Source organism: Synechococcus sp. 60AY4M2, assembly GCF_002760375.1.
Classification (GTDB): domain Bacteria; phylum Cyanobacteriota; class Cyanobacteriia; order Thermostichales; family Thermostichaceae; genus Thermostichus.
In genome coordinates this window covers 818,428-869,817 of the sequence record NZ_AUMZ01000001.1, presented here as the reverse complement: position 1 = coordinate 869,817, position 51,390 = coordinate 818,428, and the positions used below count along the sequence as shown (strand labels likewise).

The 51,390-nt window shown below is 60.0% G+C and carries 49 protein-coding genes, 1 pseudogene and 1 riboswitch; of the genes and pseudogenes, 23 read left to right on the top strand and 27 right to left on the bottom strand.

Annotated features, from left to right (window positions below; all coding sequences use genetic code 11):
- Positions 1–186 (top strand): hypothetical protein (locus SYN60AY4M2_RS14200; RefSeq protein ID WP_206336909.1); only part of this gene is annotated, 186 nt, incomplete at its 5' end.
- Positions 187–649: 463 nt separating this feature from the next.
- Here SYN60AY4M2_RS14200 and cas2 read toward each other — a convergent pair.
- From cas2 to SYN60AY4M2_RS03770, 3 genes are read right to left on the bottom strand one after another with little or no spacing between them, the layout of a single operon-like run.
- Positions 650–928 carry a CRISPR-associated endonuclease Cas2 gene (gene cas2 / locus SYN60AY4M2_RS03780; RefSeq protein WP_099812317.1) on the bottom strand — a complete coding sequence of 93 codons (279 nt, stop codon included), beginning with the start codon at positions 926–928 and terminating at the stop codon, positions 650–652.
- On the bottom strand, positions 928–1,953 hold the full coding sequence (cas1, locus tag SYN60AY4M2_RS03775; RefSeq protein ID WP_240527714.1) for a CRISPR-associated endonuclease Cas1: 1,026 nt from the start codon (positions 1,951–1,953) through the stop codon (positions 928–930). Before cas1 ends, cas2 begins: the two co-directional genes overlap by 1 nt.
- Positions 1,950–3,341 (bottom strand): TIGR03985 family CRISPR-associated protein, encoded by a 1,392-nt coding sequence (locus tag SYN60AY4M2_RS03770; protein WP_041438172.1) that lies wholly within the window; start codon positions 3,339–3,341, stop codon positions 1,950–1,952. The genes cas1 and SYN60AY4M2_RS03770 overlap by 4 nt, the downstream gene beginning before the upstream one ends.
- A gap of 129 nt (positions 3,342–3,470) precedes the next feature.
- Here SYN60AY4M2_RS03770 and crn3 point away from each other — a divergent pair, with 129 nt between their 5' ends.
- Positions 3,471–4,400 carry a CRISPR-associated ring nuclease Crn3/Csx3 gene (gene crn3, locus SYN60AY4M2_RS03765; protein ID WP_099812315.1) on the top strand — a complete coding sequence of 310 codons (930 nt, stop codon included), beginning with the start codon at positions 3,471–3,473 and terminating at the stop codon, positions 4,398–4,400.
- A 37-nt stretch (positions 4,401–4,437) separates the two neighbouring features.
- Here crn3 and SYN60AY4M2_RS03760 read toward each other — a convergent pair whose 3' ends face one another.
- From SYN60AY4M2_RS03760 to SYN60AY4M2_RS03745, 4 genes are all read right to left on the bottom strand, one after another.
- Positions 4,438–5,274 (bottom strand): nitrate ABC transporter ATP-binding protein, encoded by an 837-nt coding sequence (locus SYN60AY4M2_RS03760; RefSeq protein WP_099812314.1) that lies wholly within the window; start codon positions 5,272–5,274, stop codon positions 4,438–4,440.
- A gap of 62 nt (positions 5,275–5,336) precedes the next feature.
- Positions 5,337–7,334, bottom strand: coding sequence for a nitrate ABC transporter ATP-binding protein (locus SYN60AY4M2_RS03755; RefSeq protein WP_099812313.1), 1,998 nt, complete (start codon positions 7,332–7,334; stop codon positions 5,337–5,339).
- A gap of 159 nt (positions 7,335–7,493) precedes the next feature.
- Positions 7,494–8,321, bottom strand: a complete 828-nt coding sequence (gene ntrB / locus SYN60AY4M2_RS03750) for a nitrate ABC transporter permease (protein WP_099812312.1) — start codon at positions 8,319–8,321, stop codon at positions 7,494–7,496.
- Positions 8,322–8,788: 467 nt separating this feature from the next.
- A complete protein-coding gene (locus SYN60AY4M2_RS03745) occupies positions 8,789–10,093 on the bottom strand; it encodes a CmpA/NrtA family ABC transporter substrate-binding protein (protein ID WP_099812311.1) in 1,305 nt (434 codons plus the stop codon).
- Positions 10,094–10,303: 210 nt separating this feature from the next.
- Between SYN60AY4M2_RS03745 and SYN60AY4M2_RS03740 the strand changes: the two genes are divergently transcribed.
- A complete protein-coding gene (locus SYN60AY4M2_RS03740; RefSeq protein WP_099812310.1) occupies positions 10,304–11,260 on the top strand; it encodes a tocopherol cyclase family protein in 957 nt (318 codons plus the stop codon).
- On the opposite strand, the gene bchB is transcribed toward SYN60AY4M2_RS03740, so the two are convergent.
- On the bottom strand, positions 11,226–12,758 hold the full coding sequence (gene bchB, locus SYN60AY4M2_RS03735) for a ferredoxin:protochlorophyllide reductase (ATP-dependent) subunit B (RefSeq protein ID WP_099812309.1): 1,533 nt from the start codon (positions 12,756–12,758) through the stop codon (positions 11,226–11,228). The genes SYN60AY4M2_RS03740 and bchB overlap by 35 nt on opposite strands.
- A 593-nt stretch (positions 12,759–13,351) precedes the next feature.
- Here bchB and SYN60AY4M2_RS03730 point away from each other — a divergent pair.
- The gene (locus SYN60AY4M2_RS03730) at positions 13,352–13,654 is read left to right on the top strand and encodes a Mo-dependent nitrogenase C-terminal domain-containing protein (RefSeq protein ID WP_011429783.1); all 303 of its coding nucleotides are present in this window, start codon (positions 13,352–13,354) and stop codon (positions 13,652–13,654) included.
- 35 nt (positions 13,655–13,689) lie between these two features.
- On the opposite strand, the gene SYN60AY4M2_RS03725 is transcribed toward SYN60AY4M2_RS03730, so the two are convergent.
- The 4 genes from SYN60AY4M2_RS03725 to SYN60AY4M2_RS14615 all read right to left on the bottom strand — a co-directional run bounded on the left by SYN60AY4M2_RS03725 (position 13,690) and on the right by SYN60AY4M2_RS14615 (position 20,033).
- Positions 13,690–13,902: a nucleotidyltransferase family protein gene (locus SYN60AY4M2_RS03725; RefSeq protein WP_276307369.1), complete on the bottom strand. Its 213-nt coding sequence runs from the start codon at positions 13,900–13,902 to the stop codon at positions 13,690–13,692.
- A 290-nt stretch (positions 13,903–14,192) separates the two neighbouring features.
- Positions 14,193–14,546 carry a DUF86 domain-containing protein gene (locus tag SYN60AY4M2_RS03720; RefSeq protein ID WP_011429784.1) on the bottom strand — a complete coding sequence of 118 codons (354 nt, stop codon included), beginning with the start codon at positions 14,544–14,546 and terminating at the stop codon, positions 14,193–14,195.
- The gene (locus tag SYN60AY4M2_RS03715; protein ID WP_011429785.1) at positions 14,536–14,829 is read right to left on the bottom strand and encodes a nucleotidyltransferase family protein; all 294 of its coding nucleotides are present in this window, start codon (positions 14,827–14,829) and stop codon (positions 14,536–14,538) included. The genes SYN60AY4M2_RS03720 and SYN60AY4M2_RS03715 overlap by 11 nt, the downstream gene beginning before the upstream one ends.
- A gap of 305 nt (positions 14,830–15,134) precedes the next feature.
- Positions 15,135–20,033 carry a translocation/assembly module TamB domain-containing protein gene (locus SYN60AY4M2_RS14615; RefSeq protein ID WP_276307356.1) on the bottom strand — a complete coding sequence of 1,633 codons (4,899 nt, stop codon included), beginning with the start codon at positions 20,031–20,033 and terminating at the stop codon, positions 15,135–15,137.
- Between the two features lie 174 nt (positions 20,034–20,207).
- On the opposite strand from SYN60AY4M2_RS14615, the gene SYN60AY4M2_RS03705 reads away from it, so the two are divergent.
- From SYN60AY4M2_RS03705 to SYN60AY4M2_RS03690, 5 genes are all read left to right on the top strand, one after another.
- Positions 20,208–20,675: an STAS domain-containing protein gene (locus SYN60AY4M2_RS03705; protein WP_228375500.1), complete on the top strand. Its 468-nt coding sequence runs from the start codon at positions 20,208–20,210 to the stop codon at positions 20,673–20,675.
- Between the two features lie 20 nt (positions 20,676–20,695).
- Positions 20,696–21,412 carry a precorrin-2 C(20)-methyltransferase gene (locus tag SYN60AY4M2_RS03700; RefSeq protein WP_099812307.1) on the top strand — a complete coding sequence of 239 codons (717 nt, stop codon included), beginning with the start codon at positions 20,696–20,698 and terminating at the stop codon, positions 21,410–21,412.
- Positions 21,413–22,220: 808 nt separating this feature from the next.
- Positions 22,221–22,367: a hypothetical protein gene (locus SYN60AY4M2_RS14015; protein ID WP_011429789.1), complete on the top strand. Its 147-nt coding sequence runs from the start codon at positions 22,221–22,223 to the stop codon at positions 22,365–22,367.
- 383 nt (positions 22,368–22,750) lie between these two features.
- On the top strand, positions 22,751–23,209 hold the full coding sequence (locus tag SYN60AY4M2_RS03695; RefSeq protein ID WP_240527713.1) for a GNAT family N-acetyltransferase: 459 nt from the start codon (positions 22,751–22,753) through the stop codon (positions 23,207–23,209).
- A 137-nt stretch (positions 23,210–23,346) separates the two neighbouring features.
- Positions 23,347–23,820: a peroxiredoxin gene (locus SYN60AY4M2_RS03690; protein ID WP_240527878.1), complete on the top strand. Its 474-nt coding sequence runs from the start codon at positions 23,347–23,349 to the stop codon at positions 23,818–23,820.
- On the opposite strand, the gene SYN60AY4M2_RS03685 is transcribed toward SYN60AY4M2_RS03690, so the two are convergent.
- Entirely contained in the window at positions 23,817–24,002 is a 186-nt protein-coding gene (locus SYN60AY4M2_RS03685; protein ID WP_011429792.1) for a hypothetical protein, read from the bottom strand. The genes SYN60AY4M2_RS03690 and SYN60AY4M2_RS03685 overlap by 4 nt on opposite strands.
- Between SYN60AY4M2_RS03685 and SYN60AY4M2_RS03680 the strand changes: the two genes are divergently transcribed.
- Positions 24,001–24,753, top strand: coding sequence for a glycerophosphodiester phosphodiesterase (locus SYN60AY4M2_RS03680; protein ID WP_011429793.1), 753 nt, complete (start codon positions 24,001–24,003; stop codon positions 24,751–24,753). The two genes, SYN60AY4M2_RS03685 and SYN60AY4M2_RS03680, sit on opposite strands and share 2 nt — an antisense overlap.
- Here SYN60AY4M2_RS03680 and SYN60AY4M2_RS03675 read toward each other — a convergent pair.
- The 6 genes from SYN60AY4M2_RS03675 to SYN60AY4M2_RS03650 all read right to left on the bottom strand — a co-directional run bounded on the left by SYN60AY4M2_RS03675 (position 24,750) and on the right by SYN60AY4M2_RS03650 (position 30,280).
- Complete coding sequence (locus SYN60AY4M2_RS03675; RefSeq protein WP_083759154.1) at positions 24,750–25,481, bottom strand: protein-L-isoaspartate(D-aspartate) O-methyltransferase; 732 nt, start codon at positions 25,479–25,481, stop codon at positions 24,750–24,752. The two genes, SYN60AY4M2_RS03680 and SYN60AY4M2_RS03675, sit on opposite strands and share 4 nt — an antisense overlap.
- A gap of 233 nt (positions 25,482–25,714) precedes the next feature.
- On the bottom strand, positions 25,715–27,073 hold the full coding sequence (locus SYN60AY4M2_RS03670) for a gluconeogenesis factor YvcK family protein (RefSeq protein ID WP_011429795.1): 1,359 nt from the start codon (positions 27,071–27,073) through the stop codon (positions 25,715–25,717).
- A complete protein-coding gene (gene rapZ, locus SYN60AY4M2_RS03665; protein ID WP_099812306.1) occupies positions 27,066–28,073 on the bottom strand; it encodes an RNase adapter RapZ in 1,008 nt (335 codons plus the stop codon). Before rapZ ends, SYN60AY4M2_RS03670 begins: the two co-directional genes overlap by 8 nt.
- Before the next feature lie 49 nt (positions 28,074–28,122).
- Positions 28,123–28,818: an endonuclease III gene (gene nth / locus SYN60AY4M2_RS03660; protein ID WP_099812305.1), complete on the bottom strand. Its 696-nt coding sequence runs from the start codon at positions 28,816–28,818 to the stop codon at positions 28,123–28,125.
- A gap of 6 nt (positions 28,819–28,824) precedes the next feature.
- Positions 28,825–29,925 carry an RIP metalloprotease RseP gene (gene rseP / locus SYN60AY4M2_RS03655; RefSeq protein WP_011429798.1) on the bottom strand — a complete coding sequence of 367 codons (1,101 nt, stop codon included), beginning with the start codon at positions 29,923–29,925 and terminating at the stop codon, positions 28,825–28,827.
- A gap of 112 nt (positions 29,926–30,037) precedes the next feature.
- Complete coding sequence (locus SYN60AY4M2_RS03650) at positions 30,038–30,280, bottom strand: NifU family protein (RefSeq protein WP_011429799.1); 243 nt, start codon at positions 30,278–30,280, stop codon at positions 30,038–30,040.
- A gap of 233 nt (positions 30,281–30,513) precedes the next feature.
- On the opposite strand from SYN60AY4M2_RS03650, the gene SYN60AY4M2_RS03645 reads away from it, so the two are divergent.
- From SYN60AY4M2_RS03645 to sppA, 5 genes are all read left to right on the top strand, one after another.
- Complete coding sequence (locus tag SYN60AY4M2_RS03645; protein ID WP_011429800.1) at positions 30,514–31,608, top strand: PIN/TRAM domain-containing protein; 1,095 nt, start codon at positions 30,514–30,516, stop codon at positions 31,606–31,608.
- A 53-nt stretch (positions 31,609–31,661) separates the two neighbouring features.
- Positions 31,662–33,383, top strand: a complete 1,722-nt coding sequence (locus SYN60AY4M2_RS03640; protein WP_011429801.1) for an ATP-binding protein — start codon at positions 31,662–31,664, stop codon at positions 33,381–33,383.
- A gap of 7 nt (positions 33,384–33,390) precedes the next feature.
- Positions 33,391–34,230: a 16S rRNA (adenine(1518)-N(6)/adenine(1519)-N(6))-dimethyltransferase RsmA gene (rsmA, locus tag SYN60AY4M2_RS03635; RefSeq protein WP_011429802.1), complete on the top strand. Its 840-nt coding sequence runs from the start codon at positions 33,391–33,393 to the stop codon at positions 34,228–34,230.
- 48 nt (positions 34,231–34,278) lie between these two features.
- A complete protein-coding gene (gene fabG / locus SYN60AY4M2_RS03630) occupies positions 34,279–34,983 on the top strand; it encodes a 3-oxoacyl-ACP reductase FabG (RefSeq protein WP_011429803.1) in 705 nt (234 codons plus the stop codon).
- A 74-nt stretch (positions 34,984–35,057) separates the two neighbouring features.
- Complete coding sequence (gene sppA, locus SYN60AY4M2_RS03625; protein ID WP_099812304.1) at positions 35,058–35,864, top strand: signal peptide peptidase SppA; 807 nt, start codon at positions 35,058–35,060, stop codon at positions 35,862–35,864.
- A gap of 147 nt (positions 35,865–36,011) precedes the next feature.
- Here the strand turns inward: sppA and raf1 are convergent, their stop codons facing one another.
- Together raf1 and SYN60AY4M2_RS03615 are read right to left on the bottom strand one after the other, a co-directional pair.
- Positions 36,012–37,109, bottom strand: a complete 1,098-nt coding sequence (gene raf1, locus SYN60AY4M2_RS03620; RefSeq protein ID WP_041438181.1) for a RuBisCO accumulation factor 1 — start codon at positions 37,107–37,109, stop codon at positions 36,012–36,014.
- Between the two features lie 781 nt (positions 37,110–37,890).
- Positions 37,891–38,331 carry a DUF4278 domain-containing protein gene (locus tag SYN60AY4M2_RS03615; protein ID WP_011429807.1) on the bottom strand — a complete coding sequence of 147 codons (441 nt, stop codon included), beginning with the start codon at positions 38,329–38,331 and terminating at the stop codon, positions 37,891–37,893.
- Positions 38,332–38,420: 89 nt separating this feature from the next.
- A riboswitch (Glutamine riboswitch) is annotated at positions 38,421–38,512 on the bottom strand.
- A 255-nt stretch (positions 38,513–38,767) separates the two neighbouring features.
- Between SYN60AY4M2_RS03615 and SYN60AY4M2_RS03610 the strand changes: the two genes are divergently transcribed.
- Entirely contained in the window at positions 38,768–40,666 is a 1,899-nt protein-coding gene (locus SYN60AY4M2_RS03610; protein WP_099812303.1) for a cation:proton antiporter, read from the top strand.
- A gap of 27 nt (positions 40,667–40,693) precedes the next feature.
- On the opposite strand, the gene SYN60AY4M2_RS03605 is transcribed toward SYN60AY4M2_RS03610, so the two are convergent.
- Positions 40,694–42,058 (bottom strand): CRTAC1 family protein, encoded by a 1,365-nt coding sequence (locus SYN60AY4M2_RS03605; protein ID WP_011429809.1) that lies wholly within the window; start codon positions 42,056–42,058, stop codon positions 40,694–40,696.
- An 88-nt stretch (positions 42,059–42,146) separates the two neighbouring features.
- Between SYN60AY4M2_RS03605 and rpsT the strand changes: the two genes are divergently transcribed.
- Positions 42,147–42,449 carry a 30S ribosomal protein S20 gene (gene rpsT / locus SYN60AY4M2_RS03600; protein WP_099812302.1) on the top strand — a complete coding sequence of 101 codons (303 nt, stop codon included), beginning with the start codon at positions 42,147–42,149 and terminating at the stop codon, positions 42,447–42,449.
- Positions 42,450–42,721: 272 nt separating this feature from the next.
- On the opposite strand, the pseudogene SYN60AY4M2_RS03595 reads toward rpsT, so the two are convergent.
- Positions 42,722–42,938: pseudogene (locus SYN60AY4M2_RS03595) on the bottom strand (RNA-guided endonuclease TnpB family protein); the annotation flags it as partial.
- Between the two features lie 95 nt (positions 42,939–43,033).
- Between SYN60AY4M2_RS03595 and SYN60AY4M2_RS03590 the strand changes: the two are divergent.
- Together SYN60AY4M2_RS03590 and SYN60AY4M2_RS03585 are read left to right on the top strand one after the other, a co-directional pair.
- Entirely contained in the window at positions 43,034–43,231 is a 198-nt protein-coding gene (locus SYN60AY4M2_RS03590; RefSeq protein ID WP_143597040.1) for a hypothetical protein, read from the top strand.
- Positions 43,232–43,525: 294 nt separating this feature from the next.
- Entirely contained in the window at positions 43,526–43,789 is a 264-nt protein-coding gene (locus SYN60AY4M2_RS03585; protein WP_011429811.1) for a sulfiredoxin, read from the top strand.
- Between the two features lie 21 nt (positions 43,790–43,810).
- Here the strand turns inward: SYN60AY4M2_RS03585 and SYN60AY4M2_RS03580 are convergent, their stop codons facing one another.
- The 4 genes from SYN60AY4M2_RS03580 to SYN60AY4M2_RS03565 all read right to left on the bottom strand — a co-directional run bounded on the left by SYN60AY4M2_RS03580 (position 43,811) and on the right by SYN60AY4M2_RS03565 (position 47,032).
- Positions 43,811–44,482, bottom strand: a complete 672-nt coding sequence (locus SYN60AY4M2_RS03580; RefSeq protein ID WP_011429812.1) for a response regulator transcription factor — start codon at positions 44,480–44,482, stop codon at positions 43,811–43,813.
- A gap of 183 nt (positions 44,483–44,665) precedes the next feature.
- Positions 44,666–45,454, bottom strand: coding sequence for an ABC-2 family transporter protein (locus tag SYN60AY4M2_RS03575; RefSeq protein WP_011429813.1), 789 nt, complete (start codon positions 45,452–45,454; stop codon positions 44,666–44,668).
- Complete coding sequence (gene cobA, locus SYN60AY4M2_RS03570) at positions 45,451–46,209, bottom strand: uroporphyrinogen-III C-methyltransferase (RefSeq protein ID WP_099812301.1); 759 nt, start codon at positions 46,207–46,209, stop codon at positions 45,451–45,453. Before cobA ends, SYN60AY4M2_RS03575 begins: the two co-directional genes overlap by 4 nt.
- A 67-nt stretch (positions 46,210–46,276) precedes the next feature.
- Positions 46,277–47,032, bottom strand: coding sequence for a sirohydrochlorin chelatase (locus SYN60AY4M2_RS03565; protein ID WP_041438185.1), 756 nt, complete (start codon positions 47,030–47,032; stop codon positions 46,277–46,279).
- 142 nt (positions 47,033–47,174) lie between these two features.
- Between SYN60AY4M2_RS03565 and SYN60AY4M2_RS03560 the strand changes: the two genes are divergently transcribed.
- The 4 genes from SYN60AY4M2_RS03560 to SYN60AY4M2_RS03545 all read left to right on the top strand — a co-directional run bounded on the left by SYN60AY4M2_RS03560 (position 47,175) and on the right by SYN60AY4M2_RS03545 (position 51,144).
- A complete protein-coding gene (locus SYN60AY4M2_RS03560) occupies positions 47,175–48,128 on the top strand; it encodes an asparaginase (protein ID WP_011429816.1) in 954 nt (317 codons plus the stop codon).
- A gap of 228 nt (positions 48,129–48,356) precedes the next feature.
- Positions 48,357–48,968 carry a hypothetical protein gene (locus SYN60AY4M2_RS03555; RefSeq protein WP_143597334.1) on the top strand — a complete coding sequence of 204 codons (612 nt, stop codon included), beginning with the start codon at positions 48,357–48,359 and terminating at the stop codon, positions 48,966–48,968.
- On the top strand, positions 48,965–49,915 hold the full coding sequence (locus SYN60AY4M2_RS03550; RefSeq protein WP_099812299.1) for a hypothetical protein: 951 nt from the start codon (positions 48,965–48,967) through the stop codon (positions 49,913–49,915). Before SYN60AY4M2_RS03555 ends, SYN60AY4M2_RS03550 begins: the two co-directional genes overlap by 4 nt.
- Positions 49,888–51,144: a BREX system ATP-binding domain-containing protein gene (locus tag SYN60AY4M2_RS03545; protein WP_168173311.1), complete on the top strand. Its 1,257-nt coding sequence runs from the start codon at positions 49,888–49,890 to the stop codon at positions 51,142–51,144. The genes SYN60AY4M2_RS03550 and SYN60AY4M2_RS03545 overlap by 28 nt, the downstream gene beginning before the upstream one ends.
- Positions 51,145–51,390: the final 246 nt, after the last annotated feature.

Genomic DNA, 51,390 nt, shown 5'->3' with positions numbered 1-51,390 from the left:
GACATCAAGTTTCCGTCCCCTTGCGGGGAAAAGGTAGGGATCAACGCCCTGATGGCATTCAGCTACATCTTTCCTGGTAAGTTTCCGTCCCCTTGCGGGGAAAAGGTAGGGATCAACATTAAGGAACGTATCGAGCGTGAGTCGGAGTTGGTAAATAGTTTCCGTCCCCTTGCGGGGAAAAGGTAGGGATCAACAATTCAGTTACTAATTCCGACATAGAACTATCTATCGGAGACAGCGTTCTTACGCTAACTCCTCAACACAAGTTTCCGTCCCCTTGCGGGGAAAAGGTAGGGATCAACTGACCTAGACGCCAAGTACACGAAGGAGCAGGTCATGTTTCCGTCCCCTTGCGGGGAAAAGGTAGGGATCAACCCTACCCTCGGAAAAGCCTGAATTCATGAGGTTTTCAAGGTGCGTTCGCGAGGGAGTACGGAGATTCCTCGACACAGATATTAACATTGTCCTCGCGGCCAAGCGCAAGCGGGGAAATTGAGCTTGCTACGGCCATTATGTCACGTTTTTGGGCCAATCGGGGCAAAAGATCTAAAGTTTCCCTTAAAATCTTGTGCCGGCAGAGTCAGGCTGGTGATGGCTCGCCCCGACAGATCGCGCACAAAACTTTACAATTTCGGCCCGGTGGAGAGCCTCAGAAGATCAGGTAGTCCGGCGGCTCATAGGGGGGAGGCCCCCCGAAGACTTTGGCCTGCTTCTTGGCCGCGGCATCCAAAGGGTAGGCCCGCAGGCTATCTTCCTGGAGGTTGAGCAGAGGCAGCCACGACTTTTCCAGCTTCTCTTCCAGCTCGGCAGTGTCCAGGGGGCATTCAAAAACGGAGTATTGCACTCGCTGGCAGCACTGCTCCAGGCGTTTGGCCAACTGGTGTCGGCGCTTATCGTCCACCACGTCGTAGCAAACCAACCACAGCATCAGCGCAGCTCCATTGCTTCGTACTCCAGGTTGCCGCTCACCAGGCAACGGCTCAGCCGGCGGGCTTGCTCCAGCACAATTTGACTGAGGGGCAGGCGGCGAGATTGGGGAGGATAGAGCAATGGCTCGCGGAAGCGGCGTTCCAGCTCTCCCAAAAACAGTTTTTTGGCCAGGGATCCCAGCCATACGCCTGTTCCATCCGGCGACGGCTCAAAGTCTTCCGGGGTGAGCAAGCCGGCCTTGACAAGCTGGAGCACAGCCCAATCCACCACCAAGGGTCGAAACTCCTCCATCAAATCCAGCACCAGGTTGGGGCGGTAGGGCAAATTGGCGTGGAAAAAGCCCAGGTAGGGATCCAAGCCGGCCATCACGGCCGCCGAGAACACTCTTGCCAGCAGCACCCCGTAGCCCCAACTGAGCAGAGCGTTGATCGGGTCGAGCGGCGGCTGGCGGTTGCGACCTCTGAAGTTCCACTCAGGCGGAAAGCAATGTTGCAGGGATTGGTAGTAGGTGCGGGCGCAAATGCCCTCCAGGCCCATCAGCGCTTCTCGATCCGGAGGAGTGGTGGAGCGATCCAACTGTTGCAGGTAGGCGGCGATAACATCAATACCCTCCTGTAAGGGGGCAATTTGGCCGCGGGTAGCCCGGTTGTGCAGTTGTAGAATTGCCCGCTGGTTGCGAATTTTGCCCCGCACAATGCGCTTGGCCAACTCCAGCCCCCAAGGGGAATAGGCCCGCTGATATTGGGCCAGACGCATCTCAGGGTTGGTGGAAAAGGATCCCTGCAGGCGACCGCGAAAACCGCCATCCGCACGCAAAAAAATGGTTTCGATGCCTCGATCCAGCAGTTGGGCCAAAGCTGCGCTGGTCAATTGGATCCCGGGCAACACCACCACCAGCTCCACCTCCGCAAGGCGGCAAAGCTGCTCTTGACCACGGCGGCGAATGAGCAGGGTTTGGTTTTGGCAGTGAACCACAGTCCCCGGCTCGGTTAGGTAGAGGGTGGTCATGGGCAGGAAGGTCAAGAAAGCTTCAGGTCGGGGCGATAAAACTGCAGCTCTGCCTGGGCTTCCCGAGCCATCTGTTCCCGGTAGGCCAGGGGAGCGATCACCTCGCCGTTGGGCCGCCAATCCCGCAGGCGCATGGTGAAATTGGTGTCTCCCACCCGCACATAGGCGCAGAAGTAGCGGTCGCTGGCCGGCCTCTGCCGGAGAATGTGCAAGATCTTTTCCCGTTCCCCCGCATCGGCGATCTCCCGCCGCACCAAAGCCGGGATCCGCTCGTAGGCAATGGGCTGGAAGGTGGGGTGGCGTACTGTGTTGTCCACGTAGCGGCGGGCAAACTGCGGCGCAAAGCGCAGGATCAAGAGCGCCTTGGGCAGATAGAAATCGGATCCCCAGGCCTCTTCCCAGGCCGCTTGCACCTCCTCAGGAGTGGGCAGATTCCCCTGCCTCTGGCGGGCCAAGAGCTCCGCCGGCACCGCAGGGTCAGACCAGGGCACCACCGTCAGGCGAGGCGAGCGAATGCGATCCAGGCGAAAGTTGTGCCAGCCCAGGGATCTGGCAGCGTGCGGGAGCTGGCCGAAGGCGGCCAAGTACTTGGCGCGGCGGGCATAAAACAGGCAAACCGGGTAGGTGAGGACCTTTTGGATCCCGTGCTGGCGAGTTTCGTAATCAAAGCGGATCAGCCCTGCTGCCGGTTTTGTCCAGAAAGCCTCTAGCTGGTTTTGGTATTCGTCCACCCGCTCCTGCTGTTCGTCGGAGAGGATGTACTCAAACCAGACAAAGAGCCGCCGCTGCGAGTGTTGATGCCCCCCCCAGATATCGTCCAGCAACACCTGCACATCGGGATGCACAAAGGCCACGTCGCTGAGGACGTGGTAGATCTGCTCAAGCTGGCTACCCGACAACGTCAAGGCCGAGGCGGGCGTCGGCAAGGGGGGGCGATCCCCGGCGGCACGGCAGCGAAAGTTATCTCTTCGCCTGGAGTTGGCCTCGATTGGCTGCAGCCAGCCCTGAGCGGCCAGGTAGTCCAGCTCTTTGCGCAGGGTGCGGTGGGTCTTCAAAAAGGGCCGGCTGGCCAGCCGCGTCTCCAGATGGGGAACTTCGGCTTTTAAGGCGGCCAGCAGGTCGGGATGCTCCAGCCAAAAGCTCAGAGGCTTCTGGCAAATGCAACTGGGATCCGGGCAGGAGATCCCATGGGGCAAATCCTGCCGGGGGTGGCTGGGCGAGAAGAGGCGATCGCGGATGTGGGTGTAGCCAAAGGTCTCTGGCAGATCCGGCCAACGGTTTTCGCTGTACAAACCCTGGAGCAACACCCAGAGACGCACCGCCCGCTCCAGGCGCTCTGCCAACTGCCCGCCTGCCAGCCAGCGCAACACCTCCACCGTCAAAGGCAACTCCCCTCCGTTCATCTCCCCCTCCAGGGCAAGGCACAGACCAAGGTCGGATCCCTTCGCCCCTACTCTGCCAACAATTGGAAGATCTTGCTTCCAATCTTCCCCATACTGGGGCCAGGCTGTTGTCTTTCTGTCCCAATTTCCATGTCTGCTGTGGCGCTGCAGTTGCGGTCTGGCTATCTGGCCCATTGGCCGCAGAAACCCCATCTTGGGGGGCTACCGTTTCAGGTGATTGAAATCGAGCTGACCCGACCGGATCGGCTGGTTTTCCCGGAAGATCTGGCCCAACTGCGCCTGCCTGGGGGGATCGACCCCCGCTTGGGAGTGGTGCTGAGCGGGCGCGCCCCCATCTGGCTCTACGGCTGGTTGGTGCACGAGTGCCACTTCACCCGCTGGGTGGCCTGCTATGACCCACGCTTGGGGGCAGTGGTGGTCTCCAGCCATAGCCCAGACGTGCAGGTGGGCGAGATCATTCCCTGGGTGCAGGGCAGGCCAGGCAAGGCCTACGGCCCGCTGACGCGAACAGAATTGGCGGCGGCAGTGATGGTGGTGGGCCCTCCGGATAGCGGCAAAAGCCGCCTGGCCCGCGCTCTTTTCGAGTCCCTGCTGCCTCAGGCTCCCAACGTTTATCTGCAGCGGGCCCACTGGGATGGGGAAGGAAATTGGACGTTGGATCTGCCGCCGGAAGAAGCCAAAATCCTCAAGCACCGCTACCGGGGCCGCCTGACCCCCGATTTTTTCAGCTTTCACGCCCAGGCCATCCTCGCCCTGCGCCAACAAAAAAGCCTGGTGATCGTGGATGTGGGCGGCAAGGTGGATCCCCACAAGCAGCCGATCCTGGAAGCCTGCTCCCATTATCTCTTGGTCAGCCGGGATCCGGCGGCCATCCCCCTCTGGCATGAGTTTTGTCGGGATCGGGGCAACTTGCGGTGTGTGGCCGTCCTGCACACCGGCCCCTGCCCGGAAGATCTACCCAGGGATCCCAACCAACTGGAGCTGTGCTGGGATCCCGGCTCTCCGCTGCCTGCCGAGCTGGTGCGGGTGGTGCGCGGCTTGGTCGGCTCGGCAGGATAATGGCAGGGAGCTTTCGGCGGCGTGCCGGATGAGATTTTTAGTTAACCGCTTCAGGGTTAGCCTCATGCCCGTAGAGGTAGCTGAGGACAGAGTTGCGCAGGCGATAGTACTGCGGATCCTCCAGAATGCGCTCGCGGTCGCGAGGACGTGGGAAGGGAATAGAAATGACCTGCCCAATGGTAGCTGCAGGGCCGTTGGTCATTAACACCAAACGGTCGGCCAGAAACAGTGCCTCATCGATATCATGGGTGATCATCAAAACCGTGCAGCGATGTTCATCCCAAATGCGCAACAGCTCCTCCTGCAGTTCCTCTTTGGTGATGGCATCCAAAGCCCCAAAGGGTTCATCCAAAATCAGGACTTCTGGTCGAATCGCCAAGGCACGGGCAATGGCCACCCGCTGCTTCATCCCTCCGGAAATTTGCGGGGGATATTTTTGGGCAGCTTCCCCCAGCCCCACCAAATTCAGGTGTTCCTCTACAATTTGATGCTTTTCCGACTGGCTCTTTTGAGGGAAGACCGACTGGACGGCCAGGTAAACATTTTCATAGACCGTGAGCCAGGGTAACAAGGCATATCCCTGAAACACCACCATGCGATCTGGGCCAGGAGCTGTAATCGGCTGGCCTTTCAGCTTCACCGAGCCGCTGGTGGGCTGGGTAAAGCCAGAAACCATATTCAGCAGCGTGGTTTTGCCACAGCCGGAATGTCCAACTATGCAGACAAATTCTCCTGCATCGACCCTAAGATTGATATCTCGCAAGACGGGATACTCCCCCTTAGGAGTTGGGTAAGTCTTGCTGACATTCTCAAGGGTTAAGTAGGGTTCTGCGGCTGTGGCTACTGGGGTAGAGGTTGTCAAGAGGGCAGTCATCGTGGGGTGCTCCAATTCATCGTTTTCTCACAACTGGGAACGTGCTTTTGCAAAGGGAACCTCTAGAGCAACACAGGACGACGATCCAAAGCAACCTCGGCTATGTAAATGTCGTGCTTAATCGCCAAACTGTTGAGGTAAGCCAAGGGATCCTCGCCATTGAAAGGGATCCCGTCGAACAATTGAATGGGCTGCCGTTGGTAAGACACATCCAGCCCCAGCTCGCGGGCCGCCGTACTGAACACCCCCACCTGACACACCCGCTCCACGATCTCCACCCAGTTGCGGGGGAAGGGCAGATCCCCCCAGCGGGCCATTTGCGTCATCATCCACAGATGCTCGGTGCGGCTGGGGCGGTTGCCGGCGCCCAGAAAGAACTGATGGTGGGCATATTCCCGCATCGGCATGTCTAGGTCACAGATCAGGCGCTGGGGATCCCCCAGGTGAATGTAGGATGGGTCGGTGCTCAGGTAGGCGCGGCGGCTGAGCAGCTCGCGAATCTCGTCGTGGTGGGCCGGATCTTCGCAGTAGCGACAGGCTTCCAGCAGCGCTTTGACCAAGGCAATGTGGGTGTTGGGATAGGCCCTGGCCCAATCTTCACGCACCCCCAACACCTTGCCGGGATGGCCCAGCCAAATCTCCAGATCCGTAGCCACCGTAAAGCCGCTGCCCTCCAGGGCGGCCCGCAGATTCCAAGGCTCTCCCACGCAGTAGCCGTCGATGTTGCCGGCTGTTAGGTTGGCCACCATCTGGGCCGGTGGCAGGGTTTTCAGCACTACATCGTGATCCGGGTGGATCCCGCCGGCTGCCAGCCAATAGCGCAGCAGCAAGTTGTGCATGGAGCTGGGATGCACCACCCCAAAGGTCAGCCGACGGCTGGGGCTATCCAGGATGTAAGCCTTCAACTGGCTCAGCGTGTGGATCCCTTGCTCGTAGAAGCGCCTGTGCAGGGTAATGGCATTGCCGTTGCGGGTCAAGGTGAGGGCAGTCACCACCGGCTGGGGTGGGTTGTCCCCGCCGCCCAGAGACATCCACACCGGCATGCCGGCGGGCATTTGGGCCGCATCCAAGTAACCTCCCTGGATGCCGTCTTGGATCCCTCGCCAACTGGTTTCCCGCACCAGATTGACTTCTTCCAGGCCGTGTTTGGCAAAAAACCCCTTTTCTTTGGCCACCGCCAACGGGGCGCAGGCGGTCAGGGGCACAAAGCCGATCTCCAAGTTGATCTTTTCTAAACCGTGCCTGGCCACCACGGTGCTGCGGCGGGCCCGCCACTGTTTGATCCGTTTTTGCTGGTTCAAAAAGTAGATGATCTCGCTGCGATAGCTGTAGTAGCTGGGATGGTTGACCACCTCCAGCCGACGGCGGGGCCGAGGAATGTCAATGGTTAAAATGTTCCCAATTCGGGATCCCGGCCCGTTGGTGAGCATAACCACACGATCTGACAGAAGAACCGCTTCGTCCACATCGTGGGTGACCATGAGGGTGGTCATCTGGTGTTCTTCGCAGATGCGCATCAACTGCTCCTGCAAATTCCCGCGCGTGAGGGCATCCAAAGCGCCAAAGGGCTCGTCCAACAACAACACCTTGGGCCTCACAGCCAAAGCGCGAGCGATGGCTACCCGCTGCTTCATGCCCCCTGACAGTTGAGCCGGGAACTTATCCGCCGCCTGCCGCAAGCCGACCAGATCGATATGTTCTTCGACAATCTGCTGACGCTCTGCCGGGGAGTAGTTTTTCAGCACAGCGTCTACCGCCAGGGCAATGTTTTGTCGAACCGTTAGCCAAGGCAAAAGCGAGTAATGCTGAAACACCACCATGCGATCCGGGCCGGGAACGGTGATGGTGTGTCCATCCAAAGCCACGATCCCTCCGGTAGGCAGAGACAACCCCGCCACCATGTTCAGTAGGGTGGACTTGCCGCAGCCGGAGTGGCCGATTAAGGAGACAAACTCCCCGCGGTGAATTTGGAGATCGATCCCTTTGAGGGCTAGATATTCTTGGCCTCCAGGCAGACCAAACGCTTTTTCCACTTGCTCTACACTGACCAATACAGACACAGAAGACCTCCCCACCTGTAGATATTGCTCAGCAACTCGGATCCCAGACCTCAGTTCTACTCTTTTTGAAGAGCTGATTGGGGCTAACACTCAAAGACAATGTAAGAGGGATCCCAACTCAATTGGATGGACATGCAGTGAAAAGATTTGCAAACGAGGCTAGCGATTGGCTATTTTGTTTTGCAGGGCAGCCACCAGTCGATCCAAAAGCAAGCCCACCGCCCCAATGTAGATGACAGCAACGATGATCTCAGTCACGTAGTTCTGCTGGTAGGCATCCCAGATGAAAAAGCCGATCCCTGGCACGCCGGACATGACAATTTCTGCAGCAATAATCGCCAGCCAGGATAGGCCAATGCCAACCCGCAAACCTGTGAACATGTAGGGCAAAGCAGAGGGCAGCAGCACCTTAAAAAAGAAGTCAACTTTAGAAAGCCTCAGCACTCTAGAAACGTTGATGTAGTCTTCCGGGATCTGCCTCACCCCCACCGCCGTGTTGATCAAAATGGGCCAGATAGAGGTGATGAAAATAACAAACAAAGCAGCCGGCTCATTGCGCTGCAAAGCAGCCAAGGAGATGGGCACCCAAGCCAAGGGAGCCACCATGCGCAAAAACTGGAAGATGGGATCCAAAGCGCGGTTGATCCACATGCTGCTGCCCACCAAGATCCCTAGGGCAATGCCCACCAAAGCGGCACTGCAGTAGCCGATGACCACCCTTTGCAGGCTGGCCAAAGTTTGGCGCAGCAGCCCTTGGTCGAGGTCGCTATTGCGGTACAGAGGATGCAGGATTAGGTAGCGGCTGCGCTCATCCATCCACACATCCCAGGGCCCCGGCAGCCGAATCAGGTTGGCGCCGGACAAAAGTTGCCAAATCAACAAAAATCCCACAATGCCAACCACGAGAGGGAGGATCTGATCTCGATACTTGGCAAAGTCGAACTTGGTTGTCGAGGGCTTTGCCGGAGAAGAAAGTGTCGTCGTCATGGCTCCTAGAGAGGATAGAGTTTTACAAAGTTCTCTGTTTCTGCGCCTTCGAAACACCCCGACTGAGGGGTTCTACAAAGTTCTGGAATCAGAGCATGAACTTGGATCAGCTTTGCCTTTTCCTTGGACGGGGAAGCACAGGGACTGCAAACTCGACAAAACTCTCACAGCAATCAGCAAAATCAGCGCCCCCATTGCCATTGAAAGGATGAGCCTGTCCCAGTAAAGCTTGGCTGGTCTCTCGAAGCAGGGATCCCTGGAGTGTTCTCGCGGAACGTGCAGCAGAGCTAACATGGCCGATCCTCAACATAGTGTTCAGAACCATTCAAAAGGCGCAAGGCTGACAGTCTCTATCAACCCGATGTGAGCAGAAAGCTCGGCCCAGCCTTTTTTAACTCGATGGGATCCCGCGAATGGGCAGGATTTCTGCTACACAAGAAACACGTCTGTGTTGACCTGAGCCGAGACTAGGCCCTCTTGATTTTCAGGCTGTTCAAGTAGGCCTGGGGATCCTGGGGGTCAAACACCACACCATCGAAGAAACGCTCCGTTCCCCGCGAAGTGTTGTTGGGAATATTCTTCACTCCCAGCGCTTGGGCAGCCTCCCGCCAGAGATCTTCGCGGTTCACCTCATCCACCAGACGGCGGGCAGTATCCAAATCCTTGAGGAAGCGAGCGTGGAAGCCCCAACGCAGCGATTCGGTCAAGAACCACAGGTCATGGCTCTTGTAGGGATAAGAGACGCTGCCCCGCCCATCTTCCCAGTACAGAGGCCCGGCGTTGAAATCTTGAACAGCCGGCTTGCCATCTCCCAATTCGTACTTGCCCTGGAAGGGAGGCGTGAGAACCTCGACCGGCACATTCAGATAAGCGCGCCCCGAAAGGATGCGCGCCAGCTCTTCACGGTTGGCCGGATCGTCGCACCATTGCTGCGCTTCCATCACAGCCATCAAAACTGCTTGTGTGGCTCTGGGGTTTTGCTCCACCCAGTCGGCGCGAATGGCCAAGTATTCTTCGGGGTGAAAAGGCCAGATCTGCTGGGTGAGGGCCGCCATAAAGCCGATCCCATCGGCCACAATCCGGTAGGGCCAGGGATCCCCGGTGCTAAAAGCATCCATGGTGCCATTGCGCATTCCCTGCACCGTTTCGGCAGAGGGAACCGCCAACAGGTCGATGTCTTGATCCGGATCTACCCCCCCAGCAGCAAACCAGTAACGGATCCAAAAATCTTGATTGACGTTGGGGAAGGTATGAGCGGCCTTGAATTTGCGTTTGTTGCTGGCGCTGAAGTTTTTGATGTAATCCGCGGCTCCCGAGATATCCAGCCCCAAACCCTTGCCAGCATGCATTCCGGCAATGGCAATCCCGTTGCCTTGGGTGATCAACTGACACAGAACTGCCATGCGCACCGGCTGATTGTTGGTGATGGCGCCAATGTGGATCATGTGAGGCATCGGCATCTGCCACTGGCCACCGTCGATTCCCCCACCCGCTGAGCCGATGACCACATTGTCACGGGCTGCCGGCCAACTGGCCTGCTTCAAAACCTCTACACCGGTCATGCCATGCTTGTCGAAAAAGCCCTTTTCCTTGGCGATGATCAGGGGGGCAGACTCCACAATCGGTATAAAGCCTAACCTGAGATTGGGGGTTTCTGGGCCGCTGGCCTGGGCAACCCAGTAGCCTGTGCTGGCCCGTGCTAAGCTGCCACTCACGAGTCCACCCACGGTGGCCGCACCCGCAGACAGCAAAAAGTTACGACGTGACGTCATGCTCACCTCATCGAAAGGATATGTGAAGGCAAGAAGGAAGCTTTCCAGTTCAAGTCGCCTGACCCATGGATTTCCTTCGTGAAATCTCAAGAAATCCTTAAATCTCAGCTTGGTTGATATCCTAAGGGCAAATAAATATAGAAACAATACAATTATTATTTTGGTAAGCATAGACTTCCGTTTATCATTGTTGCGATGGCTTAGGTCTCAATGGCGTTTCCTCTAACGGCGGCTTGCTCTGGGCAAAACAACTCAACAGATTGGGGATCCCTGCCCCATGCCGGCTATCACTGGGATGGCTGTGCCGAGCCGTTTTTCGAGGGCTGGTACAGCCGCGTCACCTTGCCCGGGGATCCGCCCATCAGCTTTGCCTTCATGTACGCCATCGATCCCAAGCGAGGGGGCATGGCTCAGGTGTTGGGGCCGGAGGAGGAGTTGCATTGGCGCACCTTCCCCAATCCCCGCCGCTTTTGGGCCAGCTCAACCCATCTGGCCTTGGGGCACTCAGGGATCCCAGGCCCCGGCTGTCGCGGCCTTCAGGATCCCTTCACCTTCTTCCAGCGCACCGCCAGCGGCTACCAATACACCGCCCACCTCAACCAGGGGATCCTGCCAGATCCTGTCAGAGGCGAGGCCATCCGCTGGCTCTATCGCATTCAACTCTGCTCTGCCTACGGGATCCCGCCGCGGGCCACCATGGGAGCCTGGTCTTATCTGCCCATCTTCGAGCCGGGCTGGCAGATCCTGATGAGCCACGGCCTGGCCAGCGGCTGGGTGGAGTGGCGGGGCAGGCGCTTCGAATTCGAGCAGGCCCCCGCCTACGCCGAAAAAAACTGGGGACAAAGCTTCCCTCGCCGCTGGTTTTGGATCCAGTGCAACGCCTTTCCCAACCATTCCGGCCTCAGCCTCACCTGCGCCGGAGCCGAGCGGCAGGTGCTCACCCGCCCCGAAGAAGTCGCCCTGATCAGCCTGCACGGCGGGGGATCCCAGCCTTTTTTGGAGTGGCGGCCCGGCCAAGCTCGGCTAACCTGGCAGGTGGATCCCTGGGGATCCTGGCAGGTGCGCGGCGTTGTACAGGAGTTCCATTTGTGGATCGGCTGGCCAGACCTGCCATCCCCTGGGATGGATCCCGTCAAGCCCCGAGAGCCTCCTTGGCCGCATACATAACCTCTAGGGTGATCTCGGTCAGGCCACGCTCGCGGGCAAATTTTTCGGTGTTGCGTTTCACCTTGCCGCGCACAAAGCCGGGCACTTTGTTCAGCTCCGCCTGGGCTTCTCGCGTCCAGATGAGATCGGAATCGGCGCTCAGGCTCTTGTGGATCACTTCTTTGGTGTCGTGGCCGCCGAAGACCTCCAGCAGGTGATCCTCCATGCCCAGGGTAAAGGAGTTGTAGATTAGGTCCACAATTTGGTTGGCGCCCTCATACCCCAAAAAGGGCCGGTAGCCGATGGGAAAATCTTGCACGTGCATGGGCGCCGAGATTACCCCACAAGGGATCCGCAGCCGCTTGCCCACATGCCGCTCCATCTGGGTGCCGAAGATGGCGGCAGGCTCCACCTGGGCAATGGCATCGGCTACGCGGGTGTGATCTTCGGTCAGCAGCACCTGATCGCAATACCCGCCCACCTCTGCCTGGAACCACTCGCCATCGTAGGTGCAATAGCTGCCCGCCCAGACCACATGAACCCCCATCTCGCGGGCCAGGATCTTGGTGATGGCTGCCGCATGGGTGCAATCCCCAAAGACCACGGCTTTTTTGCCGGTCAGATTTTGGCAATCGATGGAGCGGGAGAACCAAGCCGCCTGGGAAACGTAGAGGGTCTGCTCCTGGATGTAGGGCTCGTAGTCCACCGGGATCCCTTGCTCGTTGAGAACCTGCTGGATCTGGCGGATGAAGCGGGCTGTTTCCACCACCCCCATGGGGGTGATCTCCACATAAGGTGTGCCAAACTGCTCCTGCAGGTAGCGAGCCGTCATCGGCCCCAGTTCCCGGTAGGGCACCACGTTAAACCAGGCCCGCCCCAGGTGCTTGAGATCGTGGACGCTGGCCCCCTGCGGGATCACCAAATTGAGCTCGATCCCCAGATCCTGGAGCAGCTTTTTCAACTCCCGCAGATCGTGGGCATGGTGAAAGCCCAGGCTGGAGATGCCGAGGATGTTGTAGGAAGGACGCTCCGTCCTCCGGGGCGGGCCGCTCAACTCCCCACTTTTGCGGGCTTTGTTGATATAGAACTCCACAATCTGGTGCAGGGTGCGCTCGGCGGCCTGCAACTCGTTGACCCGATAGTGGTTGACATCGGCCAGCAGCACGTCACAGCGGCTGGACAACTGCGCCTGCCGCACAAAGTGATGCAGATCCTCCTGCAAAATGCTGGAGGTGCAGGTGGGGGTAACCACAATGAGATCAGGCTGCTCCTCGCCGTCTTTGCGGACGATGTTGCGAATCACCTTCTCGTCCGATCCCCGCGCCAACACCTGCCGATCAACGACGCTGGTGGTTACCGGGGTAAAGTCCCGCTCCCGCTCTAGCATGGAACGCATCACGTTGAAATAGTCGTCCCCCAGGGGAGCGTGCATGATGCTGTGAACGTTTTTGAAAGAACTGGCCACCCGCAGCGTGCCGATGTGGGCGGGGCCAGCGTACATCCAATAGGCCAATTTCATGGACAGCCTCTCAAATGAAAACCGAGGCAAGAGCCGGGATCCCAATCCGCCGCCGACTTCTCACCCGCTGCAAATCTCTTCTGGCATTGTAGAACGCCCGGCAGCCGGGATCCCTTGGCCGTTATCCTCCGTAACTCCCGGCCACGGCGATTGTAAACATCATCGATCAAAAGCAAAACGGCCCTTTCAAGACAGCGACAATTACGGGGATCCCTCTACCCTGACTTCAAGGCCTGTTCCATGCTGGAAATAGGGGCAGCAGCCCTGGACTCCGCTTGGCAGCTTGCCGGCGAAGAACCCAATTTCCGTAGCTTTCGTTACAGATTAACTTTTGAATACAAAATGTGTACCTCTACAAACTTGAGCAGAGATTTTGGGTTACCCAGGCAAGTTTTTGGCCAGCCAAGGCAGACTGAGTCTGGAGAGAGGCTCTTCTGTTTCCCTGGATACAAACCTGGGCAAAGACCCGGGCAGAAGGGCGTGGCTGCTGGAGAAAGCGAACACCCTTTGAGGTGTTGAGGTGAAAGGCCATGGGCTCTACCACGATTTCTTGGCAACGTGATCGCAAAGCCCCTCAGGAGCAGATGGATTCCATGACTGTCACATATCTTAAGTCTGCGGCTTGCCTGCGCAACTGGCTGCAGGCGCCCTTGCAACCGATTCGAGCGGCAATTGACAGCATTGAAGTTCAGGATCCCCGCTTGGCCCACTTTTTGTGTCGGTGGATCCCGGCCCGCTGTCCTTTCGAGCGAGATGTGGTGTTGTTTGGCCACAAACTGATGCACATTCCACCGATGTGCAAGCTCAACCCCTTCTACGATCAAGTAGTAGGGCTGCGCTTCCGGGCTTTGTCGTTTTTGGCAGAACAGGGAGAAGACATCAGCCGCTACCTCTAGATCGACTTTCGGTTTGGATGATACTCCACATGTATTCACGGAACATAGATTGCTTCTTTTTTCATCAGTGGACGGAGTTTGGGGCGTAGAGCCTTGTCGGTCACAAGGTCTAGGGGGCATCCAAGTTTGTCTTCCAAGTAGAAGAGCAGATTGAAGTAACGCTTGGAGTCGACTTTACCAATGAATTTAACTAGGATATCGATGTCGCTGCCGGCTTGATCCTCGCCACGAGCAGTTGAGCCAAACAGGGCCAGTCACCGCACACGGCGGGTGTTTATTCTAGCTATCTTTAGGAAGTCGGGTTCAAGGGATCCCTGGCCGTCCAAAAGCCGTTGAGAAACTATGGCCACTTTAAACCAGATATAAGACACTCTCCAAGGGATCCTCGCCACTACCCAAGCGCTCTGCGCCGCCGGCGCGTTCGCGACAGTGTTGCGTAGCAATAACGATGTAACAAGCCGTAGTCTGGCCAGAGTGGATCCCGTCAGAGGGGGTTTCCAACTGGATGAAAACGGCGGCGTTGCTCCTGAAGTTAGGGTTAGCAGGGAGAATCGGAGAGACTACGCTTTAGTTTCTGTAAATTGTCAAGCAGTTGGGGCATGTCACTTTGGATGATACTCCACAAAACGTCGTTGTCTAGAGCAAGATAAGCATGAATGATACGGTTACGAGTGGCAATGAGTTGTCGCCAAGGAATATTTTCGTTCTGGTTACGGACTTCTGCAGGAATGTGAGTGGCTGCCTCACCAATCAACTCGATGTTTCTCAAGGTCGCATCATAGGTTCGGCGATCCCGTTCAAAGTCTTCTTGAGTGTACCCCTCTGTGTATTCAAGGACTCGCTTGGCAAATTCAATCATATCATCTAGGTAGAAACGCCATTCACGGGACATAGATTGCTTCTTTTTCTATCAATGGACGAAGTTCGGGGCGTAGAGCCTTGTCGGTCACAAGGTCTAGGGGGCATCCAAGTTTGTCTTCCAAGTAGAAGAGCAGACCGAAGTAACGCTTGGAGTCGGCTTTACCAATAAATTCAACTAGGATATCGATGTCGCTGCCGGCTTGATCCTCGCCACGAGCAGTTGAGCCAAACAGGGCCAGTCGCCGCACACCAAATTGCTTTTGAATCTCGGCAAATTGCTCGCCGAGCAATTGCAATACTTGTTGTTTCCTCATGGCTGGTCAGATTGGATCATTCACTTGTCAACTCTCCAAGTGGGAACACAGGTTGGCCGCTTGTTTTGATCTTCCAGGCTCACACAGGCAGGTGTTTATTCTAGCTATCTTTAGGAAGTCGGGTTCAAGGGATCCCTGGCCGTCCAAAAGCCGTTGAGAAACTATGGCCACTTTAAACCAGATATAAGACACTCTCCAAGGGATCCTCGCCACTACCCAAGCGCTCTGCGCCGCCGACGCATTCGCGACAGCGTTGCGTAGCAATAACGATGTAACAAACCGTAGTCTGGCCAGAGCGGATCCCGTCAGAAGCGGGTCTCGAACTCCAGGGAAAGGACGTTGTTGCCCTCGAGGTCGGTGGTGGCACGGGTGAGGGTTTGGTCGTTGAGGCGGTAGCGGGCGCTGTAGCGGGTGGGCTGAAAGGGATCCGTCAGGTTGCGCTGCACCGAGATGGAAGTAGCCGGCCCCAGATCGCGGGCCACCTCCAGCGCCAGGCCGACTGAGGAGCGTCTGGGGGCACGGGTATCGACCTGGGGAACGGGGCTGAGGCGAACCTCATCCAAGCCGAGGGTGTCCCGCAGCGTCTCCAACACATCGTTAAGCAAAGCCGTTCCCGCCAGCCCGGCCACCCCTGCTTCGGGGTTGAGTTGGGCCAAAGCTGTTCCCCCCAACAGGGCGACGATCTCTTGGGGGGAGCGGCTGGGGCTGCTGGAAAGGGTCAGAACGCCGTTGCGGGGATCCGCAGCCGCAAGCTGGCTGGCCCGCCCGTTGACGTTGGCAAAGATCTCGATGCTCTGCTGCGATCCCGGCAGGTTGCGGTTGGTGTCGAAGGGGGACAGATCCTGGGGAAAGCGATAGACCTCGAAGGCTTGGGTCACCAGGCGCAGGTTTAAGAAAGGATCGAAGGGGTTGTCCAGGTCAAAGGTGGCGGTGTTGGGGCGGGAGCGATCCAGGCGAAAGTTGGCAATGGGCAGGCTGACGCGGCCTCGCTCCAGGGCGATGGTGCCCGCCGGACGCAGGTCTTGGGGAGTGCCGAACAGGCGCAAGCTGCCGCTGGCGTGGAATTCAAACAGGTTGGGCCGCTGCACGCGGATCCCGGGCCCCAAAACCAGCTCCAGGCCGTTGAGCCGCGGCTGCCAAAAGGGATCCGCCTGAGTCGAGTCTGCGGGAGCTGCCGCCGCTTCCCCTTTTTCAGGGCGGGGGCTGGCATCTACGATCCCTTGGGAGACCTCCAGGCGCCCCTCGAGCAAAGGCCGCAGCAGCAGGCCGCCCACCACCACCTCCCCCTGCAGGCGGCCTGTGTAGAGGTTGGGCAGGGTGAGCTGGATCCCTTGCAGTTGCAGCGTTAGGGGTGGCGAGGTCTCGTCCATCTGCAGGGCGCCGCGGGAGTTGACGGGCAAAAAGCCGTTGGCCAAGAGGGATCCGCCCCCCAACTGGCCCTGCAGCTCCCGCACCTCCAATTGGTTGAGGTTAAAGAAAATTTGGCCGGTCAGGTCGGTGATGGGCTCCGGCAGGGCGGCCAACTTGAGGATCCCGGAGCTAAGGCTGAGGTTCCCCTGCAGGCTGGGCTCTCGCAAGCTGCCGCGGATGGCCAGCTCCAGTTGGCTTTGGCCCCCTTCCCAGCGCACCTGGTCGGTGAGGAGGTTGATCAGGCGCAGGCCGCCATTCTCGGCTTGCAGGGTGAGGTCGATCTGATCCGATGCGGCCCGCACCTCCGCAAAGGGCAGGGTGTAGGGCACCAGGCCGGAAAGGCGGATCGGCTCGTCGCCGTTGGCCAGCAGGGCGCCCTCCAGGCGCAGTTGACCCTGGTTGTAGTCAAATTGTCCCCCCACCTCCCGCAGCGGCACCTGGTTGATCTGGGCGTTGACCACCGTCAGGGAGCCGCGGGCCCGGGGATCCCGCAGGTTGCCTGCCAGTTCCACATCCAGGTTGAGATCTCCCTGCAGCTCCAGCTCGTCCGGCAGGAAGCGATCCAGCAAAGCCAGAGGAAATGCTTGGATTTGCAGGGATCCCGACTGTTCCTCCAGGCCCACCTTGCCAGAGAACAGGGCCTGGCGTTCGCCACTGCGCAACAGCAGCGGCTGCAGCACCACCGCCCCTTCGACCAGGCTGCCGCTGGCGGTGAGGCTCTCGATGCTGAACTCCTGGGCCTGCCAATTCTGGCCCTCGAGCTGAAAGCTGACGCTGGGCCGGTTGAGGTTGCCGACCAGGCTGACGCTGGCCTGAAATTCCCCCTGCAGGCTGGTGGGCGGCGGGATGCGGGGATCCATACGGCTGGTCAGGGCCCCCAGGTGGGCGGCCAGGATCTGGGCGTAGTACTCCAGTTGTTGCAGCAGCGGATAGCCGGGCAGGCCGACCGGCTCTGTCTCTAACACAGCGGCAGGGCCCAAAGGTGGCAGCCGAAAACCGCGGCTGGTGATATCGCTCCACTCCCGCCACTTGAAAGTAGAGACGATATCTTCCAAGCGGCCTTGACGGGTGCTGATCTGCAGGTCGATTTGGGGAATGGGGACTTCCGAGGTGGGATCCAAAGCAGCCTGGAGAGAGGTTGCCGGCAGCTCCAAAGTGCCGCTGGCGGTGTAGAGGCTCTCGAACAGCTCCAGTTGGGCTTGGGCAAGGGTCAGGCGAGCGGGGCGGGAGTCGTCGCTGGGGCGATAATCGAAATCCACTGAGAGGCCCTGCACCGCGAGATCGCCTAGCCGCAGCCCCTCGACCGCAGCTCGACCTCGAGCGGCGCCACTGGCCAGGTCAAGCGCCACCTCCCCATTGAGGGTTCCGCCCAGGCCAGCCCAGGGCCCGGCAGCCAACCCTCCCAGCAAAGCCAGCGGCAACTGGCTTGCCGTCACCTGCAGTTCATCTTGCTGGCGTTGGCCGCGCACTTCCGCCTCGCCCCGCCGCACCTGGAATTGCACAGGCCGAAACTGGGGATCCAACTGCAGCGCCAGCCGCTCCCGCGCCCCCACTAGCTCCACCGCCGTCCCCTGGGCAGACCAGCTAAAGGGCCCGGCCAAGTCGGCAAAGGCCACCTCCCCCACCTGCAAGCCGCGCAACTGCGCCTCGCCAGCCACCTGCAGGTTGTCCGGAGAGCCGCGGATCTGCCCGGATCCCTGCAGCACCCCCTGCAGCAGTGGCGGCAGGCCGGGCACTTCCGCCAGGGGGATCCCGTCAGCGGCAAAGCTCAGGTCCAGGGATCCCACCTGCAGCGTCTGGGGATCCACCGGGATCTCTCCCTCTACTCTGGCCAAGCGGGCGGTGTCGGCCAAGATCTCTGCCTGCTGGATACGCAAGCCAGATCCTTCCCAAGCTACCTGGCCGCGGATGCCGTCAACCCATTGCACTCCCCTCTCTCCCAAAGGCTGGGACAGGGCTAGCGACCCTTGCGCCCGCAACGCCGCCAGGAAACCCACCTCCGCCGCCTCCCCTGTGTCCACCTGCGCCATCAGCTCACCAGAGAGGGATCCCGGCCACTGCGGGTTAAAAAAGGCCAGCGGCAGATCCTGGGGAGCCACTTGGGCTTGGACTTGCCCTCCCGCCCACCGCCCCGCCACCTGGGCCCGGCCCCCGCCCAGCTCCAACACCGCCTGCGGCACCTGTACCGCCCACCCCTCGGCCTCGGGCAAGATCTGCAGCTGTCCTCTGCCGGCAATCTCTCCTCCTTGGGTTGTCCAGGTGGCCTCCACCTGGGGCCGGGATCCCGCCAGCGCCACCTGCACCTGGGCACTTACCGGCCCCAGCTCGCCCCGCCGCGGCAGGTTGAGGTCGTAGAGAGCCAGCACCTGCTCTACATCGGCCCCGGTGACCTGGAGATCGAACCGGCCTGCTAAGCCGGCAGCCCATTGCAGTTGTCCGGATCCCTGGATCCGCCCGCCGGCGGCCTTCAGGTCGATTTCCTCAAAGGCCAAGGTTTGATCGGCCAAGCGGAAGCCAAAAGCATATTCCGGCACCGGCAGGCGATCCACCCGCCCCGGCGAGATCCCTCGCAACTGCCCTTGGATCTGCGGCCCATTCAGCGGCCCGGTGACCCTCAGGGATCCCGCCACCACCCCTTCCGCCGGCAGCTCAACGTTGAAAGTCTCCTGGATCTGCTGCAGGCTGGCCGGGGCAATAGCGGCTTGCAGATCCAATCCCTCCTTGTCGCCGAAGACAATGGAGCCGTTGAGATCTTCAAAAGCAAGCTGGCCAAAACGACCGCTCACCCCCTGCAGTTCCAGCTCCTCTAGGGTAAAGCGAACGGAGCCCTTCACCTCTTCAAAAGGATGGGGCAACCTCTCCAGCCCCAGCCGCGCCTGCTGAACCTGGGCTTGCCCCGTCAACTCCCAAGGGCGTTCTCCTCCCCAGAGGACTTGCAGATCCAGACTGGCTTCCCCTTCCACCTCAGTCAAGGGCGCCGCCGGCAAGACGCTGGGCAGCAGCTCCAAAGGCAGGCGCCGAGCGGCCAGCGTCACCGAGCCAGAAGCCTGGGCGAAATCCGCCACCCCCCGGAGCTGCAGGGGGTAGCCCCCTTCCCCCTCCAGAGAGCGCAGCGCCGCCGAGAGCTGGAAACTGGCCCGACCCCCTCCCTCCTCCCCCGGCGGGGCACTCAGCCACACCTGCGCCTGGCCCTGCAACTGCTCAAACCGGCGCCGCTCTCCCACTAAGGGAATAGCCGTCAGGGATCCCCCCTGCAAACGGATGTTCAGCCCCTGCAAGGGCAGGGATCCCTCGCCTTCTGGCAGTTGAAACTGCACGTCTGCCCAGCCGCGATCCAGCGTCTCCATCAGCAGCAGTTGCGGCTGATTCAGGGTAATATTGAGCACCCACTCCCCCGTCTGCAGCCAGGTCCAGAAGTCGGGGCTGAGGTCGATGGAGCCGATGCTGGCCAGATGTTCGATGTGGCTTTCCCCTAGCCTCACCTGCCAAGGGGCTACAAACCTTACCTCCCCCAATTCCACCTGCCGGCGCATCGCCTGCGAGAGGGTAGCTTCCACCTGGGGCAGCACCCGATCTTGAAAGTAGGCCCCGATTCCCCAGGCAGCCCCAAAAGCGGCAGCCGTCAAGCCCAAACCCAGCCCCGCCCCCATCCAGGTGCCGGGGGGAAGGGAAAAGCGTCGCCGCTGCCCCTCTTGCTCCTGCCGATCCTCTCCCAACGCTCGCCCCTCAGGGATCCCAACCACCCCACTTGAGAAGCCCTGTCTGGCCCGCAGGCCGGCCTCCTTGGGGAACATCAAAAACTGCCCCCATCCTACCCAAGGACTCCCGCCTTGCCACGAGGGGCCAAAAAGCAGGGATCCCTGCCCCCAGCCGCAATCCCCTGCCCGCGGAAAAATACCGTCTCGCCAAGGGAGTAGGGATGCTAAGCTATCTCCACGCCCGAGATCGGGCCTCAACCCTCTGTCGAGATAGATAAAAGGAGAAAAGCCATTCCGGAACCTCTGTCTCTGACGGTCAGCTTGCGCGGCAGCCACGAAGCGCTGGAGAACTGCCAGGTCTTTTACCTGACGGGCCTTCTGGATGCCTTTTCTGAGCCGGTCTTCGTTAAGGTGGTCACCAAATACCTAGAAGAGGGATCCCCCAATCTCATCCTGGATTTGACGGGGATCGACTTCATCGATAGCTCTGGCGTCGGTGCCCTGGTGCAATTGGCCAAGCTGGCCCAGAGCCGTGGGGGCATCTTTCAGGTGGTGAGCAACCCCCGCATCACCCAAACGGTGAAACTGGTGCGGCTAGAGAAGTTTTTGTCCTTGCGCAACTCGCTCCAAGAGGCCCTCGATCATCTGGCCGCAGAAGGTGGGGGACGTCCAGAGCCTGACACTCGCCCCGACGCCGCCGAGGCAAGGCCTGAGGGGCCAGACGGCCAAGCTTCCTGAGCTGGCGGACAAGCTCCACCATGGGCCTGGGGACTTTTTGGGGCATTAGCGCCGGGGCCGGGGATCCCGAGTGGCTCACCCTCAAAGCAGCCCGCATCCTCGGCGCCGTCAGGTGGGTGGCCTGCCCCCAGAACGCCGCCGGCCAGCCGGGCCTAGCTTACCAAATCGTGCGCCCTTGGCTGCGACCGGAACAAACCCTGTTGCCGCTGCATCTGCCCTTTGTTACCCAAGTCGAGCTGCTGCAGGCGGCCTGGCAAGCGGCTGCCGAGCAACTGGCCCCGCCTCTGGAGCGAGGAGAAGATGTGGCCTTTGTCTGCGAAGGGGATGTGGGCCTCTACAGCACCTTTGCCTACCTGTCCCAAGCCCTGCGGCAGCGGATCCCCGACTTGCCCATCCAGGCCATACCGGGGGTGTGCTCTCCTCTTGCCGCCGCTGCCGCTCTGGGATCCCCTTTGGCGCTCGGCTCCGAGAAATTGGCGATTTTGCCTGCTCTTTTTGCCCTGACGGAGCTGGAGAAGGCCTGCACCTGGGCCGACGTGGTTGTGCTGATGAAAGTGGCCCCCGTCTATCCTCAGGTTTGGCAGTGGCTAGCGGCAAGAGGTTGGCTACAGCAGGCCAGCTTGGTGGTTTGGGCCGGTTGGCCCCAGCAAGCTCTCTTCCCCACCCTAGAAGGATTGGCCGACTATCGCCCCCCCTACTTTTCCCTGCTGATCCTGCGCTCTCGGCCCCGGAATTGAAGTTCTCCCCGACACCCGCCTGAAGGGGGAGGCCCACCGAGGCCGGGTCGAGTGGTCTCGGTCAAATCCTCGGCTGAGCTGGGGATCCAGCCCCCCTGCTTTCTGGAAAGTTTCTAAAAAGTAGACCTTTCTTCTGGAAAAGGGCAGAGGATCCGACTGCAAGATCTACTGGAGACCTATGTTGAAGAAATATGGGAAGAACGATTAAAGAAATGACCTAGACTGTTAAGAACAGTTGCCAGCCATTGTAGAGGGATTTGACCCAAGCTAGATTAGAAATGTAGTGATTCAAGCAAGGAGGATAATATCTCAGCTTCATCTCAAAGGCGAGACACCAGCCTGCAATCTGCCCAAGCTCAAAGCTTCCTGTCGGTCAACGTTTTGATCCAATCTCGTGCAAACTTCCGATCCGTTGCGCCGGCAGGTTTCTATAGCAAGCGGTTGTCTTGCCCAGAGGAGCACCTGGCACCTACGACAGGTTTTCTTCCGAAGAAGGGACATGGGAGCTAAATCAAATAGCGGTCGGGTCTGTTGAGGTCAGCCGCTGCAACGATAAGGGGTCGTTTACCTCTGGTGAGATGGCAAGATGGCGAGCGGTCTTACCCGTTTAAGGGATGCCGGCCTGCTATTTCGAGTCTCCGTTTAGGATCAAGGAAGAGGTGGAAAACCGATGCTCGGTCGGGTTCAGGTGCTCCCCCCTGCAGACTCTGGCGAATCAGGACTCTGCTCAGTAGAGTAAGGGCTGCGGGCTTTAGCAATTTTGGGTTCGCCCAGTTCATAGTTTCACGCTCGCTTGGAGGAGGTTTTTATGCTTGCCTTTCTCTCGAAAATTGCTAGAGCAGTTATCCGCGTGTTCACGCCTGCCAAGTCTGATCTGGTTGAAGTAGGTTACCAGCCCATTACCGATGATGTCTATCGCGCCAAAGGCTCAGCTCGCTATGCTGGGGAGCTGTAGGGCACAGTGCGAGAGCGGGTCAGGTTTTGGCACTTCAACCCTCGGGAGCAGAGCTTCAAAAGTTGGTTCGTCAGGTGGCTGTTCTACTCTCCCCGTCAATTGAGCAGAGGGGGGTGAGCTCAGAACAATCGAATAAGTGAAGAGACAGCTAAGTTTGGATGCAGGTGACGTGCATGGGGGTGGGTGGTTTCCCCTCCACTCAAGTTTTGTCGGTTCAGTGGCGGTGCCGGTGGGGTTGCCGCCACTTCTTGTTGGCTGCGAGCTGCTTGCCGCTTCTCTGCGAAAATAGCAAGGACGCTTGCAACAGATGCTTGAACGCCCTGTTTTCCTCTGTGTTGCCCTCCCTCGTGGTCTATCCCGTCACGCTAGGTGATTTGGAGCCCGTGGCCGAGGTTCTTGCCCAGGTCTTTTACCCGCCCTTGGGTCTGCAGCGCTGGCTCCACCCGATTCACAAGTTGGGCATCCGCGAGGATTTGCGCCTCAAGCTGGCGGCCAGGGATCCGCACTACTGCTGCCTGGCGGCTGCGGTGGGATGCGAGGTGGTGGCCACTGCCGAGATCTCCTTGCGGGCGATGGCCCATGGGAAGTATCCCTATCTGGCCAACTTGGCGGTGTTGCCCCCTTGGCGGCGGCGCGGGATCGCGCGGCAGCTTTTGCTCAGCGCCGAAGGAGTGGTGCAAGGTTGGGGCTATCACCAGTTGTATCTGCACGTGGTGGAAGACAATCTGGCCGCCCGGCAGCTCTACGCCCAACTGCGCTACACTCCCATCCAGCGCACCTCTCAACTTTGGCATTGGCTGGGGATCCCACCCCAGCTTTTGCTCTGCAAGTGGCTGCCGTGAAGTTATGTAAACTAGAGCTAGAAAGCTGGAGAGGTGTTGCAGTGGTTATCGAGGAAGGGGGCAGGAGCTGGCGCTGGTTGGGCCTTGTGGGGTTGTTTACGGCTTTGCTGGTGAGCTGGGCAGGGGTTCAGCCCGCTTTGGCCCAGTGGGGCACCACCCCCCTGCCGCAGATCGGGGCGCCGGCGCCGGAATTTGAGCTGCCGGATCAGTCGGGCCAGGTGCGGCGGCTGGCGGATTTTCGCGGCAAGTGGGTGGTGCTCTACTTCTATCCCCGCGACTTCACTGCCGGGTGTACCATCGAGGCGCGCCGCTTCCAGCAGGATCTGCCCAAGTTTCGGAGGCTGGGAGCGGAGATTGTGGGCGTGAGCGCCGACTCGGTGGACTCGCACCGACGGTTTTGCTCGGCAGAGGGGCTGCAATTTCCTCTGCTTTCGGATCCTGAGGGCACGGTTAGCCGCGCCTACGGCTCCTGGACGGGGGAGATGGCCCTGCGCAACACTTTTTTGATCGATCCTGAGGGGATCCTGCGGGCCATCGACCCGATTGTCAACCCCTCTCGGCACAGTGCCGAGGTCTTGGCCCAACTGCAAGAGCTCGCCCAGGCTGGCTAGTCCTGGGGGCCAAAGGTCTGCTCGAACTCCTGCAGCAGCTCGTCGATCTCCTCCAAGGCTTGATTGACATCGACCCGCAAGCTGCCCAGGTCTGGCTTTTCCAAAAGCTTGACCAAGGTGGGCCGGCGCTCGCGAATGCGCTTGATGCGCTCTTTGAAGGCGGCAATTGCAGCTGTGTCCATGGCTAGAGAGATTATTTCAACTCCTCCAGACTATCGCTTTCCCACCCGGATTGTCGCCCACCGCGGGGATCACACCCACGCCGAGGAGAATACCCTGGCCGCTTTTGCGGCGGCCATCGAAGGCGGGGCCGACGGGATCGAGCTGGACGTGCGCCGCAGCCGCGACGGGATCCCGCTGGTTTTTCACGATGCCGAGCTGGAGGGGCAGCCGCTGGCGGCGCTCACTTGGGCGGAGATCCGCGCCCGCAAGCCCACGATCCCCAGCTTGGAAGAAGCGCTGCTCCACGTCAGGGGCAGGATTGCCCTCGATATCGAGCTGAAAGAGGCGGGCTACGAAGAACAGATCCTCGCCCTCATCGGCAAGCTCTTGACCCCTGCAGAGTGTGTGATCACCTCTTTTTTGCCCCAGGTGGCGCAACGGGTGAAAGCCCTTCTGGGAGGGGCTGCCCCCCAGGTTGGCCTGTTGGTGGAGGCGCAGCCGGAGGGAGAGAAGGGATCCCTCTTGACCTACTGCCGCGAGGTGGGAGCGGATTTTCTCGCCCCCCATTACTCTTGGCTGGACCTGCCGTTTTTGGCGGCGGCGGCCCAAGCCAGGATCCCGCTCTACGTCTGGACGGTCAACGATCCGGAGATCATGGCCTTCTGTTTGCGCCCGTCTGGGGAGGAGCCGCCGGTGCGGGGGCTGATCACCGACCACCCTCAGTTGGCGCTGCAAATTCGCCGCCAGCTCTGGCTGGCCGCAGAAGACTAAACCATGGGCACAAATTGCACTGGGAAGGCCCCCTTTTGCACCACCCCCTCCGGGGTTTTGTGGAGGATCAGCAAGGATTGGAATCCCTGGCTTTCGCCCACCGGCACCACCAGGGTACCTCCCACCGCCAGTTGATCCAGCAGCAGCGTCGGCAGGGTTGGGGGGGCTGCCGTCACCACGATGGCGTCGTAGGGGGCGTGTTCCGGCCAACCCTGATAGCCATCTCCCTGGCGCACCTCCACGTTGCGGTAGCCCAAGGAGGCCAGGGTTTGCTGAGCGCGGGCGGCCAAGGGAGCCAGCCGCTCCAGGCTATATACTTGCCGGGCCAGCTCGGCCAAAATGGCCGCCTGATAGCCGGATCCGGTGCCGATTTCCAGCACCACCGACTCAGGGGTGAGGCGGGCCGCCTCAGTCATAAAGGCGACAATATAGGGCTGAGAAATCGTCTGGCCGTAGCCAATGGGCAGCGGGCAATCCCTGTAGGCGCGCTCCCGCAGCTCCGGGGGAACGAAAAGGTGGCGCGGCACCTTGCGCATTGCCTCCAGCACCCGGGGATCGCGGATCCCTCGCTGCAAGATCTGCTCCCTCACCATCCGCTCCCGTTGGCCAGCCCAGGGATCCATGCCACTATCGCCGGCACAGGACTGAGGAGCGCCCAACTCGGCAGCCGGGATCCCAGCCAAGGAGTCAGAAGTCCTCTTAAAAAGAGACGAGAACAACTTTACCATTGGCGCACAACCTCCAAAGCTAACAGCTTGCCGGGATTTTCCGGGAACGCTGCGCCGTCCCTTGGGATCCCTCAACTCGATCCTGGCCTACTTTCCAAAAGACTTCCAGCTTTAATCAGGCTTTTTCCCCTACCCCTTCCCGCAAGGGGATGGAAACTCCTCTTGTGCACGACTTAGCCGCAAGGATCTACCGGCTACAGCTAGCCCTTAGCAAGGTGGGGCCGTGGGGTGGTTTAGCGGTGTCTGTCAAACCAGCGCATCAGCATCGCCGCTAGGCGCTCAGGGTTGTGACGCACCAAGCCGGTCTCAGGATCCTCTTGCATGACGTTGGCCAGAACTGCCCGGCAACCTAGGTAGGCCAGCTTATCCGGATCCAGCACCACAAACTCAGAGCCATTGCGGCGGTAATGCTCCAAGGCGCGGAGAGAAGGGGGCTCCCGCTGTACCAGGACACCATCGAACAAGCGCACGCCCGCCACCCGATCCAGGGCCATGACGTGATCCCCAACGGTGTAGCCGTCGGTTTCCCCTGGCTCGGTCATAATGTTGCACACGTAGATGTGGGGCGCCATGTTCTTGGCCAGAGCTTCCACAATCTCCGGGATCAACAGGTTAGGGATGATGCTGGTGTAGAGGCTACCCGGCCCCAGCACCACAAACTCTGCCGCCTCGATGGCCTCGATCGCCTCGGGCAAGGCAGGAGGGTTGGGCGGGTCGCAGCCAATGCGGCAAATGCGCCCCCTGGCTTTAGCGATGTTGGACTCGCCCACCACGCGGCGGCCATCGCTCAACTCCGCCCAGAGGGTGACGTCCGCCAGGGTGGCCGGCAGCACCCGTCCCTGAATGGCCAAGACCTGCGAGGTGGCGGTGATGGCCCGAATCAGGTCGCCCCCGGTTACGGCGGTGAGGGCGGTGATGAACAGGTTGCCGAAGCTGTGCCCGCTCAGACCTTCCCCAGCCTGGAAGCGGTATTGAAACAGCTCCGTGAGCAGCTTTTCTTCGTTGGCCAAGGCGGTGAGACAGTTGCGGATATCTCCAGGGGGCAACACGCCGATCTCCCGCCGCAAGCGCCCTGAGGAGCCGCCGTCATCGGCCACGGTGACAATGGCGGTGATGTTGGAGCTGTAGTGCTTCAACCCCCGCAGCAGGTTGGAAAGGCCGGTGCCGCCCCCCAGCACCACGATGCGAGGGCCACGACTCAGACGTCGCCGCGACAGGAGCTTATCCACCAGCGCCTCGTCTCCTTCTGGGATCAGCACATCTTCGATGGAGCGCATGGCGCTGCGAAAGCCCAGCACCACCATCACCAAGCCGATCCCGGTCACCAAGGGGCCGCTGATGTTGTTGGGGATCCAGGTGGTGATCAGGCGCAGGGTGATGTCGATTAATCGCTTGAGGCGAAAGATGGGGGTCAGCTCTGTCCAGATGGCGATGCCCAGCACCATCAGCAGCACGCCCCCCACGGCTAGGGTGAGCCAGCGCTTGACCGCCAGACCAGGGAAGAGCCATTTCCAGCCATTTCCCGGCCAAGTGGCCTGGCGACGGCGAGGCCCCCACACAGTGGACTTGTTGCTGGGCGCGGGCTTAGTCATGGGGAGGTGCAGGAACGCCGGCCAAAGGGATCCTAACCTGTTGCTGTTCTACGCCAGCGGCAGGGGGTGGCGGGCCAAAGCGGGCCTCCAGCTCCCGCTGCGAATCCAGCAAATGGCGGTGCTGCACCTGGATGTTCAGGGCAGTCAGGGCAGGGTTGTCGGTGGGGACAGCCCAGGGCCGCAGATCTTCAGCCAGGCGCTCCACCAGAGCCACAGAGCGGTGTTGCCCGCCGGTGCAGCCGATGGCCACGGTCAGGTGAGGCCGTCGTTCTGCTCGGTAGTGGGGCCAGAACGCCTGCACCAGAGAAAAGATCTGCCGGTAGGTGGATTGGGTAACTGGATCCGCAAAGAGGAACTCCTGCAGAGGCGGATCCTGGCCGGTCAAGTGGCGCAGATGGGGCTGAAAGAAGGGATTGGGCAAAAAGCGCACGTCGAACAGCAAGTTGGCATCGGGGGGGGCACCGTACTTGAAGCCGAAGCTGACCAGCCTCAGGTTGAGCGGCTGTGGGATCCCGTGGACCAGGGCTTGTAATTGCTGCCGCAGTTGCTGGCTGTTCAGCTCAGACGTATCCAGGAGGTGGGTGCAGCGCTCCCGCACGGGGGCCAGATCGCGCACTTCCTGCTCAATGGCCTCCAACAGGCCAAGGCCAGGGCGGTAAGGGTGGGGGCGGCGGTGGGCGCTGAGACGGTTGAGCAATACCAGGGGACGAGCCTCCAGAAAGAGGAAAGGGATCCCTTGCGCTTGCCGCCAGCGGTCAAAGGCAAGGAACTGCTCCCGATATTCCGGGGTGTGGAGGTTTAGGCTCACCGCTAGAGCAGGGTGGCGAGGCCGGATTGCCTCGATTAAATAAACGGCCTGGTCAGGCGGGATCCCTTCCAAGCCGGTGTAGCCCAGTTGTTCCAATTGCTGGATGGCCAGGGTTTTCCCGGATCCCGTCAGCCCGGCAATAACGAGAACAGGCGAGGTCGCGGCGGTCGGTCTAGTCGCTTGATCGTCCATGCAGCCTATTCTAGGGCGAGGGGGAGCCGAAAAACCGGATGCCAGGCGCTCAAGTCTGGGAGGCTGTTGCGGCTTCTCTGTCCGTTTTCTCCGCCGGCCCCGGGAGGGGGGCGCTGGGGCAGAGATCGGCCAGAAAACACTGTTCGCAAAGGGGCTTGCGGGCGGTGCAAATGGCCCGCCCATGCTCGATCAGGCGAATGGACCAATTTTCCCAGTCGGCTTGCGGCAACAACTGCATCAGATCCCGCTCGATGCGCACGGGATCCTCGTGCTCGGTGAGGCCGAGGCGACGGCTGAGGCGCTTGACGTGGGTATCGACAGTCACGCCAGCGTTGATGCCAAAGGCATGGGCCAGGACCACATTGGCCGTCTTGCGGGCCACCCCCGGCAGAGTGAGCAGCTCCGGCATGGTGCGGGGCACCTGGCCGCCGAAGTCCGTCACGATCTTGCGGCAGGCCTCTTGGATGTGTTTAGCCTTGTTGCGGTAGAAGCCGGTGGGACGGATCAGGGCCTCGATCTCCTCCCGCGGCGCCGCCGCCAGCGCCTGGGCATCGGGAAAGCGGCAAAACAGCTCCGGCGTAACTTGGTTGACTCGCTCGTCGGTGCACTGTGCAGACAAAATGGTGGCCACCAGCAGTTGCAGCGGCGTTTCGTAGTGGAGGGCACAGGTAGAGTTGGGGTAATGGCGCTTCAGCCGGATCAGGATCTCCAAAGCCCGCTGGCGCAAAGCCCGCTTGCCGCTCATCTGCAACTAGCCCGACCCGGTGACGATGGCAAGGGTGTCCTTGAAGATCAGCACTACCCCCAGCCCCAGCAGCAGCACCAAGCCCGTCTGCATCACCCGTTCCTCCAGTTCTTTGGGCAGCCGCTTGCCGCGGATCGCTTCCAAGATCAAAAAGGCGATGTGTCCCCCATCCAAGGCGGGCAGGGGCAACAGGTTGAGAATAGCCAGGTTGATGCTGATCAAGGCGGTGAAATTAAACAAGCTGGCAGCATCGTCCCGCGCCAGATCCGCGCCGAGCTTGACAATCCCCACCGGCCCGGATACCTGGGTGGCGGTGTTTTGGAAGTTCTGCAGGAGCTGCTGCAGGCCACTGAGGTTCATCATCACCAAGCGCTGGTAGGCGTTCCCGGCTTCGGCAAAGATCTCTGCCGGGCTCTGAGCCGGGCGCAGTGTCACCTCTTGGTTGGGGGCCAGGTTGACCCCAATGGCCACCACCTCTCCCCGCATCTCGGGAGTCACCGTGATCTCCAGAATGGGATCCCCCTCCCCTCGCTGCACCTGCAGGGGGACGGGCCGGTTTTGGCTGCGGCGGATCAACGCCTGAAAATCATTGAGAGCTGCCAAGGCCGAGGCCTCGTCGGCAACCGTGCTGTAATCGTGGTCGGCTGCCCGCAACACCACATCTTCCGCCTGCAAGCCGGCCCGCTCCGCCGGGCTATCCGGCATCACCTGGGCGATGAGAATGCCGGGATGGATGCGCGTCACCGATGGGATCCCCAGCGTGGCAAACATCAGCACCAGCACCAGATAGGCGAAGGCCAGGTTGGCCATCACCCCCGCGCTCATCACCACCAGGCGATCCGCGACAGGGCGATTCTTCAGCAGATCCGGGTCGTCGGGCGGGTAGGGAGAGCGCTCGTCATCGTCGGGAAAGCCCACGTAGCCCCCCAACGGCAGGGCGCGAATGGCGTACTCCGTCTCCTTGCCCTGGTAGCGCCACAGCACCGGGCCAAATCCCAGCGAAAAGCGGTTGACGTGGATCCCTTGGAGTTTGGCTGCGGCGAAGTGTCCCGCCTCATGCACCAGGATCAGCAGGGCGAGAATGGCGATGGAGAGGAGAACAGGCATGGGCTGGCTTGAAGGAGAGAAGGAAAAAAAGAGCAAGAGGCAGAGAGCCACAGCGACGGCTGCACCTGCCGCCTTAAGGAACCAAGATAACAGACCAGAAGCGGCAGAGCCCTCAGAACACTTGTTCTACTTCCAGGATGTCGGGAATGCTCTCCCGCAACTTGCGCTCGATGCCCATTTTTAAGGTCAGGGTGGAGCTGGGGCAGGCGCCACAGGCCCCCTGTAGGCGCAGCTTCACCACCGGGCCGTCGATTTCCACCAGCTCTACGTTGCCGCCATCGGCTTGCAGGTAGGGGCGCAGCTCGTTGAGGACTTTTTCCACATTTTCGGCCGTTAGTTCCAGTGCTTGTGCCATAGTTGCTTCCAGCTCTGCTGAGACCTTGCCTGGGATGTCGAGATGTTGATTGTAGCGATTTCTCGCCAGACCCCTCAAGCCAGGGAGGGATCGCCCTTCTTCAGCATAGTCTCCTTCTTTCGGGGTGGGGGATGAGATCCCTCTCTTCAGCCAGAAGACTAGAATAGGACTCAGATTTGCCTGTTGCGAGCAGCAGACCCAAGCCTATTCTGAGCAGGGGCGCTTTCTTCGCCATGTTAGATGTCTTACTGATTGTGATCTTCATGTTGGCCGGGGCGGGTCTTGGATTCTACGGCCTGGATCTGCTCCCTCCTGCCGCCATTCAGGGGGCCAATGTGGAGGGGGCGCGCGTGGTTACCAGCGGCTTTGGTGTCCTAGCGGGTTTGGCTTTTGGATCCTTGGTGCGCTGGGGCTACCGCCGCTTCGAGGCCAATGTACGCTCGCTGCCGCCGGATGTGTTGATCAGCCGCTCGGTGGGGTTGGTGATCGGCCTGGTGATTGCCAACTTGGCCATGGCTCCTGTCTATTTGTTGCCCCTGCCTCAGCAGCTCAATAGCTTTATCGAGCCGCTGGCCTCCGTCTTTTTTAGCTTGTCCTTTGCCTACTTGGGGGTGAGTTTGGCCGATACCCATGGCCCTGCGCTCTTGCGCCTGTTCAACCCCAACTACGCCCTGCAGGCGGCCGCAGAGGGCAGTGTGGTGGCGGCCAGCCCCAAGGTTTTGGACACCAGCTCCATCATCGACGGGCGCGTGGCCCAGTTGATCGAGACAGGCTTTTTGGAGGGAACGCTGGTGATCCCTCGCTTTGTTATCGCGGAGCTGCAAACCATCGCCGACAAAGCCGATCCGCAAAAACGGGAGCGAGGCCGCAGAGGGTTGGATACGCTGCAAGCCCTGCGCCAGGCCTATCCCGACCGCTTTGTGATTCACGAAGCCAACTACCCGGATCTGGCCACCGTGGACGAGAAGCTGGTGCGCCTGGCCCAGAATGTGGGGGGAACGCTGGTGACCACCGATTACAACCTGAAGAAGGTGGCCACACTGCAGGGGATCAAGGTGCTCAACGTGAACGAGCTGGCCGAAGCCTTGCGGCCCATCTACATTGCCGGCGACAGCTTCGATATCAAGATCACCCGCGAAGGGAAGGAGCCGGGCCAGGGGGTTGGCTATCTGGAGGATGGCACGATGGTGGTGGTGGAAGAGGGACAGCGCTCTCTGGGCAAGACTCGCTCGGTTGTGGTGACCAGCGCCATTCAAACCTCGGCGGGCCGGATGCTCTTCGCCCGCCTCAACAAGGACTCCAGCCCAGCTTCCTCTGCGAAAACCTGAGGCTTCAGGCCGAAGAGCTTTGTTTTCCCGACGCAATGATGGCCTCTCCCCCAATGGGCGTCCTCCAACCGGATCTGATTTTCTACACCCAGGATCGCCAGCAGCGTTTCTGGAGTTTTTATTGGGAGGGTGCTGAGAACTACGCCATCTACCCGCAGCAGATCCTGAGCGGACAGCAAAGCTGGGAGGTGGCCAATGCGGAGGAGTACGAAGCCAAGCTCAGGCAGGTGTTTGCGAGCGGGGATCCCTTGCAGCATCAGTGTCAGGTGATTTCTCCCCGCTACAAGTTGCACTTGCATCTTTGCCTCAACCCGGTGCGGGACATGGAGGGGGAGGTGGTGGCCGTGTCGGTAGTGGGCAAGGTGTTGGGGGCGACGCCTTTCAACTTGGCCGGCGGAGCCGGCAGCCCCCCTGCCCAGCGCCATCCCCTCCTGACCGAGCCGGTGCCGGGGATCACGGCGCAGTTGCTGCGCAACATCGGCCACTCCCTCGGCATCCGCGAGCTGTGCCAGCAGACGGTGGAGCAGTTGGGCCAGTTGTTCGGGGCGGATCGCTGCCTGCTGGCCCTCTACGAAATGGGGCAGGACTCCCTCACAGTCAATGCTGAGTACCGCCGCAACCCGGGGGATCCCTCGCTGTTGAACCAGACCTTGCGTCTGGCGGATCACCCGCCTCTGCTGCAAGCCCTTCGTCAAGAAGAGCCGGTGGTGATGGGACGCCATCTGGCCATCGCCATGTCTTACCGGGGCTATGCCAACAGCCTGCTCTGGCTGGAAGTGTTGCCCCCCAACGAAGCCCCCCTCTGGCAGGCCGGCCACCTTCAGGTGCTGCAGAGCATCGCCACCTACCTGGGCACCGCCATTGCCCACGCCATTTTGCTGGATCAAAGTCGCCAACTGGCCACTCGCCTGCAGTTGGCCAACCAGACACTGCGCCAGAAAAACAAAGAGCTGGAGCAGGCCCGCGCCCAAGCAGAATCGGCCAACCAACTGAAAAGTCAATTCTTGGCGAATACTTCCCATGAGCTGCGCACCCCTCTCAACGGGATCATCGGCTTTATTAGGCTGGTGCTGGACGGGATGGCCGAAAGCCGAGAAGAGGAGCTGGACTTTTTGCAGGAGGCCTACCGCTCGGCCCTGCACCTGTTGGCCTTGATCAACGACGTGCTGGACATCGCCAAGATCGAGGCGGGCAAAATGCAGTTGCAGTTTGAGCCCTGCGACCTGCGCGCCTTGTTCAAGGATGTGGAGGCCAAAACCGGCCTGCAGGCCAAACAGAAGGGATTGCAACTTAGCTTCCACCTGCCCCCCACGCCGGATCGGATTTGGCTGTACGGAGATTACCAACGCCTGCTGCAGGTGATGCTCAATCTGGTGGGCAATGCCATCAAGTTCACCCCCAAAGGCTCGGTGACGGTACGAGCCGACCTCCTTCCCGGCGACCCGGGGATGGCCCGCATCCGCGTCATCGATACCGGGATCGGCGTGTCGCTGGAAAAGCAGCAGAAGCTGTTTCAGGCCTTCACCCAGGTGGATGGCTCCACCACCCGCCAGTACGGCGGCACCGGCTTGGGCCTAGCCATCAGCCAACGGCTGGTGGAGGCAATGGGGGGAGAGATCAACTTCTATAGCCTGGGCGAAGGGCTGGGATCCACCGTCACTTTTACCGTGCCCCTCTACCGCCAGCCGCTCCCAGGGGGGGAGGCGAGCCCAGCTCAAGAAGGCCCCCCAGAGGCTACGAATCCCAACCTAATGCCCTATCCGGCCCAGTGCTGATCCACCGATGCCCTATCCCCGCAAACGGTTTGGCCAGCATTGGCTTAAGGATCCCGCGGTTCATGAGGCGATTGTGCGGGCCGCCCAGTTGCCGCCTCCTCAGAGGGATCCTGCGTGGGTTCTGGAGATCGGCCCCGGCACCGGGCAGTTGACGCAGCGGTTGCTGGCCCAGGGCGTACATGTGGTGGCGGTAGAGATCGATCGGGATCTGTGTCGGCTGCTGCAAAAGCGCTTCGCCGACCAACCCCGCTTTCACTTGGTGGAAGGAGATTTTCTTCGCCTGCCGCTGCCGCCTCAGCCCCGCCTGCTGGTGGCCAATATCCCCTATAACCTCACTGGCCCAATTTTGGAGAAAGTGTTGGGATCCCCGGCCCAGCCGGTGAGGCAGTTTGAGCGCATCGTCTTGATGGTGCAAAAAGAGCTGGCCGAGCGCCTGCAGGCCGGCCCTGGCAGCAAAGCCTACGGCGCTCTGAGTGTACGGGTGCGCTACTTGGCCGAGTGCGAGCTCATCTGCCGCGTGCCCCCCAGCGCCTTCCGGCCTCCTCCCCAAGTGGAATCGGCAGTGGTTCGCCTCACTCCCCGCCCCGCCCCCACCCCCGCCCGCGATCCCCGCTGGTTCTCCCAACTGGTTTGCCAGGGCTTCTCCGCCCGCCGCAAGCAACTTGTCAATGCTCTGGGAGGCCTCGTGGATCGCCAGACCGTGGCCGCCGCTCTGGCTCAGCTCCGCCTCAGCCCCACGGCCCGTGCCGAAGAGCTGGATCTGCCCGATTGGCTGGCCCTGAGCGATCTGCTGCTGGAGCAGACACCTAGGATGGCTGCCGTTTCCGGCGAGGGAAAACCGCGGTAGGGTGAGAGGAAGTCCTCAAGGGTTTTTCACCAGACCCCAAAACAACCTATGCTCAACAACCAAGGCAGACAGATCCTTGTAACTGGCGGTACCGGTGGGCTCGGGTTGGGAGTAACCCCCGTGCTCCTGGACACAGGGGCAGAGTTGACCTTGACCTACCGCCAAGAGGAGGAGTTGGCTGTTTTGCGGCAGCGCCTGCCGGCCAATAGCCTGGATCAGGTGCGCTTTGTGCAGGTGGATTTGCTGAACGAAGCCGCTGTGGCACGGCTCATCGACGATCTGCCCCGCGTCGATGGTTTGGTGCACCTGGTGGGCGGCTTTGCCATGGGCCCCACTCACGAGTACAGCCTAGAAGATTGGCGGCGCGATTTTGACCTCAACCTCACCACCACCTTCCTGGCCTGTAAGCACAGCCTGCGCAAGATGTGGCAACAGGGTTATGGACGGATCGTGACGGTGGCCTCCCGAGGGGCGGTAGAGCCGGGATCCCAACTGGCCGCCTACTGTGCTTCCAAAGCGGGGGTGGTGGCCCTGACCCGCACCATTGCCGCCGAAACCAAAGGCACCGACATCACCGCCAACGTCATCCTGCCCAGCATCATCGACACGCCGGCCAACCGGGCTGCCATGGGCTCCGAGCAGGCGGAGCTGTGGGTAAAGCCCGAGTCGATCGGGCAGGTGATCGCCTTTTTGGTCTCGGAAGCGGCGCGGGATCTGAGAGGGGCGGCGATCCCGGTGTACGGCAATGTCTGAGCTGCTTGGTTGACCGCGCCCCCAGACGGCCTTCATGATACGAGGGTAGAGGCTTATTTTCGTGCCGTTTTCCTATGCTGAAGCGATGGTTCTTGGGGGGCTGGCGTCAGCAAATTGGCCGCATTGAGGTAACAGGGGTGATCGATGGCAGAACCCGAGAGCGGGTTCTCAAAGCCTTGCAAGAGGTGGAAGAAAGACAGATCCCTGCCCTGGTGTTGCGCATCGACAGCCCCGGTGGGACAGTGGCAGACTCCCAGGAAATCTACAATGCCCTCTCGCGTCTGCGGGAACGCAAGGGCACGCGCATTGTGGCCAGCTTTGGCAACATCGCTGCCTCTGGAGGGGTTTACATTGCCATGGGAGCCGAGAAAATTGTCAGCAACCCCGGCACCATCACCGGCAGCATCGGCGTCATTATCCGCGGCAACAATCTCGAACGGCTGCTGGACAAGATAGGGATTTCCTTTAAGGTCATCAAGTCCGGCCCCTACAAGGATATCCTTTCCTTTGACCGCGAGCTGACCCCAGAAGAGCGCAACATCCTCCAAGAGTTGATCGACATCACCTACGGCCAATTTGTGCAAACCGTTGCTGCCGCTCGCCGGCTAAGCGTGAATGTGGTCAAAACCTTTGCCGATGGCCGCATTTTCAGCGGCGAACAAGCTCTGCACCTGGGCGTGGTGGATCGCCTGGGCACAGAAGAGGATGCCCGCCTCTGGGCCGCGGAGCTGTCAGGGTTGCCGCCCGATGCGAAGTTCTGCGATCTGCTCCCACGGCGCAGGGGTTGGGCCCGCTTGCTACCGGCGGCAGAGGCATTGGCGCGTCTGCAATTTGAGGTAAGCACCTCAGGCCTGCCCCTGTGGCTCTACACCGGTTCTTGAGAGACGGCCTCCACAACTGTGAGGATTGGTTCTCCCGCCCCCAACCCTTATGCCGGCATAAGAGAGCAGTTGGGAAGCAAAGCCAGAAGCCGCTTTGCCACCTGCTCCTGGCCGGGGGCTTGCGGCGGTGCGTCTGGCTGGCCGGAGTTACTCCTCTATTTGCCAGGGATCCTGCGCCAACTCCTCGTCGAAGATGCGGGGGGGACGCACCGCCATCAGCACTTGGCCCAGCAGGGGAGAGGGGGGCGAATCCTCTATCCACTCCACCGCCACAGCTCCCCCTCGATCCACCAGGAAAACCCCTGCCCTCCCTTCCCAGGTGCGAACGGCGCGATCCGCCACCAGCAAAATCGGATCCTGTTCTTCTTCAGGGGCCACCGGCCAGCCCAACAGGGATCCCAGCAAACCATTGTCCACCTGCAGGGCGACTGGGTCGGCGGCCCTTTGAATGGCCGGCCAAGCGGGCAAGGCCATCCACGTCTGCCCAGCCACGCTGGTGACCCAACCAAAAAGGCCTTGAGGCTCAACGGCAGGGATCTGCTCCCAGGTGGCGGTAGAAAGAGGCAGGGATCCGGCCACCGGCAGCAGACGGGGCAGATCCTCTTCCGGGCGAAACACCGAAAGCCTGGGCAACGGCTTGCGCTGGGGTTGGGAGCCGGGAGCCAACGTCGACAAGAGCCGCTCAACCTGTTGGCGGGCTGTTTCGCTGTGGGCATACTGAAAGGCGCGGCCAATGGCCCGGGTTCGCTCCTGGAGATCGCGGGTTTCCTGGGCAGTTTTCCAGGCTTGGTAAGCCACCGCATCGCCGGGGTGATCCGTGAACCCTTCCGGGAGCTGCCGCAGTTGGGCATAGTTTTTCACAGCCCGGGCGATCTCGTGGGCCTCATCGGCACCCAGGTTGCGGCTGACAACCAGCTCCGCCACCCGGACGCGATCCTGAGGCGAGAGGATGCGCAACTCGTAGAGAATATCGCTGCCTTTGTGGGCAAAGTGCTCCAAAACGGCTGAGCTGGCTCCTGCTTTCGCCATTCCTTCGTAAACCTGGGCGGCGACAACGATCTGGTTTTGGTGGGCGGGCTCAAACCCGGTCGCCTCGAAGATGGCCTGGGGAGTCATTTTCTGTCGTTGCAAGCTTTGGCAGGCCTTTGCCCAATCCAGCCACCCCCCCTCTTTGCGCTGCAGCCGGCCCATCAACAGGCTGGGATCCTCCTCCGGGGCAGTGGGTTCCGGCAAATGCTGACTCATGGCCAGGCTTCCTCCGCAACGACAATAGCCCAAAATGAACGCATACAGAACCAACCCATCCAATACAGTAAACTACCCCATGGCTATAGCTTGCTTCCGCGAAGCGGTAGCCGGGGGCTTTGGGAAATCCTGTAGCCGGCAAGCCAGCCGCGGATCCCTGGGCTGGTTGATAAGGGCAGCCTCAAATAACATAGGCCTACGGCCCACTAACGCGGGGGGCAGCGTTGGAGCTCGCATCCCCTTCCCGCCCACGTGCAAGAGTGACCCCGCAACCGCTGGCCAACCTGCAAACACAAAAGGATAGCTCGGTAGCCTCGTACTTTAGGGCGGGGCGGAAAAGCCCGTAGGCAACTTGAGTTGCTCATAATGGTATCGTTGTTACCGAGGCGTGCCGTTCCCAGGCAAGCACCTCATCACGATGAAAAACTCGACCGGTGGCCAGCGTCTGGGAGATGCCAACGTCTCAGCCAACCTGCAAGGACTCTGCCCCCTGACGCGATCAGAAAAGTCAGCAGAACCTTGGGGCCTTGCCTCAAGGAACTGTCTAGCTAGAGGCGCTTTGGCAGCGCCTTTACGAGCCCGTTTGTGAACTACGTTAAGCATCCCCCGCCTTCCGGCGGAGGGAGTGTCAATTGCTCTCGGCGCTCTCTCGGCACTCGCCCTCCGTCACCTGAATTCGATGAAGTAGCCGCGCCTTTTCCCCTCCCCTGACCCCCCATCCAGATCCAAAGGGATCCCTCTCCCGCCATACCAGAAGATGAACTGGGGTGGGCAAAGCAAACTAGCTCATGCTGACCCGGCTGCGGTCATAGGTGAGACGGAAGGTGGGATGCACCTTTCCTTGGATGCGGTTCCAGAAGTTGCGCACATTGGCCTGCAGGCCAACCCGCTCCGTGCCACGCACCAACATGGCTTGCTGACGAACCCGAATCGCCCGTTGGTGGCCCATCATCAGGCGGCGAGCCAGCTCATCCAGAACGTGAGAACGGCCAGGAGCAGGTGCCTCGGCTGTCTGAACGGTTTGAGCCGGCGCTGCAGCAGCTTCGGAACGATAGGCCGCGCCCCGATAGAGCAGGTCAAGCTTGGTGGGCAAAACCACCGGCTTGCTCAGGTGGCGAAATCGCCAGTCCAGCCCCCGATAGCGACCCCCCACTTTGCCCGGAGAAACAGTCACCGTCGCCGGCGAGTGGGTGTAACCAACGCCACGGTAAGAGAGTTCCATGATCTTCGCCTCCAAACGTATATGGTCTGTATCCACTTCACTTCCTGAGGAGTGACCCGAGATGTCCCGTGGACAGTCCCAAGGGTTAAGGCGCGTTCCTTCGGGATAGCTCCCTACTTCCGTCCTCCGGCTGCCGTCTTGCTCCACGATAAGCCAAACAGCAGGCGAGAGGATGAACGATTTCTTTCTACATTTTGTATTATAAGCTACGGTTTTGAGGTATTGCCACCAACTTTTAACGAAAATTTCCACTGATCCTCCCTTTGGCTGGCCAAGAACCCAGCCTGAATGAGGCGGGATCCCCTGCGGGAGCCGGTTTGCAGCGCTTTGGGTTGGGCCCAGCCTTCCACTCTGTCCGCAGGGCCGAAGAAAGCATTATCGTGGAAGAATCCTCAGGATTGGCTACAAAAGTTCATACTCCTGGTGGGGTGTCTCTGTGCAGGAAGACTTTCGCCTGATTCTGGACATCGTGACAGTGTTGGCGGCAGCGGCGGCGGGTGGTTTTCTAGCAGCGCTGCTGAGGCAGCCGGTGTTGCTTGGGTACCTGCTGGCAGGGATCCTGGTGGGACCAACGGGGCTGGGGTGGATCAAGGAGTTGGTGCAGGTGGAAACCCTGGCCCAGTTTGGGGTGACCTTTTTGCTGTTCAGCCTGGGAGTGGAGTTTTCCCTCAAAGAGTTGCGCCAGGTGCGGGGGATCGCCATTGGCGGCGGCGCTTTGCAGATCGGCCTGACCATCGCGATCACGGCGGCGCTGGCAGTGGCCAGCGGCTGGCTGACGCCGGTGCAGGGGATCTTCCTGGGGGCAGTGCTCTCTTTGTCTTCCACAGCGGTGGTGCTCAAAAGCCTCACCGAGACCAACCAGATGGGCACGCCCCAGGCTCACGCCATGCTGGGGATCTTGATTGTGCAGGATCTGGCGGTGGGGCTGATGCTAGCGGTGTTGCCGGCTTTGGATTGTCCTTTGCCGGAGCTGGCGGGATCCCTGGCCAAGGCGCTGGCGGAGATTGGCCTGGTGGGGCTGGGGGCGGTGGTGGGCGGGATGTGGCTGGTGCCCGCTTTCCTGCGCCTTTTGGCGCAGCAGGAGAGCAAGGAGGTGTTTTTGTTGGGGGTGATCAGCCTCTGCGTGGGGATTGCCCTGTTGACAGAGCGGCTGGGCATTTCCAGCGAGATCGGGGCCTTCCTGGCCGGGCTGATGATCTCAGAAGTGGAATACGCCGACCAGACCCTGGCCTATGTGGAGCCGCTGCGGGATGTGTTTGCCGCCCTCTTTTTTGCCGCCATCGGCATGCTCATCGATCCCAGCTTTATCGCTGCCCACCTGCCCTTAATCTTAGGGTTAGTGGGGCTGGTGATGGTGGGCAAGTTTTGCCTGGTGGCCCCTTTGGCCGGTCTGTTCGGCTACCCGCTCCCCTCAGCGGTGTTGGTGGGGCTGGGCCTCTCGCAGATCGGCGAGTTCTCCTTTGTCCTGGCCAGCGAAGGGCAAGCGCTGGGGCTGGTGTCGCGGCAACTGTATTTGCTCGTCGTCAGCACCACCGCCGTTACCCTGCTGGTCACTCCCCTTCTGCTCAGGGGCGCGCCGCGGCTGCTGGCAAAATTACAAGGGATCCCTTTCTTTGCCCGTTGGCTGGAAGCGAGCGAGCGGCCCCGCGCCCTGTCCCCCGACGCTCCCCAACAGGATCACGTGGTGGTGTGCGGCTATGGACAGGTGGGGCAGGACATCGTGCGCATCCTGGAAGCCCGTCGCCATCCCGTCTTGGTGATCGACCAGTCGGAACGGGTCATCCAACACCTGCGCTCCCGTGGGATCCCCTATCTCTACGGCAATGCCGCCAGCGCCCCGGTGCTGGAGAAAGCTGGCCTGCCCCGCGCCCGCGCCCTGGTGATCGCCCTGCCGGATCGCCTGAGCATGCGCCTTTGCCTGAAACGGGCGCTGGAACTGGCGCCCCACCTGGATGTGGTGGTGCGGGCCACCCATGAAGAGGACATCGAACAGCTCTATCAGTTGGGGGCCAGGGAAGTCGTCCACCCGGAATTTGAGGCCAGCCTGGGCTTGTGCAGCCATGTGCTGCTGAAGCTGGACGAGCCCCTGGAGGTCATCCAGCAGGAGATTCTGGCCATCCGCAGCAGCCACTACCGCGATTTGCGCCCTCCTTACCCCAGTTGTCTGATCCCCACCCCCGTGAGTTGGCCGGCGCAGCCCCCATCCCCGCCGCTCCTCGGCCATGCCAACGGCAGCCGCGACAGCGGCCCACCCGAGCCTGCGACCGCCTGGTGGGAGCACTGGCAGCGCCCTGTACAGCCGGAATGGGCAGGGATCTCGGGCTCGGCTGAGTAGATAGAGACAAAACCCCTCTCAGGGGAGCTAACCAGGATAGGGGATCCGCAGGAGCTGGTTGACCGGTGGGTGAGCCACCTGCACCTGTTTGCCGTCCGGCCACTGGATCTGGATGGCTTCTACTGCCGACTCGGATCCCAGGCCAAAATGGGCCACCGGCTCCATCTGGCAGAGGTAGCCGCTGCCGGCGTCGATGGGTCGGATCTGCGTGCGGGTAGAGGTAACCAGGCGTACCAAGGCGCCGCGGGCTGGGGATCCCTGGCGGGTGAGGGGCAGAACTCTCAGCCAGTTGTTGCCAGGGGCCAGCGGACGGTAGAAGCTCAGGGGCTGGGCGCCCGATTCTCCGTGGGCAACGAGCAGCTCTAGGCAACCGTCCCCATCCACATCCGCCACCGCCGCTCCCGTCCCCAGTCCCTGCGGCTCGACAGCATCTCCCATGTCGATAGCCTGCCAGCAGCCGGAGCGCCAGCCAAACAGCCGGTTGGGCTCGCCGATGTTGTTAAAAAACAGCTCTGGGTAACCGTCGTTGTCGAAGTCGGCAGCGATCACCGTGCGGATGCGGGAGGGCCTGGCCAGCTCGGGAGGGGCCACATTTTTGAAGACGCCGCTGGAAGTTTGGATCCAGAGGCGATGCGGCCCTTCCCAGTTGCCGTACACCAGATCCAACCGCCCGTCCCCATCCAGATCCACCGCTGCCACCCCCCGTCCGTGCTCGCCGGGATCCGCCAACCCCACCTCGGCGGCAATTTCCTCAAAGGTGCCATCCCCGCGGTTGCGAAACAAAAAGTTGGGCCCCTGCTCGTTGACGGCAAAAATGTCCATCCGCTGGGAAACCAGGGGCACGGCCACCAGCCCCCGCCCTCCCGTTACCCGGTTTACCCCCGCCTCTGGCGCCACATCGGCGATCATCTGGCCGGCGGACAGCTCGTAAAGGCGCATGGGGCCGCCATAGTTGGCCACGAAAAACCCGTACCGCCCCTGGCCAAAGCGATCCACGCAGGCCACCGAGCGACCTGCCGTCAAGTTGAGGGCATCTTGGTTGTGGGGCAGAGAGAACAGATCCACCCAACGGGATCCCTGCCAGTCGAAGAGGCGATCCCCAAAGCGCTTGCGCCCGCCGAAGGTATCAGTATTCAAGACGTAGAGTTCTTCTTGCCCGTCGCCGTCGAAGTCGCCGGCAGCCACCCCAATGGCCATCCGCCCTGCATCGGCCAGAGTATCGTCCACCAAATCCACCAGCGCCTGGCCGTTCCACTTCAAAACCCGATTCGGGCCGCGGAAGCCGCACACAAACAGCTCAAAAGCCCCGTCCCGATCCACATCGCAAATGGCAACTCCATAGGAAAAAGCAGGCGGGTTGAACTGGATGAGGGAGCTGCAATCTTGGAACATGGGGATCCCGTCGTAGGAGAGGCAGGAACTGGTGGGGCTCCAGACTCTAATGGTATGCTAGATCCTCGCTGTCGCTTCCCTTTCAACCATGCCACGCATCAAATCTGCCATCAAGCGCGTCAAGATTGCGGAGCGAAATCGCCTGCGCAACAAAGCTACCAAAGCCATGGTGCGCGCGCTGATGAAAAAAGTCATTTCTCTCTCCTCTGCTTACGCCGCCAACCCCCAACCGGAAACCCTGCAGGAGATTCAAGCGGCGATGAGCGCTGCCTTTAGCCGCATCGACAAAGCGGCCAAAACAGGGGTTCTCCACAAAAACACAGCCGCCCGTCGGAAGGCGCGTTTGTCTCGGATCGTGCAACGATCCCTGGCCGCCACAAGTGCCTCCTAAGACAGGGTCTTGGACGGGCAGGGCCCAAAGGTCTCTACTGCTGCCCCGGAAGCAAGCTTGAGCATTTGCTTACCGAGCTTTTGTTTGACACTCCCACCCAGGGGATTCTTACGCAGCCCAAAATGAACTCGTAAAGGCGCTGTCAAGACGCCCCCAGACAGTCTTTTGAGGCATAACCTCAAAGTTCTGCTTGCTTCGGATCTGTCTGGTTGCGCCGCTGTTGGTTGACACGCTTCTGGATCCCCCGCCCCCACACCCCCCGTATACGGGGGGATGGACCTACATACCTGCACAGCCAAGTTGCTGGACAGCCCAAACCGTGCATGGATTTCGCGGTCGCTCAGAGACTGAAGCTGAAGAGCGTTGGTTATCTTCTCTGGCGTGTTTTGGTTGACAGGCCTGGGCAAAGGCATCCAAAGTTGCATCCAGCTTTGTGGCTTGCGAGGCAGATACCTTGAGCTTGCAGAAGACAGTCAGGACTTGGGTCATGCAGGTTATATTAGGCGCTATCCCTCCCCACCGTATAGACGATGGGGAATCCCGCGCGTTTTCTTGAAATAGAACTGACCGCGCGGCCACTGTCGGTGGCGGAAGCAATGCGGGAAATCCGGGATCCTGTATCGGCCATGGCCCAGAAGCTGCCGATGCTTTTGGCCGTAGAGGTGCCCAGGGGAGATTCTACTGTCTCAGAGTCGGGGGATTTCTCCTGGGAAGCGATCAACACCGCCGCTTCCCCACCCTGCCGGGCTACCGCTGGAGTGGAAGGTTCCAGCGTGGGCTGAGAGGCTTCTGCTGGGCACGTGAAAGATGACTGCGGCGGCCTCTTGCCAGGGGAGGTTTGTGGGGCCTTGCCTGTCCTGACGGCAGGGGGTACGGGAGGAGCCTTGCCGGCGATCTTTCCCCATAAAGCCTGGAGGAGTTGCCACATGGCTAAGTTGGCTCCTGAGCGAAAGGGCAGCGAGGGATGGTGCTATCCTGCCATGCTCTGACCTGAGAATCCACCCCCTCTGCAAGCCTTGCTAGAGCAAAGTCATAACGAGTATGATTAAGGAGCTTACCTAGGGAGAGAATTCACCATGGCGCAAATTCGCGAGATTCCCTTGGCCCAAATTCGTCGCCCCTTGCCGCGGCAGACGGATCCGGAGAAGGTGCGGGCACTGATGGCTTCCATCGAAGCAATCGGGCTGCAGGAGCCGATCGAGGTTTTGGAAGTGGAGGGAGAGTACTACGGGTTCTCGGGCTGCCACCGCTACGAGGCATTTGTCCGCTTGGGTAGGGAGCGGATTCCTTGCCGGGTGCGCAAGGCAACGCCTGCCGTCTTAAGACTCCACCTAGCCTAGAAGGGATCCCTCTCTCCCAACCTATTTTTTGTCGCTCGACTCTTCCCGGGGGATGTAGCCCCGTTCGTAGGCAAAGCGCACCAGTTGGGAGCGATTTTCCAGAGAGAGCTTGCTGAGAATGTTGGTCAAGTGGGTCTGCACGGTACGCGGACTGATGAACAGCTTCTCGCCAATTTGCTTGTTGGTGAGGCCGCGGATCACTTCCCGGAACACCCGCTCTTCGGCAGGGGTGAGGGGGAGATCTGCCAAGGTGGGACGGGGGGCAGCTTCAGCTTTGGCCTGGGTCTGCTGCTGGATTAGGCGCAGAATCTCCAACTGGGTGCGGCGGGCTCGTTCGATTTGCGCCTCGATCTTGGCCACCAGCTCCAGCGGCTCGAAGGGCTTGATGATGTAGTCGTCGGCTCCCCACTCGTAGCCCTGAACGCGGTCATCCAGCTCGCTGCGAGAGGAGAGGAAGATGAAAGGAACGAGTTCGCCGCCCCGCTGTTGGCGCAGTTGGCGGCAAAACTCGAAGCCATCCATTTCCGGCATCACCACATCCGATACCACCACATCCGGCTGCTCTTGGGCAAACAGGCGCAACCCTTCTACACCCGAAGCGCCTGTACAAACCCGATAGCCGTGCTGGGTGAGGTGGCGGCTCAGCACCTTTAAGGAGAGGGGATCGTCATCTACGACCAATACGCGCTTCATGATGACCGGGGAGAGGCTGTTGAGGAATGGTTGAGGCGTAACAGAGGGATGACTTGAGGGCAGTGTTCAACCCTTGCCGCAAGATTGAAGTTTAGACAGGGATACTGGCAGTCAACTATAGATAGATCCTTGCCCCATGATAGTTTCGGAAGCGGTCTGGCTGCCGGCTCAGGCGGACTGGGCCTAAGCTCCCATCCCGGAGTAGTGTTGCAAACCCTTGCGCCACAGCCAGCGGTTGACCAGCCAAAACAGAACCAGCCAGGCCAGGCCCATGGCAAAACCGCGCGGGATATCTTGCGGGATCCCCACCCAGAGGCTGGCGGGAAAATGCACCAAGTAGGGAAAGGGCGTCCAGGCCAAGGCCTGACGCACCGCCGGCGGAAACACCTCCAGAGGGGCGATCACCCCTGAGAGAAATAGGTACACCAAAAAGTGGAATTGCTCCAAGGCCGATATTCGCTCCACCCAAAAGGCCAGCAGCGCCAGGGTGTACTGCATGAGAAAGCGCAGGGCAAACGCCAACAAAATGGCCAGGGATCCCAGCGCCACTTGTTGCCAAGACGGGATCCAAAAAGCGCGGGGGTAGAGCAGGAAAAAGAGGGCAATCAAAGCCACGGTAAAGGGGAGGCGGGCCAGGCGTTCCATCAGGTGGCTGGCCACATGGTGCCAAGCGGGATCCAGAGGCTGCAACAGAAGGGGCGAGAGTCTTCCCTCCACCACCTCCCGCTCAAAGTCCCAGATTACCCAGATGATGCTGAACTGGCGCACCAGGAACACGGCCAGGAAATAGCGGATGAACTCTAGGGAAGACAGCGAGAAATCTCCTGAACGGGCCGCCTCGCTCCAGAGCCCCATCATGATCAAGGGCAGGGATCCGGCCAAGGCCCACAGGAGCAGCTCCGCCCGGTACTCCAGCATGTAGGCGTAGTAGGCGGCAAAGAGCGCGCTCAGCTTGCGAAAAAAGGCGTTCATTGAGGTTCTGAAGGGGCAAGGGGGTACAAGGTGGGCAACAGGCTGGCCAAATTGACCACCGCCCCCACCACGACAATGGCGGGCGGCGCCGCAGGCGAGGGCTGACCGGCCAGAGACTCCAAACGGAGCAGATGAATCTCTTGCTCCGGGGTGGTGCCCCAGCGGATCAAGGCGACTGGGGTAGCGGGATCTTTTCCTCCCGCTAACAATTCGGCAGCGATGTAGCCGAGGTTGTGCATGCCCATGTAGATCACCAAGGTTTCTACGGCCTCGGCTAGGGCACGCCAATTGACCTGGGGGCGGTATTTGCCTGCCGCCTCGTGGCCAGTAACAAAAGCAACCGAGGAGCTGAGGTCGCGATGGGTGAGGGGGATCCCGGCATAGGCGCTGGCGGCCATGCCCGCTGTAATTCCCGGCACCACCTCCACCGGGATCCCGGCCTGCACCAGGGCCAGCATCTCCTCTCCCCCCCGCCCAAACATGAAGGGATCCCCGCCCTTGAGGCGCACCACCACGGCTGCCGTCTGGGCTTTCTCGATCAGCAAGGCGGTGATCTGTTCCTGAGGAAGGGTGTGGGCGCCGCAGTGTTTGCCGGCGTAGATCCGCTCTGCTGTGGGCGGGATCAAATCCAAAATGGGGGAGCCCACCAGGGCATCGTAGATGACCACGTCCGCATGGGCGAGCAGGGCCTTGCCCTTCACCGTCAGCAGTCCCGGATCCCCAGGTCCTGCCCCCACCAGATACACTTTGCCCATCTCGAGTCCCAATGGTTTTCCGGAGATATCTATTCTGCTGGAACAGGACAGTTTTGACCAACCAACTCTACTTCCAGGTCAGACAGGCCGTCTGCAGGGTCTCCTGAATGGCCTGCACCAGTTGGGGATCCCGCCAGAGGGGCGGCTCCACCGTGATCTGCAACAAGGGCCATTCTCGCTGCAGCCGCTGAGCCTGTTCCTGTAAAGCGCGCAGCAGACCGCCCGGAAAGAGAAAAAACGGCAGCACCCGCAGGCGATACTGGCCGAGGCGCAGGCAATGGATTACGGCCGCTTCCAGTGTGGGGGGCTGGGCGGCAAAAGCCACATGCAAGCGGATTCCGGGCAAGCGCTGTTCCAGAGCTTGGATCCCGGCCTGGAGCTGGGCGGCAAATCCCGGCAGGCGGCTGCCATGGCCAAACAGGATCCAGCCGTGGGTCAGTTCCCCCAACCGCTGCGCCGCTGCCACCCGCGCTGCCACCAGATCAAGCAGGGCTGGATGCTGGCCAATCGGCGGTGTCAACAGCAGCTTCAGGTGCGGCCAGCGAGCTTGAACCTGCTCCAGGGCAGCCGGCAAGTCCTCCTCCACATGGGATCCCCCGCCCATAAACAGCGACAGCAGCACCACCGGCCCCTCCAGGCGGGCTGTCAGGTGTCTGTGAATCTGCTCCGCCAGGCTCAGAGGCTGACCTTCCAACTGGGCCAGCTCCACCGGTTGAGGAGCCAGCCGCTGCCGCACCCGGGCCAGCAAATCCGCCGCCGCTTGCTGGTATTCGGGATCCCGGCTGCCGTGACAAACCAAAAACACCAGCGGGGCTGAGGACATGGCAGCAGTCAGGGATCCAGACGCAACTGTTCTATTTTGCTACTTGGAAAGGTTCCGGCAACGTCTCGCGCCGCATCTGCGCGTATGATTTGATAAAGTACACACCTCCTTTTCAGACTCGTCGGCCCTTTCCCAGGATTTCATGTCATTTGAGAATCGTTCTACCACCCCCGAACTGTTGATCCATGTCTTGCGGGAGGGGTTGACCGAATCCATCCATCATTGCCAAGCGGTCGTGGCCGATAGCCGCGGGCGATCCCTGGCCATGGCCGGCAAGAGCACCACCCCTGTTTTTGCCCGTTCTGCGCTCAAACCCTTCCAAGCGCTGGCCATGCTCTCCACCGGCATCCGCGAGCGCTATCGCCTCAGCGAGAAAGACATCGCCATTATGTGCGCCTCCCATCAGGGCACCACGGCCCATGCGCGGCAGGTGTTCAGCATGCTCTGGCGGGCCGATCTGTCTCCCGATTTGCTGGTCTGCCCCACCCCACCCGGCAAGCCCAGCCCCCTCTGCCACAACTGCTCCGGCAAACATGCCGGCATGCTCCTGGCCAGCCGCGCTCAGAACTGGACTCTGCAGGACTACGCCCAGCGGCAACACCCCGTCCAGGCCCTGGTGCGGGCCAAGTTGGCCGACTTGTTGCAAATGCCCTCAGAAGAGTTTTTGTTTGCTCGTGACGACTGTGGCGTGCCCACCTACCAGCTACAACTCAACCACCTGGCTTCCCTATATGCCCAACTGACCGCCGGCGAGCGGCCGGACTTGGAGGCCATCGCCCGCGCCATGACCCACCACCCCGAAATGGTGGCTGGTGAGGGATGTTTCGACACCGAATTGATGCGGGCCACCCAGGGAGAGTTGGTCAGCAAGTCCGGCGCCGAAGGGATCCAGTGCATCGGGCGCGTCGGAGAGGGGATGGGCCTGGCCATCAAGGTACAAGACGGGGCCGCGCGGGCCAAATATGCCCTGGCCCTGCACCTGCTGCAGCGCATGGGCTGGATCCAACCGGCTGCCGCCGAGATGCTGGGGGAACGCTTCCTCGCCGTCGGCCCCTACACCCGCCTGGAGGTGGAAGGGGAGCTGCGCATGCCTTGAGCAACCCAACGGGGGCTGAGTCTTGCATCTCATTCCCTGGCAGTGTTACTTTGTCGAAAAACTGGAAGAGCAATGATTGAGGAGGCTTTCAAAGCTCTCGACGGCGAGCTGGCCAGCTTGGTTGAGCTAACTAAGAAAGTGACGAAAGCGGTAGGCAGCGCTCAAGCTGCTAGCAGAAGGGGAGATCTCCAAGCAGTAAACCGCCAGGTGGAAAGCTGCGGCTCTGCCTTGAACACAGCTCTCTCCCAAGCGGAGCTGGTGAGGCGAGCTCTTGAACAAGCCCAGCAAGTTTTGTCCACCCCCTCCCTCGAAGACCTGGCCCGCGAAGTGGGGGAACGGGTAGGCCAGCCCTGGCTTCCTACCGAGAATCCCAACATTTTTGTGGCCTTTCCTGTCTCAGTGCACTTTGCCAGAGAGCGGATACGTATTGACCGCAAGATTTTCCGATCCCAGCGGCCCAGTGCTATTGCTGAAGCAATCAAGCGAGCAAGAGGCGGCAAGAGCAAAGAGACTGATCCCCAGGCTGTCCTTCAGCTCATTTGGAAGGCGGCAAGAATTGCGGCAGGCTACCTGAGAAAGTGTGTGGAGCAGCTACCTAACTCCATAAGCGTAGCTGCGCGAGATGTCTTTGAGGTTCTCCACCTCAATAACTCAGACTACACAGAAGTAGAATTTACCCGACATCTTTACCTTCTAGATCGAAGCCCAATCAACAATGTGGATGGCTATCGCTTGATCTTCTCTGCATCTACAGGCACTCGCTCAGGTCGCTGCTATCGCATTCGCGATGAACGCGGTGAGGAACATATTTACTATCTTTTGGAGTTTGAGCGTCTATGAGTGGGGAAACCCATAGTTGTCTACAGCTTGATTTATGGCTGCGTTGTCTTGAGAAAGACTACCTGAGATCCTTCATACCTGAGGGCGGTGCAACCGTCAAGCTAGCTGTCGTCCCAAGAGATTCCTACTCCCGCCTCTACAAATCTCTTCGGGAAAAGCTATCCCCTCCTTCTTTTCAGCTTTTTGATCTAACCGAAGAGTGCATCAATCTACATTCAATTGAGAATTTTTGGTTTGCCCTTGCTCAGAGGGTAGACTGGGAATCTTTTGCCAGAGAACTGCGCTATAGCATTCTCAAAAAAGTTGGATATCCCCTCAGCTCAGAACCTCAGGACTGTACTTTAGAGGAACTGGCAGAGTTTTACCAAGTCGAGGCCCGCGAGATTAACATACAGTTCCAGCGAGAAATCAAGAGGCTGATTTTTCAGGACTACTCTCTGGCTCTCGACTTTCGCAAGGCTATTTCCCGTCTTATCTACGAGCCTCTCCAAAGTCCAGGCACTCTAGAAGGTTTGTGCCTTGCGGTTCAGGAGTGGCTCAAAGGCACGCTGAAATCTATTAGTCAAGTGCGTGGAGCAGCTATTTTTCGAAGGATTGATAGGACAAACTCCAGAGAGATCCTACTTTCTTTTCTGAGACTTTTTACACGCCAGTTCGGTTCTACGGCAATCCTTGTCAGTCTGTTTCATTACTACGAGCGAAGAGAAAGTGGACGTCCAATCTTTACCCGTAGGCAAATCATCGATCTCTATGAAACCTTGCGAGAGTTTATCGATGCAGAGAGTAAGCTTGAGAAAACAGCCATAATCTTCATGGCCCCTCCAGAGTTCATTGAATCAGAACTTTTGTCCTACCATAAGTACCGAGCCTTGCAAACTCGAATCCAGAACGAGGTATATTCCTCCAAGTATCCCAATCCTTGTACAACTATGGTTCAACTTCAATGAGCGCATCACTTGTAGCCCGACGAGCGATTGAAGCGCTGCGAAACGGTGTTCCCAATCCATTTGCAGTTGCAGAACTTGGCTCCTGGCAACAAGAGGTCGAAGAGAAGTTTTGGGAATTATGCAACGCCCCCAGCTTAGAGCCTGGGGGGATGCTCGTGAAGGGGGACTTCGGAACTGGTAAGTCTCATCTTCTACTAACTCTGCAGGAAAAAGCAAAGAAGCAGGGTTTTGCCACCTCGCTGGTTGTCATCTCTAAAGAGCTGCCTCTTGGCAATCCTAGTCGCCTAATTCCCCGCATTCTTGCCGAAATCGAACTCCCTGACATGGCTGAGCGCGGGCTTCAAGGCATTGCAGCTCGTCTGCAGTACAAACAGCCTTCTTTCCAGGAGTTCCAGCTTTCGGTTAACCAATGGCGATTTGGAGAGGGCTGGTGGCCGGCTACTCTAGCTTTACACCAAAGGCTAGAGGGTGACGACGAGAAGTTAGACGCTATTGTCCGCTTTTGGGCTGGTGAACCTACCTTGAGGCTGTCAGAGGTGCGGCAGAGACTTCGGGATCACGGCCTGGCAGGGGCTTACTCCGTCAGCAAGCTACCTCCTGCGGAAAGTCTGCACTGGCAGCGCCTGGCTTTCTCTGCTCAGCTATGTCGGGCCATAGGGCTCAGGGGCTTGGTGGTTTTGGTGGATGAGATCGAGCTGATTGCACAGTACAGCATCCTGCAGCGGGTCAAGTCCTACCGCGTTCTTGGCCACTTGTTTGGCAAGGAAACTTTACCTGAAGAACTAAAAGCAGCTCCGCTAATTCTAGCGGGAGCAGTAACCCGCGACTTTGAGCAGTCTATCTTGCAGGAAAAAGGGGATCGGGAGAAGGCACCTGAGATGGCGCGCCAGAAGCATATTTCTGAAGAAGCTGTAAAAGCGGGCATGGAGGCCATTCAGCAAGCTATCCCCCTCCGTTCCTGTTCGGAAGCTCAGGAGGCCATTCAAGCGATGTTGCACAAGGTGGCGGATCTCTACCAGAAGGCCTACCCTGATTGGGTACGGCCATCACTGTCTGAGCTCCCTCCTCTTTACGGCACAACTACCGTGCGGTCAATTATTCGCCGTTGGATTACTGAGTGGGATGTGCGCCGGTACTACAACCCCACTGGTACAGTTCAGATTGAGGAAGACAAAGCGACTGGACACACCCCTACGGAAGAGATCCAAGAACTGGAAGAGGAAGCTTAAGCAAGCCTAGGTGCTCCTCAAAGTTTTCTGAGTTTAGCTTAATCGGCGGGAAGCCCCGCACTGTATGGGTGAATTGTGTTGACTCAAGAGCCAATCAGTGTCGGGATGAAAGCCGTTCGTGCTTCAGTTGAAGAGATTGAGTTAAATCTCTGGAGAGCATGACTCTAGTCAATGATATGCTGGACTATACTGAAAATAATGCCCAGTATGTTCAGTATGGCTGCTTGGTATGGCTAGGTATGTAAA

Coding starts and splice junctions, on each gene's coding strand:
- SYN60AY4M2_RS03680 (WP_011429793.1), top strand. CDS start 24,001: ATGGCTAGAGAGATTATTTCAACTCCTCCAGACTATCGCTTTCCCACC.
- cas2 (WP_099812317.1), bottom strand. CDS start 928: ATGCTGTGGTTGGTTTGCTACGACGTGGTGGACGATAAGCGCCGACAC.
- cobA (WP_099812301.1), bottom strand. CDS start 46,209: ATGGGCAAAGTGTATCTGGTGGGGGCAGGACCTGGGGATCCGGGACTG.
- SYN60AY4M2_RS03580 (WP_011429812.1), bottom strand. CDS start 44,482: ATGAAGCGCGTATTGGTCGTAGATGACGATCCCCTCTCCTTAAAGGTG.
- SYN60AY4M2_RS03560 (WP_011429816.1), top strand. CDS start 47,175: ATGTCATTTGAGAATCGTTCTACCACCCCCGAACTGTTGATCCATGTC.
- SYN60AY4M2_RS03770 (WP_041438172.1), bottom strand. CDS start 3,341: ATGAACGGAGGGGAGTTGCCTTTGACGGTGGAGGTGTTGCGCTGGCTG.
- SYN60AY4M2_RS03605 (WP_011429809.1), bottom strand. CDS start 42,058: ATGTTCCAAGATTGCAGCTCCCTCATCCAGTTCAACCCGCCTGCTTTT.
- SYN60AY4M2_RS03645 (WP_011429800.1), top strand. CDS start 30,514: ATGTTAGATGTCTTACTGATTGTGATCTTCATGTTGGCCGGGGCGGGT.
- SYN60AY4M2_RS03550 (WP_099812299.1), top strand. CDS start 48,965: ATGAGTGGGGAAACCCATAGTTGTCTACAGCTTGATTTATGGCTGCGT.
- SYN60AY4M2_RS03675 (WP_083759154.1), bottom strand. CDS start 25,481: ATGGTAAAGTTGTTCTCGTCTCTTTTTAAGAGGACTTCTGACTCCTTG.
- SYN60AY4M2_RS03575 (WP_011429813.1), bottom strand. CDS start 45,454: ATGAACGCCTTTTTTCGCAAGCTGAGCGCGCTCTTTGCCGCCTACTAC.
- SYN60AY4M2_RS03715 (WP_011429785.1), bottom strand. CDS start 14,829: ATGAGGAAACAACAAGTATTGCAATTGCTCGGCGAGCAATTTGCCGAG.
- SYN60AY4M2_RS03640 (WP_011429801.1), top strand. CDS start 31,662: ATGGGCGTCCTCCAACCGGATCTGATTTTCTACACCCAGGATCGCCAG.
- bchB (WP_099812309.1), bottom strand. CDS start 12,758: ATGAAATTGGCCTATTGGATGTACGCTGGCCCCGCCCACATCGGCACG.
- SYN60AY4M2_RS03585 (WP_011429811.1), top strand. CDS start 43,526: ATGGCGCAAATTCGCGAGATTCCCTTGGCCCAAATTCGTCGCCCCTTG.
- rpsT (WP_099812302.1), top strand. CDS start 42,147: ATGCCACGCATCAAATCTGCCATCAAGCGCGTCAAGATTGCGGAGCGA.
- SYN60AY4M2_RS03720 (WP_011429784.1), bottom strand. CDS start 14,546: ATGTCCCGTGAATGGCGTTTCTACCTAGATGATATGATTGAATTTGCC.
- ntrB (WP_099812312.1), bottom strand. CDS start 8,321: ATGACGACGACACTTTCTTCTCCGGCAAAGCCCTCGACAACCAAGTTC.
- SYN60AY4M2_RS03730 (WP_011429783.1), top strand. CDS start 13,352: ATGACTGTCACATATCTTAAGTCTGCGGCTTGCCTGCGCAACTGGCTG.
- SYN60AY4M2_RS14015 (WP_011429789.1), top strand. CDS start 22,221: ATGCTTGCCTTTCTCTCGAAAATTGCTAGAGCAGTTATCCGCGTGTTC.
- sppA (WP_099812304.1), top strand. CDS start 35,058: ATGCTGAAGCGATGGTTCTTGGGGGGCTGGCGTCAGCAAATTGGCCGC.
- raf1 (WP_041438181.1), bottom strand. CDS start 37,109: ATGAGTCAGCATTTGCCGGAACCCACTGCCCCGGAGGAGGATCCCAGC.
- fabG (WP_011429803.1), top strand. CDS start 34,279: ATGCTCAACAACCAAGGCAGACAGATCCTTGTAACTGGCGGTACCGGT.
- SYN60AY4M2_RS03740 (WP_099812310.1), top strand. CDS start 10,304: ATGGCGTTTCCTCTAACGGCGGCTTGCTCTGGGCAAAACAACTCAACA.
- SYN60AY4M2_RS03745 (WP_099812311.1), bottom strand. CDS start 10,093: ATGACGTCACGTCGTAACTTTTTGCTGTCTGCGGGTGCGGCCACCGTG.
- crn3 (WP_099812315.1), top strand. CDS start 3,471: ATGTCTGCTGTGGCGCTGCAGTTGCGGTCTGGCTATCTGGCCCATTGG.
- SYN60AY4M2_RS14615 (WP_276307356.1), bottom strand. CDS start 20,033: ATGTTCCCCAAGGAGGCCGGCCTGCGGGCCAGACAGGGCTTCTCAAGT.
- SYN60AY4M2_RS03685 (WP_011429792.1), bottom strand. CDS start 24,002: ATGGACACAGCTGCAATTGCCGCCTTCAAAGAGCGCATCAAGCGCATT.
- SYN60AY4M2_RS03670 (WP_011429795.1), bottom strand. CDS start 27,073: ATGACTAAGCCCGCGCCCAGCAACAAGTCCACTGTGTGGGGGCCTCGC.
- rseP (WP_011429798.1), bottom strand. CDS start 29,925: ATGCCTGTTCTCCTCTCCATCGCCATTCTCGCCCTGCTGATCCTGGTG.
- SYN60AY4M2_RS03615 (WP_011429807.1), bottom strand. CDS start 38,331: ATGGAACTCTCTTACCGTGGCGTTGGTTACACCCACTCGCCGGCGACG.
- rapZ (WP_099812306.1), bottom strand. CDS start 28,073: ATGGACGATCAAGCGACTAGACCGACCGCCGCGACCTCGCCTGTTCTC.
- rsmA (WP_011429802.1), top strand. CDS start 33,391: ATGCCCTATCCCCGCAAACGGTTTGGCCAGCATTGGCTTAAGGATCCC.
- SYN60AY4M2_RS03565 (WP_041438185.1), bottom strand. CDS start 47,032: ATGTCCTCAGCCCCGCTGGTGTTTTTGGTTTGTCACGGCAGCCGGGAT.
- SYN60AY4M2_RS03760 (WP_099812314.1), bottom strand. CDS start 5,274: ATGACTGCCCTCTTGACAACCTCTACCCCAGTAGCCACAGCCGCAGAA.
- SYN60AY4M2_RS03650 (WP_011429799.1), bottom strand. CDS start 30,280: ATGGCACAAGCACTGGAACTAACGGCCGAAAATGTGGAAAAAGTCCTC.
- nth (WP_099812305.1), bottom strand. CDS start 28,818: ATGAGCGGCAAGCGGGCTTTGCGCCAGCGGGCTTTGGAGATCCTGATC.
- SYN60AY4M2_RS03700 (WP_099812307.1), top strand. CDS start 20,696: ATGGGCCTGGGGACTTTTTGGGGCATTAGCGCCGGGGCCGGGGATCCC.